Origin of the sequence: Micromonospora sp. DH13 (genome assembly GCF_020873825.1) — a bacterium.
GTDB classification, from domain to species: domain Bacteria; phylum Actinomycetota; class Actinomycetes; order Mycobacteriales; family Micromonosporaceae; genus Micromonospora; species Micromonospora haikouensis.
Map to the genome: position 1 here is coordinate 169,530 of NZ_JAHWGR010000009.1, position 51,742 is coordinate 221,271.

A 51,742-nucleotide genomic window follows, 5' to 3' on the forward strand; every position below is an offset into this window, starting at 1 on the left:
GGCCAGGCCGCCGACCAGCACCACCGCCGTCGCCAGCGAGCGGGGGAAACGCGCCCGCAGCAGCCAGCCAACGGCCGGCGCGAGCAGCGCCGAGAGCAGCATGGCGATGGCCAGCGGGATGATCACGATGCTGACGGTGGCGACGATCTTCAGCAGCGCCCAGAACACGACGCCGATGACGATCAGCCGCCACGACCAGGCGGCCGCGATGCGCAGCGCGTGCGGCACGTCGGCGTCGTCGCGGCTGGAGGTGGAGTTGTGCAGCGCGGCGGGCGGCTCGGCGCCGACCACGATCGCCGACGGCGGTGCCACCGGCCCCGGCGAGCGGGGCGAGGCCACCCCGGCCTCGGCCGACGCGTCGATGCTGCCGGGCAGCGCCCGAGGGCCCGTCACGTCGGCCCGCCCGGTCGGGTCGGCGCGGGCCTGCCGCACCGCGTCCCGTCCCGACTCGTACGCGCGGCGCAGCCGTCCCCGTACCCGCTCGAAGCGGCTCAAGCGCACCTCCCGCAGCAGAACCCGCCCGCCCAGACGACAGGGGGGACAGGATACGTCCGACCGCCCCAGCCTAGGGCGGTTGCGCCAACATTGCCCCGGCCCGCAACCCCGTAACCACCAGCGGACCGGTCCGCGGGGACGCGGTACCGTTCCGTCGTGACCGCCGATGAGAACCTCGACGCCGGCCTGCCGATCCGCCTGCTGCACGACCGGGTGCTGGTGCGGTTGGAGGGGAGCGAGGGTGAGCGCCGCTCCACCGCCGGCATCGTGATCCCGGCGACCGCCGCCGTCGGCAAGCGCCTCGCCTGGGCCACCGCCGTCGGCGTGGGCCCCCACGTCCGCTCGATCGTCTCCGGCGACCGGGTCCTCTTCGACCCCGACGACCGCTCCGAGGTCGAGCTGCACGGCCGGGGGTACGTGCTGCTGCGCGAGCGGGACGTGCACGCCGTGGCCGCCGAACGCGTCGAGGCGGAGACCACCGGCTCCACCGGCCTCTACCTGTAAGGAAGGGCCCCCTGTTAACGCTTTCGGTATAGCAGGGGCCCCCTCCTAACACTCCTCCCCCCCGGGCGCACCGTGCGCGGCCTGGCGGGGGCTGCTTCGTTTGCGGCCGTCCGCGAAGGGAACGCCAGGCACGTCCAGCACCCTGGGGAGGGGAGCCTGCCGGTGTTCGTGAAGAAGGTGTTCCTCTGGGGCGGCGTCGCGTTCCTGATCTACTTCGTGGCGTTCCGGCCGGACGGCGCGGCGCAGGTGTGCCGGTCGGTCGGCGGGGGCCTGATGGCGATGGCCCAGGGCATGGGTGACTTCCTCACCGGCCTCACGACCTGACCCGGCCCGGCCTGATCACGCCCGACCTGATCACGCCTGACGGCCCCGGCCCGGCCTGGCGCGAGCCGCCCCGAGCCGGCCCGGAGTTCCGGCCGGGCCGTCAGCCCGCGCGCGGCGGCCAGGGCGGGGGCTGGTGGGGGCCGTGCCAGCCGGGCGGGCCGTAGCCGGGCGGGCCGTAGCCGGCCGCGTGGGCCGGGACCGGGGGCGGGGGCGGCGGGACGAGCACCACGGGGATCGGCACGACCGGCTCGTCCGGCGCGTCAACGGCGCGCTGCGAGCCGTCGGGAAACCGCAGGTGGTAGCGGTGGCCGTCCCAGCTGCCGACGGGGGTTTGCGGGTCCCGGCCGACGAAGAACGCCCGGTACGCGGTGAGCGCGTCCAGCAGCTCCCGTTCCTCCCTGATCGTCCGTTCCTGGTCGGCGGGCCGACGGTCCAGCCCCCGGCGCATCCCGTCGCGCAGCAGCGCCAGTCGGGTGGCCGAGAACTGGTATCCCCGCATCGCCTTGAGGCCCGCGTCGCCGGCCACCCGGCGGGCCCAGGTGCGGGCCGCGTGCCGCCGGCCGAGGCTGCCCAGCGACGCCACCTCGGGCGGGGTGAGCCAGCCCGCCCGCACGTAGTCGGGCAGGGTGCGCTCGGTCAGCCGCCCCTCCCAGCCGCGCAGCCAGATGGCCAGCCCGACCATGGCGAAGAAGATCGGCACCATCACGCCGAGGTAGCCGTACAGGGCGATCATGGCCTGGCCGGTGGCCTGGGCCAGCGACGGCAGCAGGTTCCAGGTGCCGTGCAGCATCATCGCCAGCAGCAGGCCCGCGAGCGGGGCGAGGAACCGCACCCGCCGGTCGGCCGTGCGGGCGGCGATGCCGAGCCCCACCCCGGTCATCGAGGTGAACAGCGGATGCGCGAACCCGAACAGCAGGATCCGGACGATGAAGATCGCGATGACCTGCCGCGCGCCGGTGGCGGGGCCGTACTCGTCGACGCCGGAGGCGTAGCCGTAGCCGCCCAGGTAGAGGATGTTCTCCACCATGGCGAAGCCGACCGCCGACAGCCCGCAGTAGACCAGGCCGTCGGTGATCCCGGACCACTCGCGGCGGCGGAAGATCAGCAGCAGGATGGGCCCGAGCGCCTTCGTCAGCTCCTCGATGAACGGGGCGACGAGCACGCCGGTGAGGGCGTTCGGCAGCCCCCAGTCGGTGAACCGGGCGGCGAAGAACTCGTTCACGGTCAGCGAGGCGGCCGTCGAGACGAACGCGCCCCACGCGAAGCAGAAGATCAGGTATTTCAGCGGCTCCGGCTCGTACCGGTCGAGCCACAGGAAGCAGGAGACCAGCACCGGCACCGGCAGGATCGCGGCGACCACCCCGATCAGCAGCGCCTGCGGCCCGAGGTTGGAGCCGAGCACGAAGAGCATGTAGACCGCGCACGCCGCGATCAGCAGCACCACCAGGGCCAGCACCAGGAACCGCCGCCAGCCCAGCCGACGCAGCGGCATCCGGGGGGCGGACCCGCCGGGCGGCGCGGGGACGTCGGGCGCGGTCCACGGCGGCACCGGGGCGCCGCCGGGTGGGGTGTCGGCCATTCTGTCAGCGTAGTCACCCCCCGCCGCCCGTTCCGGGCGCATCCGCCGACCGTTATCCTGTCGGCAGGTCACGAGCGCCAGCGTCAAGCCCCGGCTTGCTGGCCGGCAACCCTCGTCGAGTTCGCGGTGGGGTGCCCCGGGTGATGACCGGGCCCAGCCCCGTCCGGCGCTGGGCAAGCGCGGACCCCGTCTCCGGTGGCGTCACCCGGGGTCCCCGGACCCGGAGGTCGACATGACCGTCACCCTCGTACCCCCGCCCGCCCCGCTGCCCGCGTGGACCGCGCCGGCGTCGTCGCGGCCGCTCGACGTGCTCGGCGTGCCGGGCCAGACCAACCTGGACCACGCGGCCAGCGCGCCGTGCGCGCGGGCGGCGGCCGACGCCGTGGCCGAGCTGCTCCCCTGGTACGCCAGCGTGCACCGCGGCGCGGGCGCGCTGTCGCGGCGCTGCACCCTCGCCTACGAGCGGGCCCGGCAGACCGTCGGCGACTTCTTCGGCGCCCGGCCCGGCGACCACGTGATCTTCACCCGCAACACGACGGACGCGCTGAACCTGCTGGCCCGCGCCCTGCCCGCGGGGACGACGGTGGTGACGTTCGCCGGGGAGCACCACGCCAACCTGCTGCCCTGGCCGCGCGGCTCGGTGCGGCTGCCCGTGCCGGCCAGCCCGGGCGAGGCGGTCCGGGCGCTGGACGCGGCGCTGACCGAGCTGCGCCGGGACGCGACGCCGGGGGCCGCGGGCATCAGCCGCTCCGCCGGCCCGCCGGTGCTGGTGGCGGTCACCGGGGCCAGCAACGTGACCGGGGAACGCTGGCCGGTGGCCGAGCTGGCCGCCGTCGCCCGCCGGCACGCCGCCCGGATCGCCGTGGACGCCGCCCAGCTCGCCCCACACGCGCCGGTCGACGTCGCCGCGCTCGGCGTGGACTACCTGGCCGTGTCCGGGCACAAGCTGTACGCGCCGTTCGGCGCGGGCGTGCTGCTCGGGCGGGGCGACTGGCTGGACGCGGCCCCGCCGTACCTGGCGGGTGGGGGCGCGACCAGCCACGTCGGGGACGCCACCCACCAGGTGCGCTGGGCCGCCGGCCCGGCCCGGCACGAGGCGGGCACCCCCAACCTGCTCGGCGCGGTCGCCCTCGCGGCGGTCTGCGCGGCCCTCGCCGACGCCGACCGGGACGCGCTGCACGCCCGGGAGCAGGCCCTGCTGGCCCGGCTCCGGAAGGGCCTGGCCGCCCTGCCGCACGTGGTGGAGCTGCGTACCTTCGGGCCGGACGCGCCCCGGGTCGGCATCGTCTCGTTCGTCGTCGCCGGCCGGGACTCGGGCGAGGTGGCGGCGGAGCTGGCGGCCCGGCACGACGTCGGGGTCCGCGACGGGCTGTTCTGCGCCCACCCGCTGGCCCGGCGGCTGCTCGCCGAGGCGGCGGCCCGCAGCGGCCGGACGGACCTGCCGCCGACCGCCCTGCGGGCGAGCCTCGGCCTGGGCAGCACGGCGCGGGACGTCGACCGCCTGCTGGCCGCCCTCGCCGAGCTGGGCTGAGCCGACCGACTCCGGGCGGGGCCGAGCGCGGCCCCGCCCCGCCGCTCAGCCGACGGACGGGGCGGCGGGCGACCTCCGGGGGCCGGGCTCGCCTTCGCCCGCCTCCGGGGCCGGCTTCTCCTGCTCGCCGAACGACTCGCGGACCAGCCGGTTCGCCTCCTGCTGCTCGATGCCGGAGGCCACCAGCAGGTCGCTGGCGGTGGTCCGCACCTGCGCGACCACCACGCTGCCGGAGAACCCGACCCCCTGCTCGTACGCCCGGCCGGCCTCGCTGACGGCGCGCAGGGACCGTTCCCGGGCCTTCTCCGGCTCCGCCCCGACGGCGAACTCGTGGCGGAGCAGGCGGACCGCCTCGGCGAGGTGGCCCACCGCGTCGGACATGGGGTCGGGCACCGGTTCGCCGTCCTCGATCATGGTGACCGAGCGCCGGATCAGGGTGCCGCTGTTGCGCATCGCCCGGTCGATGGGCTCGGCCGCGTCGGCGTAGTGGGTCAGCTCGCTGCGCCGGTGCCAGCGGGCCGGGGAGAGGGTGCTGGTCTCCTTCGCGCCCTCGATCGCCTCCGTGAAGGTGGCCAGCTCCGCCTTGTTCTCCCGGAGCCGTTCCAGGGCACGTTGGGCGCTGTCGCGGTCACGGTCGCGCAGCGCGGCGGCGGCCACGTCGAGCTGGTCGGCGAGCAGGTCGAGCGCCGGCCGGGCGGCCCGGTTGATCACCCGCAGCGGGTTCAGCGGCAGCAGGATCGCCGTCACCACCAGCGCGATCCCGCCGCCGACGAACGCGTCCACGAAGCGCGGTATCTCCAGGTTCTCGGTGGACGGGCTGAGCGTGACGATCAGCACGGCCGTGGCGGCGGCCTGGATGACGATCGCCACGCTCGCGCCGAAGAAGATGGTCAACAGGATCGCCGCCGTCACCACCATCCCGAGCTGCCAACCGCCGGTGCCCAGGAAATAGATCAGCACGTCGCCGAGGAACACCCCGACCGCCACCCCGACGATCAGCTCGACCGTCCGCCGCAGCCGCTGGCCGACCGACGCGGCGAGGGTGCCGACCGCCGAGATCGGCGCGAAGACCGGCTGCGGGTTGTGCAGCAGCTCGTGGGAGACGATCCAGGCCAGCGCCGCGGCCAGCCCCGCCTGGACGGCCAACCCGAGCGCCATCCGCACCCGGTGCAGCCGGTCGTGCAGCGTGGCCTTGCCCCGGTGGCGCAGCTGTTCCATGGCCGCCGCGATCCGTGGCGCGTCGACGTCGCCGTCGCCGTCGCGCATCCCGGCACGCCGCAGCAGCGAGGGTCGGCGGTCCCGGGCCACGGCCATGGCGGGGACTACCCGCGGCGGGGCCGGTGAATCCTCGCCCGCTGCGGCAGACTCGACCGGGTGACGGAGCTGGACGACGCCCGGGTGCCCGACCCGCACGACGACTGGGCGGACGAGGCGGACGACGACCGCGCGGCAGTCCCGCACGACGACCGGGCGGCCGAGGCGGACGACGGGCGGGGGGCCGGCCTGGTGGCCCGGTGGCGGGCGGCGGTCCGGGGCGCTGGCGCACCCGACGGCCCCGCGCTGACCCGCGCCGGGCAGGAGCTGCTGGCCCGCTGGCGGGAGCCGCACCGCCGCTACCACACCGTCCGGCACCTGACCGCCGTCCTCGACGTGGTCGACGCGTACGCCGGCTTCGCCGACCGTCCGGACCTGGTCCGCCTCGCCGCCTGGTGCCACGACGCGGTCTACGACCCGCGCACCGCCGGTGACGCCAACGAGCGGGCCAGCGCCGACCTCGCCGAGGGGCTGCTCACCGGGCTCGGGGTGCCGGCGGCGGCGGTGGCCGAGGTGCGCCGGCTGGTGCTGCTCACCGCCGGGCACGCGGTCGCCGCCGACGACCGCGACGGGGCGCTGCTCTGCGACGCCGACCTGGCCGTGCTGGCCGGGACGCCCGAGGAGTACGACCGCTACGCCGCGGCCGTCCGGCAGGAGTACGCGCACGTGCCGGACGGGGACTTCCGCCGGGGCCGCGCGAGGATCCTGGACCAGCTCCTGTCCCTGCCCACCCTCTACCGCCACCCCCACCTGCACACCCACTGGACCCCGCAGGCCCACGCCAACCTCACCCGCGAACTGACCGCCCTCGCCCCCTCGCCCGGGTGATCAGGGGACGTGCAGGTGTTTGGGGCGGCGCAGGTTCGCCGCGCGCAGGAGGCGGACCAGGTCGCGGCTCGGCACGACCCGCGCGCCGAGAAGCACCGCCATCCGGTACCGCTCGGCGGGGATGTCGTAGTGGTCCCGGTCGAACGCTCGCCGGGGCACGCCCAGCATCTCGGCGAAGACGTGCAGCTCGGCGGCGGAGACGTCGCTGATCAGGTGGGACCAGAGGCGCCCGCGCGCCGGCCAGGCGGGCCGGTCCACATACAGCATGGCCGCCAACCTAGCCGCCGGTTAGCCTCTCCTGCATGGCCGGATCCCCTCTCCTCGCTGACCTGCGTGCCCTCCTCGGCGACGCCGCCGTCCTGACCGACCCCGACCTGCTGCGGATGCACGAGCGGGACGAGGCCGACCTGTGCGCCTCGGGCACGCCGCTGGTGGTGGTCCGCCCCCGTGACACCGCGCAGGTGGCCGGCGTGGTCCGGGCGGCGGCCCGGCACGGCGTACCCGTGGTGCCGCAGGGGGCGCGGACCGGGCTGGCGGGCGCGGCGAACGCGGTGGACGGCGCGGTGGTGCTGAGCACGGTGGCGATGGACCGGATCCTGGAGATCGACCCGGTGGCGCGGATCGCCGTGGTCCAGCCCGGTGTGGTGAACGCGACACTGGCCGGGGCGGTGCGCCGGGAGGGGCTCTACTATCCGCCGGACCCGGGCTCCTGGGAGTCGTCCACGATCGGCGGCAACGTCGCCACCAACGCGGGCGGCATGTGCTGCGTCAAGTACGGCGTGACCACCGAGTACGTGCTGGGCCTGGAGGTGGTGCTCGCCTCCGGCGAGGTGCTGCGCACCGGGCGGCGCACCGCCAAGGGCGTCGCGGGCTACGACCTGACCCGGCTCTTCGTCGGCTCGGAGGGCACCCTCGGGGTGATCACGGAGGTGACCGTGGCGCTGCGGCCCGCGCCGGAGGAGTCGCTCACCCTGGTCGCCGTCTTCGACTCGACGGCGGACGCCGGCACGGCGGTGGCCCAGATCGCCGCGAAGGGCCTCACCCCGAGCCTGCTGGAGCTGCTCGACCGCACCCACCTGCGGGCCATCGAGGCGTACCAGCCGATGGGGCTGCGCACCGACGCGCAGGCGCTGCTGCTGGCCGCCGTCGACACCGGTTCGCGGGCCGCCGACGACCTGGCGGGGATCGCCGAGGTGTGCGAGGCCGCCGGTGCCGACGAGGTGTACGCGGCCACCGACGCCGTGGAGGCGGCGGCGCTGCTCCAGGCCCGCCGGCTGGCCCACCCGGCGATGGAGAAGTTCGCCGCCGACACGTACCCGGGTGGCAACGGAGGGCTGGTGATCGACGACGTGGCGGTGCCGCGCGGGGCGCTCGCCGAGCTGCTGGACGGGGTGGCCCGCATCGCCGAGGAGTGCGCCGTGCCGATCGGGGTGGTGGGGCACGCCGGCGACGGCAACCTGCACCCGAACATCGTGGTCGACCGCGCCGACCCGGCGAGCGTGGAGCGGGGCCGGCGGGCGTTCGACGAGATCATGCGGCTCGGGCTGGAGCTGGGCGGCACCTGCACCGGCGAGCACGGGGTGGGGCTGCTCAAGCGGGACTGGTTGGCCCGGGAGATCGGGCCGGTCGGGGTGCGGGTGCACCAGGCGATCAGGTCGGCGCTCGACCCGACGGGGCTGTTCAACCCCGGCAAGGTGCTCTGACGCGGTCCTGGGCCCGGCCTCAGGCGGTGGCCTCCGCCGGGGTGGCCTGGGTGAGCAGCAGCAGGATCTCGTAGCCCAGGGGTGGCCGCTCCTCCCCCGGGCAGTCCTCGATCGTGATCGGGCCCGGCGTGGTGACCAGCACGGACGTCAGGGCGTCGATGCAGCTCACCCGGTAGCCCCGGGCCTTGTCGGTCTCGGCGGCCAGCCGCTCGTCGGTGAGCAGCGCGCGCAGCCGCTGCGTCTGCTCGGGGGCGAGTTGCCCGGACGACCGGACGTCGTCGCCGGCGCAGTTGGCGCAGTCCCACCGCCCGTCGGGCTGGACGGACAGCGTCCGCACCGGGCCGTCCTGGCCGTGCTTCTGCACCAGTTCCACCCGCACCGGCCCGCCGGCCGCCGCGCCACCGGCCGGGGATGCCGGCGACCCGTCGGGCGGCGGGGCGGTCGCCGTGCCGGCCCGGCGGACCGGCCCGACCGTCGAGCAGGCGGCGAGCGCCGCGACGAGCAGGGCACCGGCGGCCAACGGGATGATCGAACGCGCGCGGAAAGGGCGGATCACGCGCCGGAACGTACCCGATCATGGTGCCGTCGGGTACCGGCCGAGCGGCCGGACAGGGGTGGACCGCCCTCCGGTACGGGTTCGGCTACCGGGGGGACGACGGGAGTTCGACCGGATCGCCGTCGGCGCCCCGGTCCGCCGCGAAGCCGCGCACGTCCGGCGCGCCGAGCCGGGCCGCGTCCGCCGTCGCGTCGTCCGGCATGAGCTGCGACTCCCGCTCCGCCTCCACCCGGGCCCGGTAGTGCGCGACCTCACGCGCCCGGGTCGCCGCGTCCCAGCCCAGCACCGCGCCCATCAGCTCGGCGGTGTGCTCGGCCGACTCCAGGCCGCGGTGGGCCGTCTCGAAGGAGATCCGGGTACGCCGGGTCAGCACGTCCTCCAGGTGCAGCGCCCCCTCGGCGCGGGCCGCGTACGTCACCTCGGCCGCCAGGTATTCCGGCGCGCCGGCCAGCGGGGAGGCGAGCAGCGGATCGGCGTCGACCAGCGCCAACAGGTCGAGGGTGAGGGTGCCGTAGCGCTCCAGCAGGTGCTCGACCACGCCGACCGGCACCCCGTGCCGGCGGGCCAGGTCGGCCCGGTCCCGCCACATCGCGGCGTACCCGTCGGCGCCGAGCAGCGGCAGGTCGGCCGTGCGGGACGGGCGGACCCCGCCGAGCCGGCGGGCCGCGCGGTCCACCACGTCGGAGGCCATCACCCGGTACGTCGTGTACTTGCCCCCGGCGACGAGCAGCAGCCCGAGCATGGGCTCGACCACCGCGTGTTCCCGGGACAGCTTGGAGGTGGAGTCCGCCTCGCCGGCCAGCAGCGGCCGCAGGCCGGCGTAGACGCCCTCGATGTCGTCGGTGGTCAGCGGCCGGTCCAGCACCGTGTTGACCTGCTCCAGCAGGTAGGCGATGTCGCGGGCCGACGCGGCCGGGTGGGACCGGTCGAGCCGCCAGTCGGTGTCGGTGGTGCCGATGATCCAGTGCCCGCCCCAGGGGATGACGAACAACACACTGGTGGCGGTGCGCAGGATCAGGCCCGTCTCGCCGGTGATCGCCGAGCGGGGCACCACGAGGTGCACCCCCTTCGACGCCCGGACCCGGACGCCCCGGCGCAGCCCGACGTCGTTGAGCATCCGCGACATGTCGTCGGTCCACACGCCGGTCGCGGCGACGACGGTGCGGGCGCGTACTTCGAACTCGGCGTCCGGTGAGCCGGGCGGCGCCTCCAGGTCGCGGACCCGGACCCCGGTCACCTCGCGCGCCTGCCGGACGAGGCCGACGGCGCGGGTGCTGGTGACCACCGTCGCACCCAGGCTGGCGGCGGTGCGGGCCAGGGTGACCACCAGCCGGGCGTCGTCGACCTGCCCGTCGTAGTAGCGGATCGCCCCGGCGAGGCCGTCGGCGCGCAGGCTCGGGAAGATCCGCCGCGCGCCCTCCCTGCTGAGGTGCCGGTGCAGCGGCATCCCCCGCCCGCCCCCGAACAGCCCGGCGAACGCGTCGTACGCGGCCACGCCGAGGCCGTAGTAGGAGCGGCGGAAGGTGCGGCCGGGCAGGTCGCGCACGCCCTTGCCGGCGGGCAGCGGGACCAGGATCGGCACCGGCCGGACCAGGTGCGGGGCGAGCCGGGTGGCGAGCAGCCCCCGCTCGGTGAGCGCCTCGTGGACCAGGTGGAACTCCAACTGTTCCAGGTAGCGCAGGCCGCCGTGGATCAGCTTGCTGGACCGGCTGGAGGTGCCGGCGGCGAAGTCGCGCGCCTCCACGAGGGCCACCTTCAGGCCCCGGGAGGCGGCGTCCAGCGCCGCGCCGGCGCCGGTGACGCCGCCGCCGATCACCAGGACGTCGAACCGCTCGGCGCGCAGTCGCCGCAGGTCGGCGGCGCGGCGCGCCGGGGAGAGCTGGCCGGCGACGCTTCGGGAGACGTTGGGGTCACGCACCCGTCCACCGTAACCGCCGTGGCCACCACGCGGCATGTCGTGATCCGGCCGTACTGTCGGGGCATGGAGGTCGGTCCGTACGCAGGTCGTCCCTTTCCGCCCGTGGCCGTCCCGCCGGCCCGCCCCGGCCCGTGGCCCGTGGTGGCGGCGGTGCTCCTCGGGTGCTGGACGGTCGCGGTCGCCGTGCCGGGTGAGCTGGTCGGCTGGCTGGCCGACCAGGTCCGGCTCGCCACCGGCCTGGACCGGGTGGTCTGGCTGTGGCCGGTGGTCGCCGCCGTGACGGTGCTGCTGGCCGGGGTGCCGGCGCTGCTGCTGGCCCTGCTGCCCCGCTCCGGGGCGGTCCGGGCCACCGGCCGCGCCTGGCTCGCCGGGCTGCTCGCCCTCGGCGCGCTCACCGGCCTGCGCGCCCTGCCGCCGGTGCACCACGAGGCGTACCTGGCCGCGCTGGCGGCGACGGCCGCCCTGCTCGCCGTGGTGCTGCCCCGGCTGGTCCGGGGCCCCGCGCCCGCTGCCGCCACGGGCCCGGCCGGGCCCGTTCCGGCGGCCCCACCGGCCGTGACCTGGCTGGCGGTGGCCGCCGGGCTGGCGACGCTGCTGCCCTGGGCGTGGTTCGGCGCGCTCGGCGGGCTGCTGGAGACCGTGCTCGCGGCGGCGGCCGCGGCGGCCGTCGGCGTCCTCGCCGGGGCGCTGCTCGGCGCCCGGTTCTGGGCGCACCTCGCGGGCGGGCCGCCGCACCGGCCGGCGCGGCTGGTGCTGGTCGGCGGCCTGGTGGCCGGGGTGGCGCTGCTGCTGCTCGCCGCCGGCACCGGGCAGTCCGGCGCGCAGCTGCCCGCCCTGCTGACCCTGCCGCCGCTCGGCTTCGCGCTGGCCGCCCTCCAGGCTCCCGCGCTGCGTGCCGGCGGGCCCGCCGGCACCGCGCCCGTGCGCTGGCTGGTCGGGCTCGCCGCGTTCGGGCCGCTGGCCTTCGCCGACCCGGAGGAGATCACCCTGCTCCTGGCGACCACCCGGGACGTGCCGTTCTGGGTGGCGGTCGCGGCCGCCGCCGGGCTCGCGGTGGCCGCGCTCCTGGCGGTCGCGTACGGCGTGCTGCTGGCCCGCCCGCGTGGCCGCGCGCCGAGCCGGCCGGTGGCGGCGGCGACCGCCGGGGTGCTGCTCGCCGGGGCGGCGCTGGTCCACCTCGGCCCCGGCCAGCCCGGCCTGCACGGCGAGCGGTTGCTGGTGGTGCTGCGCGAGCAGGCCGACCTGGGCGGCGTGCCGGCCGGCGGGGCGGGTCAGGCGGGCCGGGACGCCCGCGCCCGGGAGGTCTACCGGCGGCTGGTCGCCACGGCCGAGCGCACCCAGGCGGGGCTGCGCCGCGACCTGAGCCGGCTGGGGCTCGACCCGACGCCGTACTACCTGGTCAACGCGATCGAGGTGGACGGCGGGCCGGCGGTGCGGGCCTGGTTGTCGCGCCGCCCGGAGGTGGACCGGGTGCTGCTGAGCCAGCGGCTGCGCCCGCTGCCGGCCGGGGCACCGACCAGCCGGGGCGATCAGCCGGCACCCTCCGGGCCGGCCTGGAACGTCTCCCTGCTCCGCGCCGACCGGGTCTGGTCGCAGCTCGGCGTGACCGGGGCCGGCATCGTGGTGGGCAGCTCCGACTCCGGGGTGGACGGGCGGCACCCGGCGCTGGCCGACGGCTTCAGAGGCGGCGACGACTCCTGGTACGACCCGTGGGACCACACCCGCGCGCCGACCGACCAGGGCGGCCACGGCACCCACACGACGGGCAGCGCCGTCGGGCGGGACGGGATCGGGGTGGCCCCCGGGGCGAGCTGGGTCGGCTGCGTCAACCTGGACCGCAACCTCGGCAGCCCGGCACGCTACCTCGACTGCCTCCAGTTCATGCTGGCCCCGTTCCCGGCGGGCGGCGACCCGTTCACCGACGGGCGTCCGGAGCGGGCCCCGCAGGTGCTGACGAACTCGTGGGGCTGCCCGCCGATCGAGGGCTGCGACCCGGCGGCGCTGCGGCCGGCGGCCGACGCGCTGGACGCGGCCGGCATCTTCGTGGTCGCGGCGGCCGGCAACACGGGGCCGTACTGCCGGTCGATCGAGGACCCGCCGGCGACGTACCCGGACGTGTTCACCGTCGGGGCGACCGACCGGGACCGCCAGGTCGCCGACTTCTCCAGCCGGGGGCCGGTGCCCGGCGTGGCGAAGCCGGATGTGGTCGCCCCGGGCGTGGGGGTGCTCTCCGCGATGCCGGGCGGCGGGTACGCCACGCTGGACGGCACGTCGATGGCGGCCCCGCAGGTCGCGGGCGTGGTGGCGCTGATGTGGTCGGCGAACCCGGCGCTGATCGGGGACCTGGAGCGCACCCGCCGGATCCTGCGCGACACCGCCGTCCCGGCCGGGGCGACGTACGCCTCCCGCGACCCGGCGGACGCCTGCGGCGGCGACGTGAACATCACCGGGGCCGGCCTGGTCGACGCGTACGCCGCTGTCCGCGCGGCGCGCTGAGGGGTAAGGAGGGGCCCCTTGTTAACGCATACGGTAGAGAGGGGTCCCCTTCTCACCCCCGCCCGCGCCCGCCCCGACGGCAGCAGCGGCCGAAACGGGCACGGGGGCGGATAGCGCCGTTCGACCGTCCCGGCCATCGACGGCCACCTACCGTCGAGGTGAGGAGGCAGCGATGACCACGGACGACGCACAGGCCGACGACCTGCGCCCCGCCGCCTGGGTGCCGGTCGAGGAGATCGCGGGGCAACTGCCGTTCGACCGGCTGGACTACGGCGACGCCGAGCAGTTGGCGGAGATGGCCGGGGGCGACGCGCTCGCGGCCGAGGAGCCGGTGGTCCTGGTCGACGAGCCGATCCGCGTCGACGAGCCGATCCGCATTCGCCGGCCGTCCGGCCGGGCCGGGAGGCGACGCGACCAGCCGCCCCTGCCGACGTGAGAGCCGGCGGCGGGCGTGTCGCCGAGGTGGGGGCACCAGCGGTGCTGGGCCGGCGCGACGCGGAAGGGGCGGGCCGCTAACGCGACCCGCCCCTTCGACGTGCGGTGTAGCTGAACTCGGGTGGGGCTGGACTCAGAAGTCCATGTCCCCGCCGCCCGGGCCAGCCGCGGCGGCCGGGGTCTTCTCCGGCTTGTCCGCGACGACGGCCTCGGTGGTGAGGAAGAGCGCCGCGATCGACGAGGCGTTCTGCAGCGCCGACCGGGTCACCTTGGCCGGGTCGATGATGCCGGCGGCCAGCAGGTCCACGTACTCGCCGCTGGCGGCGTTGAGGCCGTGGCCGGCGTCCAGGTTGCGGACGCGCTCGACGACGACGCCACCCTCCAGGCCGGCGTTGACGGCGATCTGCCGCAGCGGGGCGTCCAGCGCGATCTTGACGATCTGCGCGCCGGTCGCCTCGTCGCCGGTCAGGTCCAGCTTGTCGAAGGCGGTCTTGCCGGCCTGCACCAGCGCGACGCCACCACCCGGGACGATGCCCTCCTCGACGGCGGCCTTCGCGTTGCGGACGGCGTCCTCGATGCGGTGCTTGCGCTCCTTCAGCTCGACCTCGGTGGCCGCGCCGACCTTGATCACCGCAACACCGCCGGCCAGCTTGGCCAGGCGCTCCTGCAGCTTCTCGCGGTCGTAGTCGGAGTCGCTCTTGTCGATCTCGGCCCGGATCTGGTTGACCCGGCCCTGGATCTGCTCGGCGTCGCCGGCACCGTCGACGATGGTGGTCTCGTCCTTGGTCACCACGACCTTGCGGGCGCGGCCCAGCATGTCGAGGCCGGCGGCCTCCAGCTTGAGGCCGAGCTCCTCGCTGATGACCTGGCCACCGGTGAGGATGGCGATGTCGGTCAGCATGGCCTTGCGGCGGTCGCCGAAGCCGGGGGCCTTGACGGCCGCGGACTTGAAGACGCCCTTGACCTTGTTGACCACCAGGGTCGGCAGGGCCTCGCCCTCCACGTCCTCGGCGATGATCAGCAGCGGCTTGCCCGACTGCATGACCTTCTCCAGGATCGGGAGCAGGTCCTTCACCGACGAGATCTTGCTGTTGGCGATCAGGATGTAAGGCTCGTCGAAGACGGCCTCCATGCGCTCCGGGTCGGTCATGAAGTACGCGGAGATGTAGCCCTTGTCGAAGCGCATGCCCTCGGTGAGCTCAAGCTCCAGGCCGAAGGTGTTGCTCTCCTCGACGGTGATGACGCCTTCCTTGCCGACCTTGTCCATCGCCTCGGCGATGATCTCGCCGACGGTGCTGTCACCGGCGGAGATGGAGGCGGTGGAGGCGATCTGCTCCTTGGTCTCGACGTCCTTGGCGAGCTTGGACAGCTCCTCCGAGACGCTGGCCACGGCGGCCTCGATGCCCCGCTTCAGGGCCATCGGGTTGGCGCCGGCGGCCACGTTGCGCAGGCCCTCGCGGACCAGGGCCTGGGCCAGGACGGTCGCCGTCGTCGTGCCGTCACCGGCAACGTCGTCGGTCTTCTTGGCGACCTCCTTGACCAGCTCGGCGCCGATCTTCTCGTACGGGTCCTCGAGCTCGATCTCCTTGGCGATGCTCACACCATCGTTGGTGATGGTGGGGGCACCCCACTTCTTCTCGAGCACCACGTTGCGGCCCTTCGGGCCGAGGGTCACCTTCACGGCGTCGGCGAGCTGGTTCATGCCCCGCTCGAGGCCGCGGCGAGCCTCTTCGTCGAACGCGATCATCTTGGCCATACGGCGTTGTCCTCCTGGACACTCACGGGCCACCCGAGTGTGTGTCCCGGATGGGCCGCCTGGTGTACGCACCTTGGGACGTCGCCACCTGGCGACGACGACGTCTCCTCGGCCGGGCCGGATAGCCCGCGACGACCGGCCATGTGCCACCCGACGGATTTCCGCCGTGCGGCCGTGGCCCCACCGTCCCGACCATTGGCACTCACCCAAGGCGAGTGCCAATGACTTGTTTAGCACTCTGCCCTGCCGAGTGCAAGCACGATGCGGCGGACGGGCCGGGTCGACCCCGCCTGACCAGCGCGACCCGGCCCACCGGTTCAGCCGATTTCACCCGCCAGCCGGGCGGCGGTAACCGGGCCCTCGTACGCCCGCTGCTCGGCGTACGTGACGACCAGGCCGATCAGGTACACCAGGGCGGCCGGGACCGCGACCAGGGCGGCGCCCAGGGCGTACGCGACGTTCCAGCCGTCCAGCGAGGCGGCGTCGGCAGGGTCGGCGAAGAAGAGGGCGGCGACCTGGATCGGGGCCACGACCATGGACGCGAGGGAGGCGGCGAGCCCGACCAGCGCGATCCGCCCGAGCACGGGCCCGAGGCGGGCGTGGAACAGCTGCCGGGCCCGGCCGAGCGGCGCGCCGCCCTCGAAGAGCAGCACCGGGCCGAACAGGCTCAGCGCGGCCATCACGTACAGGCCGGGCAGGTAGCACAGCACGAAGCCGACCAGCATGAGCAGGACGTAGACCACCGTCCAGCCCCACAGCGCCGGGGCCCGGCGCAGGCCGTACGCCAGGGCGTCGCCCGCCGACGTCGGCTCGCCCGCGGCCTGCCGCGCCACCACCCGGGTGCCGGCGGCCCAGCCGACCGCCTGGACGAACCCGAGCAGGCAGCCGAGGCCGATCATCGCGGCGAAGAAGACGCCAAGGTCGGCGAGGTAGCCGTCGGGCAGCGGGGGCGGCGGCTCGCCGGGCGCGGTGGGCTCCAGCGGCGGCAGCGGGTACAGCGGCACGGTCGCCAGCAGCAGCAGGAGCGTCGGCAGGGCATGGGTGAGGGCCAGCACCGGCACGAGCAGCCGCCAGCTGCGGCGCAGCGTGCCGGAGCACCGGGAGAACCACCCGCTCAGCCCTTCCCCGGGCAGGGTGACCAGCGGGTCCGCCGGGTCGTAGCCGGGTGGCGGCCACGGCACCGCGTAGCCCGGCGGAAAGGGGTGGCCCGGCGGGTACGGCACGGCGTGCGCCGGCGGTAGCGCCGGGCCGGGGTGGGGCTGCCGGCCGGGGTGAAGTTGCTGACCGGGATAGGGCTGCTGGCCCGGGTGGGCCGGGAACCCGGTGGGGTGCCGGACGGGCGGGGGACCGACCGCAGCCGGCCCCTCGGGCCCCGGGAGGGATCGATCGGGTGGGGGTGGCTGGGACATGGGCCCTCCTCAGCGGCGACGCCGGAACGGCTCACGATCTTCCCTGGCCCGACCCGCCTCCGCCGCCCCGGGGCGACGCGCTCTGCCCAGCACCGGCGGCCCGCCCGCCCGCGGGCCCCAGCGTCGGGCGGTCAGGCGACGACGCGTACGCGCTCGGCCTGCGGCCCCTTCTGCCCCTGGGCGATCTCGAACTCGACGCGCTGCCCGTCGTCCAGCGCCTTGTAGCCGTCCATCTCGATGGCGGAGAAGTGGACGAAGACGTCCTGCCCCCCGTCGACGGCGATGAAGCCGTAGCCCTTCTCGGCGTTGAACCACTTCACGGTGCCCTGTGCCACGGTGCACTTCCTAACGTCGCGCGGCCTTCCACGAGCGGGTACGCCGACGGAACCGGCGGCCCCGGGAACACCGGTTTCACCCGTCTGCGCCGACCGGGAAACCAGTGACCGAAATCGCACGCTACACGAGGAGTGACGATGGCGCACGGCCACAAATGGGGCTATAACGGACCGACCTCAACCCGGCACTCCATAGGCGACCATCACTGCGATAGGTATGCGGGATGACAGCAGTTTCCCGCCCGCCGACCGACCCGGGCAGCGCCCCGACGGGGACGGCCGACACCGTCGCACGGGCAGCCGACGTACGCCGGGTGACCCTGCCGGACGCGGCCCGGATGCGGGCGCTGCGGCTGGAGATGCTCGCCGACGCGCCGCTGGCCTTCCTGGAGACCCTGGCGGAGGCCGCCGCCCGCCCGCATGCCGAGTACGCGGCCCGCGTCGCGTCGGTCGCCAGCGGCCGGCACACCGCCCAGTTCGTCGCCGACCCCGGCGCGGACCGGCCCGGCGGCCCCGCCGGGCGGCTCCTCGGGCACGCCGGCGGGACGGTCTCGGCGGACGAGCCCGGCCTCACCGTCGTCTACGCCGTCTACGTCACGCCGGCCCGGCGCGGCACCGGGCTGCTCGCCGCGCTGATCGAGGGGGTCGCCGCCTGGTCCCGGGAGTGCGGTCGGCCGGAGCTGATGCTGGAGGTGGTCGTCGGCAACGACCGCGCCTACCGGGCGTACCGGAGGCTGGGCTTCGTCGACACGGGCGTGCGGGTGCCGCACCCGAGGATCCCCGCCCTGCGTGAGCTCCAGATGCGCCGCCCGGCGTGAGGCGGGGCGTTTGCAGGGGCCCCCTGTACAACAGAATGCGTTAACAAGGGGCCCCTCCTTGCACCTCAGGCGGGGCGGCGGCTCTGGACGATGCGGAACCGGTTCGCCACGTACGCGCCGTCGGTCAGCGCCGCGTTCGCCGCCGCGTTGGCGCCGCTGCCGTGGAAGTCGGAGAACGCCGCCGACTGGTTGACGAAGACGCCGCCGGTCAGGTTGCACGACAGGTGCACCCCGACGTCGATCGCCGCCGCCTCGGCCGCGTCCAGCACCGCCGGGTCGGTCGAGTAGACGGCGGCGGTCAGCGCCCCGGACTCGCCAACGGTGGCGCGCAGGAGCTCCAGGCTGTGCGCGGTGGAGTCGGTGGCGATCACGAACGAGATCGGCCCGAACCACTCCCGGCCGTACGTCGCGGTGTCGGCGGCGGCCAGCTTGACGATGGTCGGCGTCCGCACCACCGCGCCGGGGAAGGCCGGGTGCTCGACGGTACGTGACTCCAGCACCGCCGCCCCGACCTTGGTGACCTCGTCGAGGCGCTCCAGCACCCCGTCGTTGACGATCGCGCCGGTCAGCTCGACGCCCCGGGCCGGGTCGGCGGTGAGCTTGCCCACGGCGGCGGCGATCCCGGCGGCCACCTCGTCGAAGCTCTTGTGCCCCTGGTCGGTGTCGATGCCCCCGGCCGGGATGAGGATGTTCTGCGAGGTGGTGCACATCTGGCCGCTGTAGAGGGTCAGCGTGAAGCCGAGGTTGCGGCACAGCCCCGCGAAGTCGTCGGTGGAGTCGATCACCACCGTGTTCAGGCCGGCCTTCTCCGTGTAGACCGTCGCCTGCCGGGCGTTGGCCTCCAGCCAGTCGCCGTACTCGGTCGAGCCGGTGAAGTCGACGATCTTCACGGCCGGGTGCAGGGCGAGGGTGGTGGCGAGCTTCTCGCCGGGCGCCTCGGGGGCGAGCAGCACCAGGTTGGGGTCGAAGCCGGCCTCGGCGAGCACCTCGCGGGCGTACTTCACGGTGATCGCGAGCGGCAGCACCGCGCGGGGGTGCGGCTTGACGACCACCGGGTTGCCGGTGACCAGCGAGGCGAACAGCCCGGGGTAGGAGTTCCAGGTCGGGAAGGTGTTGCAGCCGATCACCAGGGCCACCCCGCGCGGCACCACGTGGAACGTCTTGGTCATCCGCAGCGGGTCGCCCTTGCCGGCGGCCTTCTCCCAGCCGGCCGTCCCCGGGTGGCGGGTCATCTCCGCGTACGCGTAGGCGACCGCTTCGAGGGCCCGGTCCAGCGCGTGTGCGCCGCCGGCCTGGAAGGCCATCACGAACGCCTGGCCGCTGGTGAACTGCACCGCGTTGGCCAGCTCGAAGACGTGCTTGTGCAGCCGGTCGAGGATCTCCAGGCAGACGCCCGCGCGGGCCTGCGGGCCGGCGTCACGCCAGGCGGGCAGGGCGGCGGAGGCGGCGGCCACCAGCTCGTCGGCGCCCGGGTGCGGGTAGCGCACGTTCAGCTCCAGCCCGAAGGGGCTGGCCTCGGTGGCGACCCGGTCGCCGGTGCCGGGCTGGTCGAGCGGGAAGTCGCCGTTCAGGTACGCCTCGAACGCGGCCTTGCCGTCGGCGGCGGCGGTCTCGCCGTAGACCCGGGGGCTGGGTGACTCGGGATAGGCGGACCAGTACCCGCGCTCCGTGATCGCGGTCAGCGCCCGGTGCAGGGTGTCGGCGTGCTTGTCGTACTCGGGATGCGGGGTCTCCGTCATGCCCGCCATCATGCCGCAGCCGGCGGGCGGGCAGTAGGGTCGGCGGACGCCGCCGGCCGCCCGCCGCCCCCGCCGCCAGCCGGCGGTCAGAGGGTGAGCTGCCAGTCGGTCCAGGCGTCGACCGGGCGGAACCCGAGCGCCTCGTTGATGGTGATCATGTACGTGTTGGCCTGCGCGTTGAAGGTGTCCACCGCGCGCAGCCCCGGCTCGTGGGCGAGCGCGTACCGCAGGTTCTCGACCTTGACGAGCAGCCCGAGCCGGTGGCCCCGGTGCGCCGGGTCGACGATGGTGATCTGCTGCCACGCGTGCCACGGCACGTTGGGGCCGACGTCGATCGTCGTCCAGGCGACCAGCCGGCCGGACGCGGCGTGCACCGCCCCGTGGTGGTAGCGGCGGCGGCCCCGCGCGTCCAACGCCCGCTCGACGCCCCGGATCCGCTCGACGTCGACCCGCTCCGGCTCCCACTCCATCTCGCCCAGGGGCGCGTCGGCCATCAGCCGGCCGTCGAGGTGGGCGACGTCGGCGACGAGCTCCTGCGGGGCCGCGCCCTGCCAGCGGACCGTGCGGTAGCCGGCGGCGCGGGACCGGGCGTCGGCCAGCGCCGCGTCGAGCGCGGCATGGTCGAGCCGGGTGGTGTCGAGGCGGCGGCGGACCTCGGCGAGCACCGCCCGCGCGCCCGTCGCCGCGGCGAACGCCCCGCCGGCCCCGCCGCGCGCCGGCCCGCCGGGCAGGGCCGCGACGGTCGCGCCGATCACCCGCTTGCGCCCCCGCTCGCGCAGCAGCTCCACGCCGTGCGCGTGCAGCGCCCGGCCGACCCCGCGCCGCAGGTGCGTCGGGTGCACGAGCAGGTCGACGGTGGCGTTGTCGGTGTTGTCGAGCTGCGGCAGGTCGAGGGCGAGGTAGCCGGCCGGCGCGCCGTCGAGCCGGGCGAGCGCCCAGACCGGCACGTTGCCCGGCATCGGGTGCCGGATCGCCGCCTCGAAGCGCCGCCGGCACAGCGGCGGGAAGTCGGGGACGTCCGCCTGGTCGGCGGCGGCCCGGATTCCGTACGCCGCGTCGACCGCGCCCTGGTCCGCCGGGTCGATCGGGGTGATGGTGATGCGCATGGGCCGAGGGTGGCCGGGGAAAGACGATCGGGCCAGCGAATTTCTCCGCTGGCCCGATCGGACGTTGGTCGGGAGGGACGATCGCACAACGCCTCCGGCGTTGGGTCGTAAGAACTTAAAGTCTACGGCGAAACGCCCTCCCGCACGGAGCATCTTGCGCCGTCCGGTTCCTGCCGTCAAGTCCTCGGCGGCGGGTTTTTGCGTACGGAGGGCAAAACGTCGGTTACCCGACGGATCGGTTCCCTTCGTGAAGGCGCGCGATGTCGGCGACATGGGGGTGTCCCGGCCGGCGGATGCCCCCATGTCGCCGACCCGGCGTCGATCAAGTCTCGACCGGTACGGCGGCCCGGGCCGGACGGGGACTCAGCCGAGCAGGCCGGCGTCGCGGGCCGCGCGCAGCGAGGGCTTGATCCGGTGGGTCGGGCCGACCTGCGGGGCGACGGCGTCGATGGTCTTGAGCCCCTCGCCGGTGTTGAACACGACGGTCTCCGCCGTCGGGTCGAGCCGGCCGGACTCGACCAGCTTGCGCAGCACCGCCACGGTCACCCCGCCGGCGGTCTCGGCGAAGATCCCGGTGGTGCGGGCCAGCAGCCGGATGCCCGCGCGGATCTCGTCGTCGTCGACGTACTCCATCCACCCGCCGGTGCGCCGCACGGCCTCCAGCGCGTAGAGGCCGGCGGCGGGGTCGCCGATGTTCAGCGACTTGGCGATGCCGGTCGGCTTGACCGGGGTGATGGTGTCGGTGTCGGCGTGCAGGGCCGCCGCGATCGGGTTGCAGCCGGCCGACTGCGCCCCGAACACCTTCCAGCCGCCGGCCGGGGCCTCGACGAGGCCGATCTCGACCAGCTCGCTGAACGCCTTGTCGATCTTGGTGAGCAGCTCGCCGCTCGCCATCGGGATGACCACCTGGGCCGGGATCCGCCAGCCGAGCTGCTCGGCCACCTCGTACCCGAGGGTCTTGGAGCCCTCCGCGTAGTAGGGCCGGACGTTGACGTTGACGAAGGCCGTGTCCTCGAACTCGTCGGTCTCCACCAGCTCGCCGCAGAGCCGGTTCACGTCGTCGTACGAGCCGTCGATGGCGACCAGTTCCCCGCCGTAGACGGCGGTGGTGACCACCTTGCCCGGCTCCAGGTCGCTGGGGATGAACACGATCGACGGGGCCCCGGCACGGGCCGCGTGGGCGGCGACCGAGTTGGCCAGGTTGCCGGTCGACGCGCAGGCGAAGCGGGTGAAGCCGAGCGCCCGGGCGGCGGTGAGCGCCACCGACACCACCCGGTCCTTGAACGAGTGGGTGGGGTTGGCGCTGTCGTCCTTGACCCAGAGGGGGGCGGTGATGCCCAGCTCGGCGGCGAGGTTGCCGGCGGCGACCAGCGGGGTCAGCCCCGGGTCCACGGTCACCCGGGTCGCCGGGTCCTGCCCGGCGGGCAGGAGGGCGGCGTACCGCCAGAGGTTCTGCGGGCCGGCCTCGATCTGCTCGCGGGTGACCCGGGCCAGGGCCGCCGCGTCGTAGTCGACTTCGAGGGGGCCGAAACACTCGTAGCAGGCGTGCTGCGCGGCGAGCGGGTAGCGCGCCGAACAGGCGCGGCAGACCAGGGCGCGGGCGGGGCTGGCGGCGGTGTCGATGCCGGGCGCGGCGAGGGTCGACGTCATGTCGAGGAGGTCCTCTCATCTTTCCCCGCATCGCACCCTGCGGCGGGGACGGAATTGGCACCTGTCCGCGCCGCTCGTCATCGAACGCACGGGTGGTTGCCGGGGCTTCGTCGGGCCGTATCCCTCTGCCCCTCTGGATGAGGTATTCAGTTGTGCCGCCGAGTCTACGGCGGATCGCGGCGACCGCCACCCGAGCTTCCCAGCGTATGGGCCGGATCGGGGGTGCCGACTTGGTCACATCATCGCTCTCCGCACCGCCACCGCCACCCACGGCGACCACCTCCGGGGCTTCCGGAAGGGCGGGTGGCCTGCGCTTTCTAGCCTGACAGCGTGACCTACCCCCCGACGCCCGGCACGCCCGGGCCACCCCCGAGTCCCGGCATGCCCGGGCCGCCCTCGAAGCCCCGTGGGACCGGCCGGACGACCCGTACCGTGATCATCGTGGCCGCCGTGGTGGCGCTGCTCTGTTGCGCCGGCGCGTTCACCGGCGGCGGCATCTGGTTCTTCCGCACCGTGCAGGGCACCACCGCGCCCGCCCGGAACGCCGCGACCGCATACCTCGACGACGTGCGGGACGGCAACCATCCGGCCGCGTACGGCCGGCTCTGCGAACAGCTGCGCAGCCAGCTGACCGAGGAGGAGTTCGCCCGGGCCCGGGCGGCCGAGCCGCCCCTGGGCAACTACCGGGTCACCGCCACCGAGGTGAGCAGCAGCACCGACAGTCAGTCCCGGGCCGAGGTGACCGTCACCGCCGCCGGCCGGCAGCAGGTCCTCACCCTGGTCGAGGAGGACGGCGACTGGCGGGTGTGCGGGGGGATCTGAGCGGCACCGGCCGGGATCAGCGGTGGTGCCGCCGCCACCGCGCCTCCCGGACCTCGCGCGCCTCGCGTTCCTCCCGCACGGCCTCGTGCAGCGCCCACCGCGAGCCCGCCAGCAGCACGATCTCGGCGACGACCAGGCCGACGGTGAGCACGGTGAGCAGGGCCACCGCGACGAGGGCGGGGAGGCGGCCGGCGACGGGCACCGCGGCGACCACGAGCACCACGACGGTGACCCGGGTCCACACGACGGTGCCGAGGACCCGGAGCTGGAAGGCGACCAGGCTCACCAGGTAGAGGGCGGCCCCCGTGAACAGCAGGGGGCCGCCGGGGCCGGGCAACGGGCCGAGCAGGTCGACGCCGGCCGCGCCGAGGTGGTGCACCATCTGCTCGCCGCCGAGCGCCACCAGGATGAGCCCGGCGATCATCGGCAGGTGCAGGTAGAGGTAGCCGTCGCGGGCCGCCGCGATCCGGTCGGGGCCCCGGCGGCCGTGCATCGCCAGCTCGGCGGCCGGGGCCAGGCTGTCGAAGTAGAGCCACCAGAGGCTGACGATGGCGGCCAGGCCCGCCAGCGTGGTGTAGAAGGTGGGCCAGGTGACCGGCTGGCCGAGGACCCCGCTGCCCAGGCCGATCGAGATGATCAGCTCGCCGAAGGCGATGATGACGATCAGCTCGAAGCGCTCGACGAAGTGGCCGGGGGCGGCGATCCGCCAGCCGGACAGCCCGACGGCGAAGCCGTTGCCGTACTCGACCAGCACGGCGAGGGCCCAGATGCCGGGCCGGACCCAGACGTGGTCGGTGCCGCCGGGGAGGTCGGGCACGAATGCCGCCGCCAGCAGCAGCCCGGTGGAGACGACGACCGCGAGGCCGATCCGGACGAGCTGGCGACGCTCCTCGGGCAGGTCCCGGACCGCGTACAGGTGCAGCCCGAGGTGCAGCCCCCGGATCAGGAAATAGCAGATGGGGAAGAGCACGGGGGCGGGGCCCCGCCCGACTGGTCGCCGAACGCCTGCGGGATGGACAGGGCGATGCCCAGCACCGCCCCCATGGCGGTCAGGGTCACCAGCGGGGCGATGCCCTCCCCCAGGCGCACCCGCTGGGCCACCAGCATGTGGGCGATCCAGCACAGCCACAGCAGGGCCAGGACGAGCATGCCCTTGACCAGCCCGTGGGTGCTCAGGTCCTCGGCCACGAACCGGGAGACGTTGAAGAGGCCGTAGACGAAGACCAGGTCGAAGAAGACCTCGACGCGGGCCACCCGGGCCCCGGCGGCGACCGTGCGGACCGGGCGCCAGCCCGGATACCTGCGGCTGCCCACCTGCGCGAGTCTGGCAGCCACCCCCGGGCGACGGTGCCGGAACGGCGAGATGGGGGCGGGTGCCGCGACTACCGCCGGGGCGGGTGCTCAGGGGTGCCGTCTTCGCTGGCAGCCCGCCCGCCCCGGCGGCGGTCGGGTCAGGCAGGCACCGAGCGCTTGCTCGGGGCGGGCGCCGCGACGGCCGGCTCCCGGCGGCGGCCCAGCAAGGTGTCGACGGCCCACGTCCCGGGGCCGAGCACCGCGATGAGCACGAACGACCAGCAGAACAGCGCGGACAGTTCACCGCCGTTGCGCAGCGGCAGCAGCCCCTCCGGCTGGTGCACCACGAAGTACGCGTACGCCATCGAGCCCGAGGCGAGCAGCGCGGCGGGTCGGGTGAACAGCCCGGCCAGCACCAGCGCGCCGCAGACGGCCTGGATCAGGGCGGCGTACCAGCCTGGCCAGGTGCCGAGCGGAACCGCCTGACCGGTTCCTCGCGCACCGCCGAAGACACCGAGCAGCGACGACAGGCCGTGGAACAGAAAGAGCAGGCCAATCACCATGCGGAACAGGGACAGGACGGGACCGCCAAGTCGGTCAATGTTCATACCACACCTCCAGTGACAGAAGTCAATGCAGCTAGAATGCGGTAAGAATTTGATAAGGTCGATACTTGTCCCTGTCCGTGGGAGCGTTCCCACGATATTTGAGACGCGGAACATCCCCACCAGCAGAAGCGCTCGCCGCGACCTCCACGCCAGGCCCGATCGGTCACGCCAGACCCGATCGCCCGCCGACGCCCGACCTGCCCGCCAGGCCCGATCGGTCACGCCGGCGGGTAGCTGCCCGGCTCCGCCGTCAGCTCGTGACGTCCTTGCGGGTGAAACGCCAGAAGGCCAACGACCAGAACAGGGTGGCGTAGGCGATCGCGGAAATGCAGCCGCGCACCAGGTCGTCGGTCTGCACCGGCGTCGACAGCAGCCCCAGCCAGGCGTTGGCGTAGTGGGTGGGCAGGAACGCCCGGATCCCGCCGAGCGCCGTGATCTGGTCGAGAATGCTGGACAGGATCCACAGCAGCACCGCGCCGCCGACCGCGCCGAGCGCCGCGTCCGTGACGACCGAGAGCAGGAACGCGAGCCCGGCCACCGCCAGCAGGACGACCGCCAGGTAGCCGAGCACGGCCGCCAACCGCAGCAGCCCCTCACCCGGGTCGAGCTGGGCGGAGACCTGGCTGCGCAGCGGCTCCCAGCCGTACCGGAGGGTGCCCGCGAGCAGGGCGGTACCGGCGAGCAGCAGCAGGGCCAACCCCGAGTACGCGAGCGCCACCAGCAGCTTCACCGCCAGCAGCCGGGCCCGGGGCACCGGCACGGCCAGCAGGTAGCGCAGGCTGCCCCAGCTCGCCTCGCTGGCCACCGTGTCGCCGCAGAACAGCGCCACCACCACGACCAGCAGGAACGACGCCGAGACCAGCAGCGAGAACAGGGTGAAGTTGAGCCCGCCCGAGGTGGCCAGGTCGGCGAGGCTGGAGAACTCGCCCCCGCCGCCGTCGTCGTCGTTGCCCGAGTCGAACTGGAACGCGACCAGCACGATCAGCGGCAGCAGCACCATGAACCCGAGCGCGAGCTGGGTGCGCCGCCGCGACGCCTGCCGGCGGAACTCCGCCGCGAACGGCAGGGTCGCCGACGGCCGGTAGCCGGCCGCCGCGCCCACCGTGGAAGACGACTGCGCCATCACCGGTCCCCGCTTCCCCGAGAGTTCTCGCCCACCAGGGCGAGGAACGCGTCCTCCAGGCGGCGGCGCGGCACCACCCGGTCCACCCCGATCCCGGCCCGGACCAGCTCGGCCACCACCTCGCTGCGGGCGGTGCCGTTGGTGTCCACCACCAGCTGCCCCTCGGCGTCGGGCAGCACGGTCACGCCGGCCAGCCGGCCCAGCACGTCGCGCGCCGCGTCGGGGTCGGTCACGTCGAACAGCACGCTCGGCGACTCGCCGACGATCTCCTCCACCGGGCCGGACGCGACGATCCGCCCCTTGTTGACCACCACCGCGTGGGTGCAGGTCTGCTCCACCTCGGCGAGCAGGTGGCTGGAGACCAGCACCGCCCGGCCGTCGGTGGCGTAGCGCTGGAGCACCCGGCGCATCTCCGCGATCTGCGGCGGGTCCAGGCCGTCCGTCGGCTCGTCGAGCACCAGCAGCTCGGGCAGGCCGAGCATGGCCTGGGCGATGGCGAGGCGCTGCCGCATGCCGTGGCTGTACTTGCGCGTCTTCCGGTGCACCGAGTCGCCCAGCCCGGCGATCTCCAGCGCCTCGTCGAAGTGCGCGTCCGCCCACGGCCGGCCGGTGGCCCGCCAGTAGGCCTTCAGGTTGTCCAGGCCGGACAGGTGCGGCAGGAAGCCGGGGCCCTCGACCAGTGCGCCGATGCGCGACAGCACCGGCGAGCCGGGCACCAGCCGCCGGCCGAAGACGTAGATCTCGCCCGCGGTGGGCTGGGTCAGCCCCATCAGCACCCGCAGGGTGGTGGTCTTGCCCGCGCCGTTGGGCCCGAGCAGGCCGACGACCTGGCCGGGGTGCACCTCGAAGTCGACGTTCGACACGGCGACGAAGCCGTCGGCGTACTCCTTGCGGAGCTGGCGCACGGCCAGCGGCGTGCCCGCGTACTCGGGATGCACGGAGCTGTCCTGACGGCGGTGCCGGCGGCGGGCGACCAGGATGACCGCGGCGAGCCCGACCGCGATGGCGGCCAGCAGCCCGGCCAGCACCCAGCGCCAGACGACGGCCGTGGTGGGGATCGGCTCGCCGGCCACGGTCGGCAGCACGAGCGGGCCGTCGCCGGCCGCCACGGTGTAGACCGCCGGCTCGACCGGCGTCGTGTACGCCTGGTCGGACGTCGCGACCACGACCCGCAGCCGGTGCCCGGCCTCGACCCGGCGGACGATCGCCGGCAGGGTGACCGTGACCGGCTTCGCGGCCCCGACGTCGGCCGGCAGGCCGGTGAGCCGGACCGGGGCCACCAGCCCGTTGGGCAGCGTCGCCGCGCCCTGCGGGTCGACGTCGTAGAGCTTCACGAACAGCACCGCCTCGCCGCTGGCCGACGCGGCCCGCAGCGTGACGGTCGGCGAACCGGCCACGTCCACGGCCTCGTCCAGCGGCGCGGACTCGAACCGGGCGTGCTGGCCGGGCACGTCGCCGGCCACGCCGCCGAGCAGCGAGCCGAGCGCACCGGCGAACGGGATCGAGGAGACCGCCGCCGGGTTGCCGTTGGGCGGGTTGGCGACCGGCTGGGCCGGGCCGGTCACCGCGACCTCGCGGCGCGCGTCGCCGGCCAGCCCCGGGTAGTCGGTGGTGCGGAAGCCGGTGGCGACCAGGCCGCGGTCGAGGGCGTCGAAACCGGCGATCCGCGAGTACGTGAAGTCGTCGCCGGGGGCCGCCCCCTCGCCCTTGACGTAGTGGTCGAGCCACTGCACGGTCAGGTACTTCACCCGGTCGGAGTCGTTGCGCGGCCCGTCGCCGCCGTCGTGGCCGCCGGTGAACCAGGCCACCCGGACCGGGGTGCCGGCGGCGGCGATGCCGCGCGCGTTGGCGTCGGCCTCGGCGAGCGGGAAGAGCGTGTCGGCCTCGCCCTGCACCAGCAGGGTGGGCGCCTTGATCCGGTCGAGCACGCCGGCCGGGCTGGACCGGCGGAGCAGGTCCACGGCCGCCTGGTCGCCCCGCCCGGTGGTGGCGATCCGCAGGTACGCGGCGCAGACGTCGGCGGCGAACCGGCCGCAGGACGGGTCGGCCGCCCCGGCCGGCGCGCGCCCCGAACCGGTGCCCGGCCCCGCGCCCGGTGCCGGGCTCGGCGGCCCCGCCGAGGCCGGGTTGCCCTCGGGCTGGGCGGCGGAGGTGCCGGAGAGCCCGGCCGGGCCGGAGCCGGCGTTGCCGCCGCCGCCGAAGAACAGCCCCGCCCAGCCCTTCTTGAACACGCCGGAGGTGGCGGGCCCGCCGGTGCTCTCCGGCAGGAACGCGCGGGACAGGTCGTTCCAGGTGATCATGGGGACGATCGCGTCGACCCGCTGGTCCTGGGCCGCCAGCAGCAGGGCCAGGCCGCCGCCGTACGAGCCGCCGACCACCCCCACCCGGGGGTCGCCGGCGGCGTCGGTGCGCACCTCGGGCCGGGCGGCCAGCCAGTCCAGCAGCCGCTGCGCGTCCCGCACCTCGTGGTCGGGGCTGTCCAGGTGGATCTGGCCGCCGCTGCGGCCGAAGCCGCGCGCGGTCCAGGCGAGCACCGCGTAGCCCTGGCCGGCGATCTCCTCGGCGTCGGAGCGGACCGACTCCTTGGTGCCGCCGAAGCCGTGCGCGAGCAGCACCGCCGGCACCCGGCGGTCCGCCGAGGCACCATCGGGCAGGTAGAAGGTGGTGTCCAGGTCGACCGGCTCGTCGCCGGCCGGCCCGGAGCGCACGGTGATCATCGCGGGCTCGGCGCGGAAGCCGGCCTCGCCGGGCCGGGCCGCCCAGAGCACGGCGGCGGCCAGCAGCACGACCGCCACCGAACCGGCGACGATCCGGCGGGGGCGGGTGGCCAGGGCCCGTCGGACCGGTGCGGCCGACAACGGCGATCTCATGCGGCAACGGTACGGTGCGGATCCTGAGCGTTCGCTGAGATCCTCCGTACGTCCGTCCGGCCCGGCCGATCGGCGACCCGTTTTGATCGTTTGCGCAGCGTCCGCCGCATCCCAGCGGGATGAATTCGGATCATGTGAATTCCGATGTTCGACCGAAATCGCACCCGATCAGGCCATCTCCTCCGGGCAGTCGCCACCGAGGGTGTCGCATCGGTCGACACCAGGTGACATCGCTCGTAGTGACGCAAAACTGACCGGCCGGCGGCTCTGCGTGCCGGTGCCAGTCAGCTAGTTTTCCGGTCCGGTGAACGGGACTGCTCGGCAGGCCCGGCACCTGCCCGTATCCGCCGTCGCCGGAGGAGAACCCATGACCGTCCCCGCGCAGCGGGGCCCCCGACGGCCCAACCGCACCGGCCGCATCCTGCCGCTGGTGCTCGTGGTGGCGCTCCTCGCCCCGGTGGCGTTCCTCTTCGTCCAGCAGCGCCGCCACAGCGGCGAGGAACGCGACCTCATCGTCCGCGAGCGGCTCGGCGTGGAGTACCTGCGCGTCCTCGGCCCCCTCACCCTCGCCCTGGTCGACGCGCAGTCCGCCGCCGTCGCCGGCCGGACCGTGTCCCGGGAGTCGCTCGGCCGGGCCGTCGAGGACGTCGCCGCCGCCGACGCCCGCCTCGGCGACGACCTGCGCACCCACGAGCGGTGGACCGGGCTGCGGGCCAAGCTGGAGGCCCTGCCCGAGAAGGGGCTGACCGACCCGCAGGCGACCTTCGCCGCGTACGGCGAGGCCACCGACCTGCTGCTGTCCCTGCACCGCAAGGTACGCGAGGCCTCGGGGCTGGTCCGGGACCGGCAGGCCGACTCGTTCTACCTCCAGGACGCGATCAGCGACGAGCTGCCCGAATCGCTCGTGGCGACCGGCCGGCTCGGCGACCTGGCCGCCGTCGCCGCCGAACTCCCCGACGCCCAGCGCATCGCCATGGTGTCCCAGCTCGGCGCCCTGTGGACGAGCGCCATCAGCCCCGCCAACGACCTGATCAACAACCTGCGCGCGGCCGTGGACAGCACGGACAGCACCAAGCTCGGCGCGAACGTGCTCGCCCCGCTGGACACCTACCAGCGCTCCATCGAGCGGCTCGGCGCGCTCGCCGCCCCGACCTCGTCGGCCCGGCTGCAGGACGAGGCGGCGACCGCCCGCGCGCTCACCAACCTCATCGCCGCCCGCACCGCCGCGCAGGAGGCCGCCAGGCAGCTCCAGCCCGTCATCCTCGACGAGTTGGACGCGCTGCTGACCGACCGGATCGACCAGCTCGACCGGGAGCGCCGGCTCGCCGCCGGGGCAACCGTCCTGGCCGTCCTGCTGCTCGGCGCGCTCGGCGCGCTGATCGTCGCCCGCCGCGACCGACGGACCGGGCGGGACCGCCGACCGGCCGGCGGCGACACCGGCCCGCCGGCCGACGACGCCGGCTGGGACGACGCCCCGGCCGACCCCCGGGGGGCCGCCCCGGCCGGCACGCTCGCCCCGGTCGAGCCCCGGATGCTCCAGCCGGCCGGGCAGGGCCGCCCCGCCAGCGCCGAGCGGTGGGGGCCCTTCGATGCTCGCTAGGCTCCGCATCCGGGGCAAGCTCGCCCTGCTGGTGATCGTCCCGCTGCTCAGCATGGTCGGGCTCGCCGTGCCGATCGTCCTCGACCGGGTCGCCACCGCCGGGCGGGCGGCGGACACCGCCGAGGCCGTCCGGGTGGCCAGCCGGGTCGGCAGCCTCGTCCAGGACCTCCAGCAGGAGCGGCTGCTCTCCGTCGGTCTGCTGCTCGGCCGGGCCTCCCGCACCGAGGTGATCCAGAAGTCGGCCACCGTGGACGACCGGGTCGCCGACATCCGCGCCGAGCTGGGTGGCCAGCTCACCGACCGGGTCCGGCTCGCCCTCGACCAGGTACGGGGGCTCGCCGACGTACGCGCCGCCGTGCTCGCCGGCCGGGCCACCCCGGCCCGGGTCATGGAGGCCTTCGGCCCGCTCGCCGTGGAGCTGATCGACTCGCTGCGGCTGACCTGGAAGGTGGACACCACCACCCCCGTCGGTCAGCAGGTGCTGGCCCTGGACGGGCTGCTGCGCGCCGACGAGAGCCTGGGCGCGTGCGCCACGCTGATCGTCCTGGTCAGGGCGACCAGCGACCCGAAGACCGTCGCCAGCTACATCGCCTGCATGGCCGCGCTGAGCGTGGACACCGACCGGTTCCGCAGCCTGGTCACCCCCGAGCAGTTGGAGCTGGCCCTGCTGGACGACGCGGCGGTGGCCGCCCGGACCAGCCCGACGTTCATCGTCGACAGCGAGAAGGACCCCGTCGCCGCCGTCGCCACGGTGCCCCTGGACACGCTCTTCCCCTCCGTCCAGTCGATGATCACCCTCGGCCAGTTCGTGGAAAAGAAGATCGCCGCGGACGTCACCACGCAGGTGCGCGCGGAGGAACGGCGGGCGCTCGTCGCCGCCTGGGTGGTCGGCGTCACGGCGGCCCTGGTCATGCTCCTCGTGGTGCTGCTCAGCATGGCGGTGGCCCGGTTGGTCGCCCGCCCGCTGACCCGCCTCACCCGCTCCGCCGAACGGGTCGCCCGGGCCGCCGAGGCGGAGCTGGTGCGGGTCGCCGACGACGAGAGCGAGAACGTCCCGCCGATCCGCCTCGACCCGGTCGACGTCCGGGGCCGCGACGAGATCGGTGACCTGGCCCGCGCGTTCGAGCGCGTGCAGCACACCGCCGCCCGGCTGGTGGAGCGGCAGGTCGCCGGCCGGCGCAACGTGGCGCAGATGTTCGGGCACGTCGGGCGTCGTACGCAGAACCTGGTGGGCCGGCAGATCGCGCTGATCGACCGGCTGGAGCAGCAGGAGACCGACCCCGGGCGGCTGGAGCACCTCTACCGGCTGGACCACGTCTCCAGCCGGCTGCGCCGCAACGCGGGCAGCCTCGTGGTGCTCTCCGGCTCGACCGGCGCCGACGGGCACGTGGCCCCGGTGCCGCTGACCGACGTGGTCCGGCTCGCGCTCGGCGAGATCGAGGACTACACCCGGGTCGACGTGCAGGTCCCGGCCGGGGTGTCGGCGGCGCCGTCCACCGTGGGTGACCTGGTGCTGGCGCTGGCCGAGCTGATGGAGAACGCCACCGTCTTCTCCCCGCCGCACACCCGGGTGGTGGTGACGGCCGAGCCGACCGGGCACGGCATGCGGTTGTCCGTGGTGGACCACGGCATCGGAATGACCGAGGAGCGACTGGCCGAGGAGAACGCCCGGCTCACCCGCCGGGAGCGGCTCGACCTCGCCCCGACCGAGGTGCTCGGCCTCTTCGTGGTGGGCCGGCTCGCCCGCCGGCACGGGTGGACGGTGGACCTCGCCCCGACCACCGGCGGCGGGGTCACCGCCCGGCTGGAGGTCCCGTCGGCGCTGCTGGTCGTGCCGCCCGCCGGCCAGGCCGGGGCCCCGGCGGCCGGGCCGGACCGGCCGACCGGTTCCGGCCGGCCGCTGGCCGTCGCCGCCACCCCCCACCCCGGGCCCGCCGGCAAGCCGGTGGACGGGGCCGTGGCGCTCGGCGTGGCGCTCGGCGTGGACCGCGAGCTGCTCACCCGCGCCACCCGGTCGATGGAGTCGGGCGACTCCTGGAACGCCTTCGGGGCGGTCGCGGAGCCGCCGGCCGCCCCGACCGGGCGCGCAGGCGCCCCCACCCTGGACGCCCCGCCGACCGTCGGCGGCACCCCGGTCGTGCCCGGCGCCGCCGCTCCCCCGGCGACCCCCGGCACCGTCCGGTCGTCCCGTGCCGCCGGTCCGGTCGGCGGGGCCGGCGGCACACCGGTCCTGCCGGCCCGCTCCCGGAGCACCTCCTTCCCGACCGGGCTGCGGCCCGGATCCGCGCCGCAGCCCGGCGAGGCGGCGCGGGGCGCGTCCGGCATCCGCCAGCGGGTGCCCGGCGCGAGCCTGCCCCACACCAGCCCGGTCGTCGGCCCGGTGGACGCCACCACCGCCGACCCGGCCGCCGCCCGCGCGCTGGTCGAGGAGTTCGAAGCCGGGGTACGCCGGGCCGAACTGCACCCCCCGGCGACGCCCCACCCGGCGACCGCTCCGCCGGTGTCGGCCCGCCCGGCTGCTGCTTCCCCGGTCTCCGCCCGCCCGATGGCCGCTCCCCCGGCGGCTGCGGCCCCGGCGGCGGCACCCCTGCTCGCCGACCCTCCCCGGCTGACCCGTCGGGTCCCCGGTGCCAACCTGGCCGTCCCGCCCCCCAGGCCCGCTCCCCCGTCCGACCCAGGCGATCCGGGAGAGGTGCGCGACCTGATCAACCAGTTCGAGGCGGGCGTCGCCCGCGCGCTGCGTGAAGCCCGTCCTGACCGCCGCTACGAAGAGGGATCAACACGGTGACCAGCCCGTACCTGCACGAGAACGTCGAGCACCAGCACCCCACCGACCTCAGCCCCGAGGCCCGCACGTTCAACTGGCTGCTGGACTCGTTCACGTCCAGCACCGCCGGCGTGATGGAGGCGATCGCGGTCTCCTCCGACGGGCTGCTGATGGCCATGTCGGCGATCAAGGACCGGGCCAACGCCGAGCGCCTCGCCGCCGTGGTCTCCGGCATGACGAGCCTCGCCGGCGGCGCGGCGAGCTGGTACGCCCTCGGCGGCCTGAACCGGGTCATCGTCGACATGGCCGACGGCTACCTGCTGATCAGCTCGATCAGCGCCGGCTCGGTGCTCGGGGTGGTGGCCGACCGGTCGGCGAACCTCGGCACCGTGGCGTACGAGATGACCCTCTTCGCCGGGCGGGCCGGCAGCGCCCTCACCCCACGACTGATCGCCGAGCTGAAGAACGCCGTCCAGCAGTGAGCCCGGAGGTCGCCGGCACCGGGCCGGATCCGGAACCCGTCGTCCGGATCCGGCCCTACCTGCGGGCGCAGCCCCCGGTCGACGGCGGGCCGGGCGAGTCGGCGGGCCTGCCGGGCGGCCCCGGGTATCCCGGCGGCCCGGGCGGCGCTTCCGGGTTCCCCGACGGCGCTCCCGGCTTCCCCGGTGCCGACGCCGGCTTCCCGGGCGGCGCTCCCGGCTTCCCCGGTGGCGACCCCGGCCCTCCCGGTGGCAACCCCGGCCCTCCCGGTGGCGGCCCCGGCTTCCCCGGTGGCAACCCCGGCTACCCGGGCGGCGGCCTCGGCTACCCGGGTGGCGGCCTCGGCTTCCCGGGCGGCCCTGGCGACGGCCCGCCCGGCGGTCCGGCGAGCGACCTGCCCGGCCGGCTGGACGCTCCCGATCCGCACCTGCCGGCCGGGCCACGCCCGTTCGTGCTCACCGCCGGCAGGGTGGCCGGGGTGGACCCGGCGATCAGCCTGGAGACCCAGGTGACCGCCCGGCCCGGTCCCGGCCACCGGGGGGCGGGGCCGGTCTCCCGGCTCTCCCCCGAACTCCAGGCGATCATCGCGCTCTGCGGAGAACCGATCTCCGTGGCGGAGATCTCGGCCCGGACCCGGCTGCACTTCGGCGTCACCCGGATCCTGGTCGGTGACCTCCGGGCCGCCGGCCACCTCGACGTGCACGTCAGCACCGCCAACGACGCCCTTGACCCCGACATCATCCTGCGAGTGATTGATGGACTCCGTGCGATCTCCTGAATGGCCGCCGGCCCCGCTGAGCGGGCTCTCCGCCAACAGCGCCGCCGCCCGCTACGGCACCCCGGCGGGTGCCACGCCGGCCACCGGGCGCGCCGCCCCGCCGACCACCCCGGCACCGCCCGCCGGGCTGCGGCACGGCACGCCGAACGCCGGCCCGGGCCGGTCCGCGCCCCCGATCCCGGTCAAGATCCTGGTCGCGGGCGGCTTCGGCGTGGGCAAGACCACCACGGTCGGGGCCATCTCGGAGATCGCGCCGCTGACCACCGAGGCGGAGATGACCAGCGCCGGGATCGGCATCGACGACCCCGGCGCGCGGTCGGGCAAGACCACCACCACGGTGGCGATGGACTTCGGCTCCGTGACGATCGACCGCAGCCTCAAGCTCTACCTCTTCGGTACGCCGGGCCAGAACCGCTTCGGCTTCATGTGGGACGACCTGGCCCGGGGGGCGCTCGGCGCGCTGGTGGTGGTGGACAGCTCGCGGCTGGACGACTGCTATCCGGCGATCGACTTCTTCGAGCGGGCCGGGCTGCCGTTCGTCGTCGGGGTGAACGCCTTCGACGGCCGGCTGGCCGTGGACCTCCCCTCGATCCGGTGGGCCCTGGCCATCTCCGACCAGGTCCCCCTGGTGCAGTTCGACGCCCGGGACCGGCTCTCGGTGCGGGACGCCCTGCTGGTCGTCCTGGACCGGGCGCTGGACCGGGCCACCCGGGACAGGAGGGACTGAACCGGCCTGGTTCGGTCCACACGCGGAAGGGGTGGCGACATGAGAGGTGATCTCGACGAGACACTGGCCCGGCTCGCCCGGCGTGAGGAGGCGCTCCGCCGCCGGGGCGCCGACCCGGGCGACGAGCCCGGCCGGGAGCCGGCGGCTCCGAGCGTCCCGGCGCAGGCCGCGGCCCACCCGGTCGGCTGGGGCGAGCCGGCCGAGGCGCGACAGGATCCCACCCCGGCCGTACGGGTCGACACCGGAGCGGGACCCGACGCGGGGACGGGAGACGCCGCCGCCCCGGCCACCCGTCCCCGGCTGGTGGGCGACGTCGGCCAGGACCCGGCGGACGCCCTGCCCCGCCGGACGGGCGGCGTACCGGCCCTGCCCGCCGCGCCGACCCTCACCCACCCGGCCCTCGCTCAACCGGCCCTCACCCACCCGGCCCTCGCTCAACCGGCCCTCACCCACCCGGCCCTCGCTGAACCGACCCTCGCCCAACCGGCCGGCGTCGCCGGGCGGGACCCGGTCGACGAGGTGGCCGAGGCGGTCGCCCGGGTGGTGGCGGCGCACCCCGGCATGACGGTCGCGCTGCGCGTGGAGCACGACGGGCAGGCGTACCCGCTGCGGGTCGGCTGGTCGAACGGGCGGGTGACCGTCGGCGCGGAGGCCGCGACCGTACCGCCCCCGGTGTGGCCGCTGACGGTGAAGGCCGTGCCGGCGTGGCCGTCCGACGCCGACCGGCTGAAGGTGGACCCGGCGGCCCGGCTGGCGGAGCTGATCCGGCGCGACCCGTCGCTGCTCGACAGCACCGACCCCACGCGCTGACCCGGTGTGAGAGGGGGACCCTTCTCTACCGTAGGCGTTAACAGGGGGCCCTTCCTTGCGGCTAACCTCGGGCGATGGCCTCGCCCGCACCCGAACTGACCCTCGTCGCCAGCCTGCGACCGGCCGCGCTGGACGGCCGGCGCGGCGTGGTGCGGCTGCACCCCGAGGTGTTGACGGCGCTCGCGCTGCGCCCCGGCGACCCGGTGCGGCTCACCGGCCGCCGGGTGACCGCCGGGATCGTCGCGCCGGCCGGGCCCGCCGCGAGCACGGCGCTGCTCTACGCCGACGACCTGCTCCTGGGCAACCTGGGCGAGCGCGACGGCGGGCAGGTCACGGTGAGCCCCGCACCGGTGGTCCCGGCCCGCCGGGTGACCCTCACCGGGCCGGTGCAGGTCACCGCCGCGGTCTCCCCCGAGATGCTCCGCCTCGCGTTGCTCGGCAAGGTCGTCACCGTCGGCGACGACGTGTCCCTGCTCCCGCAGGACGTGCTGCCGGACGCCTCGGTGCGCGCCCTCGTCGCGGCGGCCCGGCACCGCCTGTCCAGCACCGTCGGGTACGCCTGGACCAGCACCCTGCTCACCGTGGCCGCCGCCGAGCCGGGCGTCGCCGCGCTGGTCACCATGGACACCGTGGTCGGCTGGGAGCACGGGCCGACCACCCGGGCCGGCGGCTCGGCCGGTCCCGCCCACGCCGGCGCACCCGGCCACGCCACCGGGAACGGTCCGGCGGCCGGGCCCGACGCGACGACCGGGGCGACCGGGCCCGACGGGCGGGTCCCCGACGGCGACGACGCCGGGGCGGACGCCGCGCCCGCCGTGGACGAGCTGCCGGGGCTGCGGGCGCAGGCCCAGGAGCTGATCGAGCTGCTCGACCTCGGGTTCCACCACCGGGAGGTGCTGGGCCGGCTGGGCACCGGCGTGTCGCTCGGGGTGCTGGTCGCCGGGCCGGCCGGGTCGGGCAAGTCCGCGCTGGTCCGGGCGGTCGCCGCCCGGGTGGGCGCCCGGGTCCGCCCGCTCTGGGCACCCGAGCTGGCCGCGCTCGCCAACGACGCGGCGGCCCGGCGGCTGCGCGCCGCCGCCGACGAGGTACGCGGCGACGGCCCCGCCGTGCTGCTGGTCACCGACGTGGAGGCGCTCGCCCCGGCCGACGACGCCGGGCCGGTGGCCACGGTGTTCCGCCAGGTGCTCGCCGAGACCGTCCGGGCCGGGGTGGCCGTGGTCTGCACGACCAGCCGCCCCGAGGCCGTCGACCCGGGGCTGCGCGCCCCGGACCTGCTGTCGCTGCGGATCACCGTGCCACTGCCCGACCAGGCGCTGCGCCGGGAGCAGCTGACCGTGCTGACCCGCCAGGTGCCGCTGGCCGAGGACGTCCGGCTGGACGAGGTCGCCGGGCGTACCCCCGGGTTCGTCGCCGCCGACCTGGCGGCGCTGGTGCGGGAGGCCGGGGTGCGGGCCGCGCTGCGGCAGAAGACGGCCGACGCGCCGACGGTGGCGATGGCCGACTTCGCCGCCGCCCTGGAGGTGGTCCGGCCGACGACGATGGCCGGGTCCACGCTGGAGCTGGCGGACGTCACCCTCGACGACGTCGGGGACATGGTCGAGGTCAAGCAGACGCTGACGGAGTCGGTGCTGTGGCCGCTGACCTACCCGGACACCTTCGCCCGGCTGGGCGTGCAGCCGCCGCGCGGGGTGCTGCTCTACGGGCCGCCCGGCTGTGGGAAGACGTACCTGGTGACCGCGCTCGCCGGCTCGGGGCGGGCCAACGTGCTCTCGGTGAAGGGCGCGGAGCTGCTGTCGAAGTGGGTCGGCGAGAGCGAGCGGGCGGTCCGGGAGCTGTTCCGCCGGGCCCGGGAGGCCGCCCCGACGCTGGTCTTCCTCGACGAGGTGGACGCGCTCGCCCCGGTACGCGGCCAGGCCAGCGACGGGGGCACCACCGACCGGGTGGTCGCCGCCCTGCTCACCGAGCTGGACGGAGTGGAGTCGCTGCGCAACGTGGTGGTGGTCGGCGCGACCAACCGTCCCGACCTGGTGGACCCGGCGCTGCTGCGCCCGGGCCGGCTGGAACGGCTGGTGTACGTGCCGCCGCCCGACGGGGACGCCCGCGCCGAGATCCTGCGCGCCGCCGCCCGCAACGTCCCGTTCGCCGACGACGTCGACCTCGCGGCGCTCGGTGCCGGGCTGGACGGCTTCTCGGCGGCGGACTGCGCGGCGCTGGTGCGGGAGGCGGCGCTCGCCGCGATGCGGGAGTCGCTGACCGCGTCGACGGTCACGGCGGGGCACGTCGAGGCGGCGCGGCAGCGGGTCCGCCCGTCGCTCGACCCGGCCCAGGTCGCCTGGCTGGCCGCGTACGCGCAGGCCCGAGACGCGCGCTGAGGCTCGCGCCGCCGCCGGGGCGGTGCCGGGTGGCTCAGAAGGCGGGCGGGATGGCGTCGAGGGAGATCTCGGCGCGCACGGCGTCGCCGTCCTCGATCAGCTTCGCGCCGCACCTGCGGAGCACCGACACGGCACCGGAGTTGTCCGGGGTGGTCTCCGCCACCACCGTGTGCATCCCGGCCGCCGCCGCGAGGTCGAGCAGCTCGCGCAGGGCCACCGCGCCCACGCCCTGGCCCCGGGCCGAGCGGCCGAGCCAGATGCCCGTCTCCACCGTCCCCGGCTCGGCGCGGCGGGTCATCCGGATCATGCCCAGCACCTCGCCGCCGACGAGGACCGCGTACATGGCGGTGTGGGTGGGGCCGTCGAGGCCCGCCATGCCCGTGCGGTAGTAGTCCCGGAACGCCTCCCGCCGGGCGTGCGACCAGCCGGCCGGCGCGTCGACCGGGGGCATCACGTCGTCGGGCTCGGCCTCGGCGACGGCCACCGAGAGCAGCGGCTCCAGGTTCCGTTCGTCCACCGGCTCCAACCGGACCGTTCCCGTCACGTGCCGAAGTCTGCCGTCCCGCACCCGCCCGAGTCCACCCTTTGGCTTCCCTCGACCGGTCCGGCAGCAGCTACGAGCCGGTCGGCGGGCCGGCGGTGGCTCGACCGGGGCCGAACTCGCAGAGGACGACGGAGGCGTCGTCGGTGGCCTTGTGCCGGCGCAGCCGGTCCGGCCGGTCGCGCTCGGCGGCGCGGACCCGGTCGAGGAGCGCGCCGGGCCCCTCGGCGGCGACCAGGTCGAGCAGGCCGGCCCAGTCGAGGAGCCCGAACTGCTCGACGGCGCAGGAGGCACCGTCGGTGAGCAGGGCCGCCCGGCGCAGGCTCCCCGGGCCGCGCAGCGGCTCCGTGCCGGTGATCGCGTGGTACGCGGCGTCGGGGTCGGCGGCGGCGACCCAGTAGCCGTGCGTGCGGTTCATCCGCTCCCGCTGCAGCGTGACGGCCCGCCGGAACCGGGTGACCGGGTCGTCGCCAACGCCTGCGGGCAGGGTGGACGCCGTGCGGCGCAGGTCGGCCACCGCGTGCTCCAGCCGGTCGTCGGTGACGGCGCGCACCCGGCCGCCGACGTCGAGCACCAGCGGGCTGTCGCAGAGCACGAGCCAGTCCGCCTCCCCACCGCTCTCCCGCAGCAGGCAGACGGTCGACGAGGGGGTGCCGGGATGGTCGAGGTCGCAGTCGGTGCCGTGGTCGGCCCGTACCGCGAGGATCGCCGCGGCGAGGGTGCTCGCCAGGGTGGCGGCGGGCCGGGCGGCGGCGGCCAGCCCGATCCGGGCGGCGAGGTGCCGGACGTACCAGGCGGGGCCGTGCACGCAGCCGGTGTCGAAGCCCTCGGGCACGGTCGCGCCGTCCAGCACGCCGACCAGCGGGCCGAAGCGGAAGGCCAGGTCCTCGTTGACGGCCCGGCCGGGTGCCGGCGCGGACGCCGACCGTACCCGCATCGTCGGCCCGGCCGACCCGGCGCGGGTGCCCGGCGCGGCCGCCGCCTCCGCCGGGGTCGTCCGCCCGGCCGTCGCGGTCCGCCCGGGCCGGGCGTCCCCGGCCGGTACGCCCCGGTGCGCTGCCGCCATCCGCCGCTCCCTCCGCCGGCTCGATTGTGCCGGGGATCGGGCGGCCAAGTGGCCGGGTTCGCGTGGTCAGCGCCGCCGGTTGCGGGCCCGGGACGAGCGCAACCGGCGCAGCCGGCCGACGAGGACCGGCTCGGCGGCCAGCGCGGCCGGATTGTCCAGCAGCCCGTTGAGCAGTTGGTAGTAGCGCGTCGCGGAGAGGCCGAAGGTGTCCCGGATCGACTGCTCCTTGGCCCCCGCGTGCCGCCACCACTGCTGCTCGAAGGCGAGGATGCGCAGTTCCCGCTCGGTGAGGCCGGGGGCGGCGGCGACCGGCTCGGCCGGGTCCGCTCCGGGCTCGGGCGCTCCCGGCTCCGGCTCGGGGGTGCCGGGCTCCGGCTCGCCGGTCACGGGTTCGGCGCGGGTGGCCGGGGCGGGGGTCGCGGCGTCCGGCGCGGACCGGGGTGGGGGGACGGTGACGCCCTCCCGGGTGCCCGTCGCCTCCCGGCCGCCGGGTCGCGCCGGCTCGGGCCGGTCGGTGTCGGCCGGGGCGGCGTCGGCAGGCGGCATGGCGGTCCTCACGCGGGCGGGCGAAGGGCCGACGGAGCCGCGCCGGCCGGGGGGATCCCCAGCCTAACCAGGGCGGACCCGGACCGCATCGGACGTGCGGTGCGGTCCGGGCCACCCGGTGCCACTGCTCAGGCGACGTCCCGCCGGCGCATGGTGACCAGCGCCGACCCGAGGGCGAGCACCAGCACGACGGAGAACAGGATCGAGGCGTGCTGCCAGGTCAGGTCGAAGGTGGCCGGCTTGCACTCGCCGTAGTACGTGGCGTTGCAGGCGTTCCAGTCCTCCAGGGTGACCTTCTTCGTCATCCAGGCGAGCCCGTACGTCGGCAGCAGCCACGCCTCGACGAAGCGCGCCCCCGCCATCGACATCACGATGCCCAGGCCGAACTGGCCGACCACAACGGCCCCGATCGCCCCGCCGAGGGCCATCGCGGTGTGCCGGCCCAGCGAGGCCAGCGCGAACCCGATGGTCGCCGCGACCATGATCAGCACCAGCCCGCGCAGCCCGGTCAGCGCGAACGACTGCCACGTCCCGGAGGTCATCTTCTCGGTGGTGCCGCGCAGCGTGCCGACGATCCAGAACCCGGCGGTCCAGAGCGTCGCGGCAGCCAGGGTCACGGCGACGAGCCCGGTGAGCAGCGCCGCCAGCTTGGTCAGCAGCACGGTGAGCCGCTGCGGTCGCCACAGCAGCAGGTTCATCATCCCGCCGGAGCTCCACTCGGCGCCGACGAAGGAGGCGCCGATCACGAACCCGAGCAGCGCCAGGATCGCGGTAAAGGTGACGATCATCTCCTCGAAGCTCGCCCGGAAGTCGAACGTCGACGGCAGGAACCACCGCGCCTCGATGCTCTCCGGCGGCGGCGGGGTGATCATCTCGCAGTCCGGCGGGAACCGGCCCTCCTGCTGCTGGTCCTGACCGGACGCCTTGGCCTGCTCGCAGGCCTTGCGCTCCTGCTCGGCCCAGCGCACCTGCTCCTGGTACTGCTGCTCGGCCTGCCGCTGGGCGGCGGCCTGCTGCTCGGGGCCGATCTTCTGGTTGGTGAAGAAGACCCCGACGAGGACCGCCCCGAGCACCAGCAGGCCGAGCACCGTCGCCCAGCGGGCGAAGCGCCGCTTGCCCAGCCGGCGCAGCTCCGTGCGATAGAGGCTCATGCGCCCCAACCTCCCCCGACGGCGCCGGGCTGGCCCGCGTCACCGACCCTCGTGGACTGGTCGACCTGGCGGTGCTGCCCCGGCACGGGTGCGGTCGAGGTCAACTCCAGGAAGACGCTCTCCAGGTCGACCGTGACGGGGGCCAGCTCGCTGACGTACAGGCCCTGGCCGGCGAGGATCCGGCTCACCTGGGCCGGCTTCTCGACGCCGGCGAGCATCAGGTGGTCGGGGTGGGCGGTGACCGCCACGCCCGCCCGGCTGAGCGCGTCGGCCGCCGCCGGCAGGTCGGTGACCGCCTCCAGCCGGACCCGCACGGCCCCGCCGGAGTGCTCGGCGAGCACCTGGTCGACCGGGCCGAAAGCGACCCGCCGGCCGAGCGAGATGATGGTGACCGAGTCGCAGATGAGCTGGATCTCGCCGAGGATGTGGCTGGACAGCAGCACGGTCATCCCGGAGGCGGCCAGGTCCCGGGTCAGCGTGCGCATCTCCCGGATGCCACCGGGGTCGAGGCCGTTGGCGGGCTCGTCGAGGATGAGCAGCTTCGGGTTCTTGAGCAGTGCCGAGGCGACCGCGAGGCGCTGCTTCATGCCGAGCGAGTACGTCTTGACCCGCTCACCGGCCCGGTCGCGCAGGCCGACCAGCTCCAGCACCTCGTCGACCCGGGTCTGCGGCACCTCGCCCGCCCCGGCCAGCAGCGACAGGGTGTCGCGGGCGGTGAAGTGCGGGAAGAACTGGGGGCTCTCGACGATCGCGCCGACCTGGCCGACGACGGCGGGCAGGGCGGCGGGCACCTCCTGCCCGAGGATCGCCATCCGGCCGCCGTTGGGCCGGATGAGCCCGAGCAGCGTACGCAGCGTGGTGGTCTTGCCCGAGCCGTTGGGGCCGAGGAAGCCGTGCACCTGCCCCTGCTCGACCCGCATGTCGAAGCCGTCGAGGGCGTGTCGGACCCCCCGGCGGCGACTCTTGTATGTCTTGCGTAGACCTTCTATTTCCAGGACAGCTGACAAGCTGTGCCTCCCCCGATGAGTCGGTGACGACGCACACCATACGCGGTATGCAGAGGGAAGCAATACCCGGTATGCAGTACGGCGCGTCAGGCGATGACGACGTGGACGCCCGCCGCGCGGAACGCCTCCACCAGCTCCGGGTTCGCGCCCGAGTCGGTGACCAGCGTCTCCACCCGCTCGACGGGGCAGATCCGGGCGAACGCGTGACCGCCCAGCTTGGACGAGTCCGCGATGATCACCACCCGCTTGGCGCGGGCCACCATCAGGTTGTTCATCGCCGCCTCGCCCTCGTGGTGGGCGGCGGCGCCGAGCTGCGGGTCGATCGCGTCCACGCCGAGCAGGGCGACGTCCAGGGTGACCTCGCGCAGCAGCGCCCCGCCCAGCGGGCCGACCAGCTCGAACGACTTGGGCCGCACCACGCCGCCGGCGACCACCACCTTCATCCGGGAGCGCACCAGCAGCTCGTTGGCGATGTTGAGCGCGTTGGTGACGACGGTGAGCTGCGCGCCCTCGGCGCTGGTGTTCAGGTCGGGCCGGACGGCCAGCGCGCGGGCCACCTCCGTGCTGGTGGTGCCGCCGTTGAGGCCGACCACGGTGCCCGGGGTGACCAGCGCGGCGGCGGCGGCCCCGATCCGCTGCTTTTCAGCCGAGTGCTTGGCCGTCTTGTAGCGCAGCGGCAGGTCGTAGGAGACGCCGTTGGCGACCGCGCCGCCCCGCGTCCGGGTGATCATCTGCTGCTGGGCGAGCTGGTCGAAGTCGCGCCGGATGGTGGCCTGGGAGACGTCCAGCCGCCCGGCGGCCTCCTCCACGCTCACCCGCCCGTTGTCAGTGAGCATCTCCAGCAGCGCGTTCCATCGGGCGTACCGGTCCACTGCGGCGCCTCCACTGACTGCACGAAGGGTGATTGATTGCGTGCACAGTAGTGCGCGAAACTACCAAGGTGCAAAACTCCGCTCTGCGCGATCGGGTACCCGGTTGCCAGAGACGCGAGGTTTCGCGCAGAATAACGCGCGAAAGGCGGCCGTATTGCGCCGTATTGCGCACGACCTCCCAGCGAGGAGTTCTCATGGCGTTCGTGCACGCGGAGATCGCGAGTCAACCCGACTGTTGGCGGGAGGCAGCGCTGCTGGCCCCCACGGTCGCCGAGCACCTGCCGCGCCCCGGGGAGCGGGTCGCCGTCGTCGGTTGCGGCACGTCGTGGTTCATGGCGACGGCGTACGCCGGGCTGCGCGAGGCCGCCGGCCACGGCGAGACCGACGCGTTCCAGGCGTCCGAGTTCCCCACGGGCCGCCGCTACGACCGGCTGATCGCCGTCACCCGCTCCGGCACCACCACCGAGGTGCTGGAGCTGCTCGCCGCGCTGCGCGGCCAGCTCCCCACCACCGTCATCGTCGGCGACCCGGCCTCCCCCGCCGTGGACGTCGCCTCCGCCGTGGTCGCCATGCCGTTCGCCGACGAACGCTCCGTGGTGCAGACCCGCTTCGCCACCACCGCCCTGGCCCTGCTCCGCGCCCACCTCGGCGACAACCTGGCCGCGCTCTCCGCCGACGCCGAGGTCGCCGTCCGGGCCCCGCTGCCGATCGACCCGGCCCGCATCGAGCAGGTCACCTTCCTCGGCCGGGGCTGGACGATCGGGCTGGCCCAGGAGGCCGCGCTCAAGTGCCGCGAGGCGGCCACCTTCTGGGCCGAGGCGTACCCGGCCATGGACTACCGGCACGGCCCGATCTCGGTGGCCGCGCCGGGCCGGCTGGTCTGGGCGTTCGGCGACATCCCCGAGGGGCTCGCCGAGGACGTCGCCGCCACCGGGGCCGCCTTCGTGCACAGCCGCACCCACGGCTGCCGCGCCGTGCTCACGAGCTGGGCCGCCGGGCGTACGCCGGTCGACCCGATGGCCGACCTGATCCTCGCCCAGCGGTTCGCCGTCGCCCTGTCCACCAGCCGGGGCCTCGACCCCGACGCGCCCCGCCACCTGACCCGCTCCGTGGTCCTCGCGTGAGCCCAGCCGACGCCGCCGGTCCCGCCGACGTCGTCGTCGCGCTGGACGTGGGCGGCACCGGCATGAAGTGCGCGCTGGTCCGCCCGGACGGCAGCACCGTCCACACCGAGCGGCACCCCACCGACGCGGGCCGGGGCCCCGACGCGGTCGTCGAGACGATCCTCGACGTCGCCGAAGGGCTGGCCGGCAAGGCCCGCGCCGACGGGCTCGACCCCGTCGCGCTGGGCATCGCCGTGCCCGGCGTCGTCGACGAGACCGCCGGGGTGGCGGTCTGGTCGGCGAACGTGGGCTTCCGGGACGTACCCCTGCGGGACCTGGCGGCGGCACGGCTCGGGCTGCCCACGGCGCTCGGCCACGACGTGCGCGTCGGCGGCCTCGCCGAGGCCAGGCTCGGCGCGGGCCGGGGCACCGGGCACGTGCTCTTCGTCGCGATCGGCACCGGCATCGCCGCCGCCCACGTCGTCGACGGCGTGGCCGCCACCGGCGCGCACGGTGCCGCCGGGGAGATCGGCCACATCCTCGTCCGCCCCGGCGGCCCGCGCTGCAGCTGCGGGCGGGACGGCTGCCTGGAGGCCGTCGCCTCCGCCTCGGCGATCGCCCGCCGCTACGCGGAAGCCACCGGCGGTGGGTTGGCCGGCACGCCCGCGAGCGCCGCCGACGTGGCCGACCGGGCCGCCGCCGGGGAGCCCGCCGCCGCCGGAGTGTGGGCGGAGGCGGTCGAGGCGCTGGCCGACGGGCTCGCCACCGGCCAGTCCCTGTACGACGTGGAGAGCATCGTGGTCGGCGGCGGCCTCGCCCAGGCCGGTCCCCGCCTGTTCGACCCGCTGCGCGCCGCGCTGCACGAGCGGATGACGTTCCACCGCCGGCCGCGCCTGGTCGCGGCGGCCCTCGGCGACGAGGCCGGCTGCCTCGGCGCCGCCCTGCTGGCGCTCGACGCCCGCTGATCTGTACCGGCACGCCTCACACATCTGGAGAAGCGATGACCCTGCGGGTGAACGGCAAGGTGGTGACCCCGACCGGCGTGATCCGGCAGGGCTGCGTGGAACTCGACGGCGACCGGATCACCGCCGTCGCCGAGTACCCGTCGGTGCGCGACGGGCACTGGATCGTCCCCGGCTTCGTGGACATGCACACCCACGGCGGCGGCGGGCACACGTTCACCACCGGCGACGCCGAATCCGCCCGCCAGGCGGCGGCCTTCCACCTGGGGCACGGCACCACCACCCTGCTGGCCAGCCTGGTCAGCTCGCCGTTCGAGCTGATGCGGGCGGCGACCGCCGCATACCGGCCGCTCGTCGAGGAGGGCACGCTGGCCGGCGTCCACTTCGAGGGGCCGTACCTGTCGGCGGCCCGGTGCGGCGCGCAGAACCCGCAGTTCCTCCGCGACCCGTCCGTCGCCGAGCTGACCGAGCTGATCGAGCTGGGCGGGGGCGCGGTGCGGATGGTCACCCTGGCCCCCGAACGGGACGGGGCGCTGGAGGCGATCAAGCTGCTCACCGCCCACCGGGTGGTCGCCGCCGTAGGCCACACCGACGCGACGTACGACCAGACCAGGGCCGCCGTGGGTGCCGGCGCGAGCGTCGGCACCCACCTGTTCAACGGCATGCGCCCGGTGCACCACCGCGAGCCCGGCCCCGTCGTGGCCCTGCTGGACGCCCCGAACGTGGTCTGCGAGCTGGTCGCCGACGGGGTGCACCTGCACGACGGGATGCTCACCTTCGTCACCGCCACCGCCGGCCCCGAACGGGCCGCGCTGATCACCGACGCGATGTCCGCCGCCGGCATGCCGGACGGCGAGTACGAGCTGGGCGGCCAGGCCGTCACCGTCGCTGACGGGGTGGCCCGGCTGGCCGCCGACGGGGCGATCGCCGGCAGCACCCTCACCATGGACGCCGCCCTGCGGCACGCCGTGCACGCGGGCGTGCCGATGGCGGACGCCTGCCGGATGGTGGCCACCACCCCGGCCCGCGCCATCGGCCTCGGCGACCGGGTCGGCGCGCTCCAGGTCGGCCTCCGCGCCGACCTCGTCGTCCTCGACGACGACCTGAACGTGGTCCGGGTGATGCGCGGCGGCTCCTGGGTGGAGTGACGCCCGACGGCGCGGTGACCCCCGACGGCACGGTGACCCCCGTCGGCGCGGTGGTGCCCCTCGGTTTGGTGACGCGGCCGACCCGACAGGCGCACCACGCGCGCTAGGGAGCTGAGTCGTCTACGACATCACGCACCCGACGACGCGCGCTTCCGACCCGACCGCACTCGCAACCCCGGACAACGCGCGCCTGCGGCCCCGGACAACGCACGTTCGCACCCCCCGCACGACGCACGCCTGCGGCCCCGACGGCTTCCGATGACCACCGACGGCCACCGACGGCCACCGACGGCCACCCGATCCATCCACGACATCAGCTCGCTAGCGTCGGCAGGAGGCATTGCCGGGCAGGGCGGCCGGGTCAGGGCAGGGCGTCGACCTCGACGCCGAGGACGGCCTGCTCGTCGGGGCGGTGCACCAGCACGTCGGCCAGGTACGACTGCACCGCGTGCCGCATGCCGACGTCCCGGCCGGCGCGCTCGGAGAGCAGCCACTTGTGCTCGATGATCTGCGCGAACAGCTCCTGCGGCTCCAGCTTGCGCCGCAGGTGCGCCGGCACCGCCCGCACCACCGGCTCGAAGACCTCGGTGAGCCAGCGGTGCGACGCCTGCTGCTCGTCGGTCAGGTCGCTCTCCGCCCGGTACGCGTCGAGGTCGTTGAGCAGCTTGCGGGCCTGGTTCTCCTCGGCGTCCAGCCCGGTGAGGCGGAGCAGCCGGCGGTGATGGTAGCCCGCGTCGACCACCTTCGGCCGCACCAGGTACCGCCCGCCGGGGATGGTGGACAGGGCCACCTCGGCCACGTCGAAGCCCAGCTCGTTGAGGCGGCGGATCCGGCGCTCGATGTCGTGCCGGGCCTCCCGCTCGACCTGCTGCTCGTAGGTGATCTCGTGCCAGAGCCGCTCGTAGCGCTGCACGACCTCCTCGCACACCACCTCCGGGTCGATCGACTCGTGCAGCAGGCCCGCGGCCTGGAGGTCGAGCGCCTCGCCGAAGATGTTGACCCGGGCGATCTCCAGGTCCTCGCCGCGCTGGCCGTTGGACAGCGAGCTGTGCAGGGCCCCCGTCTCGGCGTCCACCAGGTACGCGGCGAACGCGCCCGCGTCCCGGCGGAACAGCGTGTTCGACAGCGAGCAGTCGCCCCAGAAGAAGCCGGTGAGGTGCATCCGGACGATCAGGGCGGCCAGCGCGTCGAGCAGCCGGCCCATCGTCTCGGGGCGCAGCGTGTGCGAGAACAACGCCCGGTAGGGCAGCGAGAACTGGAGGTGCCGGGTGATCAGCACCGGGTCCAGCGGCTCCCCGTCGTCGGTCTGCCGGTCGGCGACGATCGCCACCGCCTCCACCGACGGGAAGTCGATCCGCTCCAGCGCCCGCAGCAGGTCGTACTCCCGCTCGGCGACCCGCTCGCCGGTCTCCTTGACCGCGTAGACGTACCCGCCGAGGCGGACGAAGCGCACGATGTGCCGGGAGATGCCCTGTGGCAACGCCACCAGGTGCTCGGCAGGCCACTCCTCCAGCGGGGTCGACCACGGGAGGTCGAGCAGCGCCGGGTCCACGAGGGCAGAGGTGATCCGCACGCCGACCAGCATGACGCGTCACCCCGCCGAAGCGCACCCCATCGTGCCTCGCCCCACAGCGGGCGGGCGGCGGCCCGGTAGCGTGGTCGGGTGCGCGAAACCCAGACGGTACGGCGGAAAGTGCAGCTCAGGCCCGTACGCCCGGCCGGCTGGTGGTGCGACGCGCTCCTGCTCGCCGGACTGGTCACGATCACCCTCGCGCTGGCCCGGGGTGCGCTGCTCGGGCTCGATCTCGCGGTGAGCCGGTGGGCGTTCGCCAACGACCCGGTGCCGCTGTACCGGACCGCGCAGGTGTTCAACCTGCTCGGGCAGGGCGGCTGGCTGCTCATGCCGGTCTCCGGCGCGCTGGCGGTGGCCGTGGCGTGGCGGCGGCGCTCGGTGCGGCCGTTCCTGCTGGTGGGCGGGGCGTTCCTGCTGACGTCTGCGACCATCGGGCCGCTGAAGCTGTGGACCGACCGGGCCGCGCCGACCGCCAGCGTGAAACCGCCGTTCCTGCCGCCCGAGGAGGCGGTGCGCATCTTCAACGACCTGCCGGCCGGGGCGTACTCGATGTCGTACCCGTCGGGGCACGTGGCGAATGCGATCGTCTGGTACGGGGTCATCGCGGCGCTGCTCGTCGCGCTGACGGCCGGGCGGCTGCGCCCGGCGGCGCACCGGCTGATCCGGTTCGCGCCGCCGGCGATCCTGCTGGTCACCACGACGTACCTGAACTACCACTGGCTCACCGACGGGCTGGCCGCGCTGCTGCTGGGCCTCCTGCTGGACCGGCTGCTGCACCGGGTGCCGTGGGACGACGTGCCGCTGCCCCGGCGGTTGCTGGGCGGCTGGGATCGTCCCGCGCTGTTCACCTCGACCCCCTAGGGTCCGGGTCATGGAGCGGCTGGCGCGGCGTTTGGGCGTACCCGATGCGGTGGTCATCGGTCTGGGGTCGATGCTCGGCGCGGGCGTCTTCGTGGTCTTCGCCCCGGCGGCGGCGTCGGCCGGCGGCGCGGGCCTGCTGGTGGCGCTGGCCCTCGCCGGGTTCGTGGCGTTCTGCAACGCGACCAGCTCGGCCCGGCTGGCCGCTCGCTATCCCGAGTCCGGCGGCACGTACGTCTACGGGCGGGAGCGGCTGGGCCCGTTCGCCGGTTTCGTGGCGGGCTGGGGCTTCGTGGTCGGCAAGACGGCGAGCTGCGCGGCGATGGCGTTGACCATCGGGGCGTACCTCTGGCCGGGGCGCGCCCGGTTCGTCGCCGTCGCCGCCGTCGCGGCGGTGACCGCCGTCAACCTGCGCGGCATCGGCAAGACCGCGACGGCCACGAAGGCCCTGGTGGGCGTGGTGCTGGCGGTGCTGGCCCTGGTCGCGGGGGCCGGCCTGCTCGGCGGCGGCTTCGACGCGGGCCGGATCGCCGGGCCCGGCACCTCCAGCAGCCCCGGCACGCACGGCGTGCTGGCCGCCGCCGGGCTGCTCTTCTTCGCCTTCGCCGGGTACGCCCGGATCGCCACCCTCGGCGAGGAGGTGCGCGACCCGGAGCGGACGATCCCCCGGGCGGTGCCGCTGGCGCTCGGCGTGGTGCTGGCGATCTACCTGGTGCTGGCGGTGGTGGCGCTCGGGGTGCTCGGCCCCGGGCGGCTCGCCGCGTCCGCCGCGCCCCTGGCCGACGTGGTGACGGCCGCCGGGCTGCCCGGCCTGGCCTGGGTGGTGCGGGCCGGGGCGACCGTGGCGGTGACCGGGGTGCTGCTGTCGCTGGTCGCCGGGGTGGGCCGGACCCTGCTGGCGATGGCCCGCCGCCGGGACGTGCCGCACGGCCTGGCCGCCGTGCACCCCGTGCGCCGGGTGCCGCACCGGGCTGAGCTGGCGGTGGCCGCCGTGGTGACGGTCGTGGTGCTCGTCGGCGACGTACGCGGGGCGATCGGCTTCTCCAGCTGCACGGTGCTGGTCTATTACGCCATCACCAACGCCTCGGCGCTCACCCTGGGCCGCGACCCGGGCCGCCGGCTGCCGGTGCGGCTGCTCGCCGTGCTGGGGCTGGTCGGCTGCGTGGCGCTCGCGGTCAGCCTGCCGCTGGCCAGCGTGCTCGCCGGGTTCGGCGTGCTCGCCCTCGGCGCCGCCTGGTACGCCCTCCGCCCTCGGCAAGCCTGAAGAAGTGCGCCGATCAGTCCGTCTCGCGGGGATGTCCGGCACCTGCATAGGTGAGCCAGACCGTACGCCGTTCGTCGTCGATCAGATACCAGATCCGCCCGCCACCGGTCACCTCGTACTGCCAGCGCTCGAACTGCTCCCCCTTCCAGGCCGCCGAGGCGAGCGCGCCCTTGAGGCGGTGCTGCCTCTCGGGTGCCGTCCTCGACCTGGGGTCGGCTCGTAGGACCTCGTAGGCGCGCCGGAGGTTGGCCGGCACCTGCCGGGCAAGCTGCTCCCAGCCGTCGGCCGCCGCAGAGTCGGCGAACCGCAGCTCGAACTCGGTGCCGACGGCGGGCGGGGCCGCCCGATCTCCCCGCTTCGGACTCACTGGCGAACCTCGGGGGCGGGCACCGGGCCGAGATCACCGGTCGGCTCTCGGGTCAGGATCTCCAGCAGCGTCGGGTCGGCATGGATCTCGGCGGTGTGCCGCCACTGGGCCAGCAGCACCGCCACCGGCGACAGGTTCTCCAGTGACGCCGCGCCCTGCGCCACCTCGATCAACTCGCCCAGCAACTGGTCGACGTCGTCCTCAGGCAGGAAGGACACCCAGGGCAGTGCCTCGCCCAGCACTCGACGCACGGCCTCCGGGGACTGGGTACGAACGAGGCCGGCCAGCAGACGCGCGGTGAAATCGATGACGACAGCGTCCTGTTCCAACTGGTCGGCGCGGGTCAACGCCAGGTCCCCGGCGCCGCGCCGCCGCAGCCGCAGAGCACGTACGGAGTCCAACCGATCGGCCACAGCCGCCGGCCTGTGCAGGAACTCGCTGAACGGGAGTTCTTCGTATACAGCCGTCACGACTTCCACAGTACCGTGGAAGTCGTGGGGAGTAGGTGGCCGGACGCGCCACTACTCTTCACTCGTCC

General features: G+C 75.2%; 46 protein-coding genes, 1 pseudogene and 2 riboswitches (1 of these 49 running past the window's edge). Of the genes and pseudogenes, 21 read left to right on the top strand and 26 right to left on the bottom strand.

Features of this window, described 5'->3' with window-relative positions:
• Window positions 1–528: the beginning of an AI-2E family transporter gene (locus LPA42_RS11965; RefSeq protein ID WP_141722196.1), read on the bottom strand. 849 nt of this gene lie to the left of the window's left edge; 528 of the gene's 1,377 nt are visible here — the first part of the coding sequence; the start codon lies at window positions 526–528; its stop codon lies beyond the left edge, outside the window.
• A gap of 123 nt (window positions 529–651) precedes the next feature.
• Here LPA42_RS11965 and LPA42_RS11970 point away from each other — a divergent pair, with 123 nt between their 5' ends.
• Together LPA42_RS11970 and LPA42_RS11975 are read left to right on the top strand one after the other, a co-directional pair.
• Window positions 652–999 carry a co-chaperone GroES gene (locus LPA42_RS11970; RefSeq protein WP_043965186.1) on the top strand — a complete coding sequence of 116 codons (348 nt, stop codon included), beginning with the start codon at window positions 652–654 and terminating at the stop codon, window positions 997–999.
• A gap of 162 nt (window positions 1,000–1,161) precedes the next feature.
• Complete coding sequence (locus LPA42_RS11975; protein WP_176734157.1) at window positions 1,162–1,323, top strand: hypothetical protein; 162 nt, start codon at window positions 1,162–1,164, stop codon at window positions 1,321–1,323.
• Window positions 1,324–1,423: 100 nt separating this feature from the next.
• Here LPA42_RS11975 and LPA42_RS11980 read toward each other — a convergent pair whose 3' ends face one another.
• Window positions 1,424–2,902: a PrsW family intramembrane metalloprotease gene (locus LPA42_RS11980; protein WP_228986548.1), complete on the bottom strand. Its 1,479-nt coding sequence runs from the start codon at window positions 2,900–2,902 to the stop codon at window positions 1,424–1,426.
• A 66-nt stretch (window positions 2,903–2,968) separates the two neighbouring features.
• Window positions 2,969–3,088, top strand: a riboswitch (SAM riboswitch).
• A 46-nt stretch (window positions 3,089–3,134) separates the two neighbouring features.
• On the opposite strand from LPA42_RS11980, the gene LPA42_RS11985 reads away from it, so the two are divergent.
• Window positions 3,135–4,433: an aminotransferase class V-fold PLP-dependent enzyme gene (locus tag LPA42_RS11985; RefSeq protein ID WP_077938132.1), complete on the top strand. Its 1,299-nt coding sequence runs from the start codon at window positions 3,135–3,137 to the stop codon at window positions 4,431–4,433.
• Between the two features lie 45 nt (window positions 4,434–4,478).
• On the opposite strand, the gene LPA42_RS11990 is transcribed toward LPA42_RS11985, so the two are convergent.
• Window positions 4,479–5,699 (bottom strand): aromatic acid exporter family protein, encoded by a 1,221-nt coding sequence (locus tag LPA42_RS11990; protein WP_091278125.1) that lies wholly within the window; start codon window positions 5,697–5,699, stop codon window positions 4,479–4,481.
• Between the two features lie 237 nt (window positions 5,700–5,936).
• On the opposite strand from LPA42_RS11990, the gene LPA42_RS11995 reads away from it, so the two are divergent.
• A complete protein-coding gene (locus LPA42_RS11995) occupies window positions 5,937–6,575 on the top strand; it encodes a metal-dependent phosphohydrolase (RefSeq protein ID WP_228986555.1) in 639 nt (212 codons plus the stop codon).
• On the opposite strand, the gene LPA42_RS12000 is transcribed toward LPA42_RS11995, so the two are convergent.
• Complete coding sequence (locus tag LPA42_RS12000) at window positions 6,576–6,842, bottom strand: DUF4031 domain-containing protein (RefSeq protein ID WP_077938129.1); 267 nt, start codon at window positions 6,840–6,842, stop codon at window positions 6,576–6,578. It lies immediately after the preceding gene.
• Between the two features lie 35 nt (window positions 6,843–6,877).
• Here LPA42_RS12000 and LPA42_RS12005 point away from each other — a divergent pair, with 35 nt between their 5' ends.
• Complete coding sequence (locus LPA42_RS12005) at window positions 6,878–8,278, top strand: FAD-binding oxidoreductase (protein WP_077938128.1); 1,401 nt, start codon at window positions 6,878–6,880, stop codon at window positions 8,276–8,278.
• A gap of 19 nt (window positions 8,279–8,297) precedes the next feature.
• On the opposite strand, the gene LPA42_RS12010 is transcribed toward LPA42_RS12005, so the two are convergent.
• Entirely contained in the window at window positions 8,298–8,834 is a 537-nt protein-coding gene (locus tag LPA42_RS12010) for a hypothetical protein (protein WP_077938127.1), read from the bottom strand.
• A gap of 85 nt (window positions 8,835–8,919) precedes the next feature.
• Window positions 8,920–10,788, bottom strand: a complete 1,869-nt coding sequence (locus LPA42_RS12015) for a glycerol-3-phosphate dehydrogenase/oxidase (protein WP_077938126.1) — start codon at window positions 10,786–10,788, stop codon at window positions 8,920–8,922.
• A gap of 27 nt (window positions 10,789–10,815) precedes the next feature.
• On the opposite strand from LPA42_RS12015, the gene LPA42_RS12020 reads away from it, so the two are divergent.
• Complete coding sequence (locus LPA42_RS12020; protein ID WP_077938130.1) at window positions 10,816–13,248, top strand: S8 family serine peptidase; 2,433 nt, start codon at window positions 10,816–10,818, stop codon at window positions 13,246–13,248.
• 172 nt (window positions 13,249–13,420) lie between these two features.
• On the top strand, window positions 13,421–13,684 hold the full coding sequence (locus LPA42_RS12025; protein ID WP_077938125.1) for a hypothetical protein: 264 nt from the start codon (window positions 13,421–13,423) through the stop codon (window positions 13,682–13,684).
• Window positions 13,685–13,816: 132 nt separating this feature from the next.
• On the opposite strand, the gene groL is transcribed toward LPA42_RS12025, so the two are convergent.
• From groL to LPA42_RS12040, 3 genes are all read right to left on the bottom strand, one after another.
• Window positions 13,817–15,439: a chaperonin GroEL gene (groL, locus tag LPA42_RS12030; protein WP_043965179.1), complete on the bottom strand. Its 1,623-nt coding sequence runs from the start codon at window positions 15,437–15,439 to the stop codon at window positions 13,817–13,819.
• Window positions 15,440–15,756: 317 nt separating this feature from the next.
• The gene (locus LPA42_RS12035; RefSeq protein WP_228986549.1) at window positions 15,757–16,848 is read right to left on the bottom strand and encodes a hypothetical protein; all 1,092 of its coding nucleotides are present in this window, start codon (window positions 16,846–16,848) and stop codon (window positions 15,757–15,759) included.
• A 131-nt stretch (window positions 16,849–16,979) separates the two neighbouring features.
• Window positions 16,980–17,183: a cold-shock protein gene (locus tag LPA42_RS12040; protein WP_007073263.1), complete on the bottom strand. Its 204-nt coding sequence runs from the start codon at window positions 17,181–17,183 to the stop codon at window positions 16,980–16,982.
• A gap of 338 nt (window positions 17,184–17,521) precedes the next feature.
• Here LPA42_RS12040 and LPA42_RS12045 point away from each other — a divergent pair, with 338 nt between their 5' ends.
• A complete protein-coding gene (locus LPA42_RS12045; protein WP_096761663.1) occupies window positions 17,522–18,001 on the top strand; it encodes an N-acetyltransferase in 480 nt (159 codons plus the stop codon).
• A gap of 65 nt (window positions 18,002–18,066) precedes the next feature.
• Here LPA42_RS12045 and paaN read toward each other — a convergent pair whose 3' ends face one another.
• The 3 genes from paaN to thrC all read right to left on the bottom strand — a co-directional run bounded on the left by paaN (window position 18,067) and on the right by thrC (window position 22,496).
• On the bottom strand, window positions 18,067–19,740 hold the full coding sequence (gene paaN / locus LPA42_RS12050; protein WP_198956610.1) for a phenylacetic acid degradation protein PaaN: 1,674 nt from the start codon (window positions 19,738–19,740) through the stop codon (window positions 18,067–18,069).
• An 86-nt stretch (window positions 19,741–19,826) separates the two neighbouring features.
• Window positions 19,827–20,846, bottom strand: a complete 1,020-nt coding sequence (locus LPA42_RS12055) for a GNAT family N-acetyltransferase (protein WP_077938121.1) — start codon at window positions 20,844–20,846, stop codon at window positions 19,827–19,829.
• A 363-nt stretch (window positions 20,847–21,209) separates the two neighbouring features.
• Window positions 21,210–22,496, bottom strand: coding sequence for a threonine synthase (gene thrC / locus LPA42_RS12060; RefSeq protein ID WP_077938120.1), 1,287 nt, complete (start codon window positions 22,494–22,496; stop codon window positions 21,210–21,212).
• Window positions 22,497–22,508: 12 nt separating this feature from the next.
• Window positions 22,509–22,640: riboswitch (SAM riboswitch) on the bottom strand.
• Window positions 22,641–22,937: 297 nt separating this feature from the next.
• Here thrC and LPA42_RS12065 point away from each other — a divergent pair.
• A complete protein-coding gene (locus LPA42_RS12065; protein ID WP_144082678.1) occupies window positions 22,938–23,318 on the top strand; it encodes a DUF4878 domain-containing protein in 381 nt (126 codons plus the stop codon).
• A 16-nt stretch (window positions 23,319–23,334) separates the two neighbouring features.
• On the opposite strand, the gene LPA42_RS12070 is transcribed toward LPA42_RS12065, so the two are convergent.
• The 5 genes from LPA42_RS12070 to LPA42_RS12085 all read right to left on the bottom strand — a co-directional run bounded on the left by LPA42_RS12070 (window position 23,335) and on the right by LPA42_RS12085 (window position 29,212).
• The gene (locus tag LPA42_RS12070; RefSeq protein WP_077938118.1) at window positions 23,335–24,288 is read right to left on the bottom strand and encodes a low temperature requirement protein A; all 954 of its coding nucleotides are present in this window, start codon (window positions 24,286–24,288) and stop codon (window positions 23,335–23,337) included.
• A complete protein-coding gene (locus LPA42_RS33855) occupies window positions 24,261–24,653 on the bottom strand; it encodes a low temperature requirement protein A (RefSeq protein WP_158229430.1) in 393 nt (130 codons plus the stop codon). The genes LPA42_RS12070 and LPA42_RS33855 overlap by 28 nt, the downstream gene beginning before the upstream one ends.
• 116 nt (window positions 24,654–24,769) lie before the next feature.
• Entirely contained in the window at window positions 24,770–25,219 is a 450-nt protein-coding gene (locus LPA42_RS12075) for a DoxX family protein (protein WP_077938116.1), read from the bottom strand.
• Between the two features lie 250 nt (window positions 25,220–25,469).
• A complete protein-coding gene (locus LPA42_RS12080; protein WP_077938115.1) occupies window positions 25,470–26,342 on the bottom strand; it encodes an ABC transporter permease subunit in 873 nt (290 codons plus the stop codon).
• Window positions 26,342–29,212 (bottom strand): alpha/beta fold hydrolase, encoded by a 2,871-nt coding sequence (locus LPA42_RS12085; RefSeq protein WP_077938114.1) that lies wholly within the window; start codon window positions 29,210–29,212, stop codon window positions 26,342–26,344. The genes LPA42_RS12080 and LPA42_RS12085 overlap by 1 nt, the downstream gene beginning before the upstream one ends.
• A gap of 367 nt (window positions 29,213–29,579) precedes the next feature.
• Here LPA42_RS12085 and LPA42_RS12090 point away from each other — a divergent pair, with 367 nt between their 5' ends.
• From LPA42_RS12090 to LPA42_RS12125, 7 genes and pseudogenes are all read left to right on the top strand, one after another.
• Window positions 29,580–30,812: a hypothetical protein gene (locus tag LPA42_RS12090; RefSeq protein ID WP_096761662.1), complete on the top strand. Its 1,233-nt coding sequence runs from the start codon at window positions 29,580–29,582 to the stop codon at window positions 30,810–30,812.
• On the top strand, window positions 30,802–33,600 hold the full coding sequence (locus LPA42_RS12095; RefSeq protein WP_228986550.1) for a sensor histidine kinase: 2,799 nt from the start codon (window positions 30,802–30,804) through the stop codon (window positions 33,598–33,600). The genes LPA42_RS12090 and LPA42_RS12095 overlap by 11 nt, the downstream gene beginning before the upstream one ends.
• On the top strand, window positions 33,597–34,061 hold the full coding sequence (locus tag LPA42_RS12100; protein ID WP_077938110.1) for a roadblock/LC7 domain-containing protein: 465 nt from the start codon (window positions 33,597–33,599) through the stop codon (window positions 34,059–34,061). Before LPA42_RS12095 ends, LPA42_RS12100 begins: the two co-directional genes overlap by 4 nt.
• A gap of 428 nt (window positions 34,062–34,489) precedes the next feature.
• Window positions 34,490–34,837: pseudogene (locus tag LPA42_RS12110) on the top strand (DUF742 domain-containing protein); the annotation flags it as partial.
• Complete coding sequence (locus tag LPA42_RS12115; protein ID WP_077938109.1) at window positions 34,815–35,564, top strand: ATP/GTP-binding protein; 750 nt, start codon at window positions 34,815–34,817, stop codon at window positions 35,562–35,564. The pseudogene LPA42_RS12110 and the gene LPA42_RS12115, both read left to right, overlap by 23 nt.
• Window positions 35,565–35,603: 39 nt before the next feature.
• Window positions 35,604–36,374, top strand: coding sequence for a hypothetical protein (locus tag LPA42_RS12120; protein WP_228986551.1), 771 nt, complete (start codon window positions 35,604–35,606; stop codon window positions 36,372–36,374).
• A gap of 74 nt (window positions 36,375–36,448) precedes the next feature.
• Complete coding sequence (locus LPA42_RS12125; protein WP_077938107.1) at window positions 36,449–38,746, top strand: AAA family ATPase; 2,298 nt, start codon at window positions 36,449–36,451, stop codon at window positions 38,744–38,746.
• 34 nt (window positions 38,747–38,780) lie between these two features.
• Here the strand turns inward: LPA42_RS12125 and LPA42_RS12130 are convergent, their stop codons facing one another.
• The 6 genes from LPA42_RS12130 to LPA42_RS12155 all read right to left on the bottom strand — a co-directional run bounded on the left by LPA42_RS12130 (window position 38,781) and on the right by LPA42_RS12155 (window position 43,929).
• Window positions 38,781–39,290: a GNAT family N-acetyltransferase gene (locus LPA42_RS12130; protein ID WP_077938106.1), complete on the bottom strand. Its 510-nt coding sequence runs from the start codon at window positions 39,288–39,290 to the stop codon at window positions 38,781–38,783.
• Between the two features lie 70 nt (window positions 39,291–39,360).
• Window positions 39,361–40,224: a hypothetical protein gene (locus LPA42_RS12135; protein WP_308291149.1), complete on the bottom strand. Its 864-nt coding sequence runs from the start codon at window positions 40,222–40,224 to the stop codon at window positions 39,361–39,363.
• A gap of 195 nt (window positions 40,225–40,419) precedes the next feature.
• On the bottom strand, window positions 40,420–40,899 hold the full coding sequence (locus LPA42_RS12140) for a DUF3263 domain-containing protein (protein ID WP_077938104.1): 480 nt from the start codon (window positions 40,897–40,899) through the stop codon (window positions 40,420–40,422).
• 128 nt (window positions 40,900–41,027) lie between these two features.
• Window positions 41,028–42,050: an ABC transporter permease subunit gene (locus LPA42_RS12145; RefSeq protein ID WP_077938103.1), complete on the bottom strand. Its 1,023-nt coding sequence runs from the start codon at window positions 42,048–42,050 to the stop codon at window positions 41,028–41,030.
• Window positions 42,047–43,057 (bottom strand): ATP-binding cassette domain-containing protein, encoded by a 1,011-nt coding sequence (locus tag LPA42_RS12150; RefSeq protein WP_077938102.1) that lies wholly within the window; start codon window positions 43,055–43,057, stop codon window positions 42,047–42,049. The genes LPA42_RS12145 and LPA42_RS12150 overlap by 4 nt, the downstream gene beginning before the upstream one ends.
• A gap of 86 nt (window positions 43,058–43,143) precedes the next feature.
• Window positions 43,144–43,929 carry a DeoR/GlpR family DNA-binding transcription regulator gene (locus tag LPA42_RS12155; RefSeq protein ID WP_043965142.1) on the bottom strand — a complete coding sequence of 262 codons (786 nt, stop codon included), beginning with the start codon at window positions 43,927–43,929 and terminating at the stop codon, window positions 43,144–43,146.
• Window positions 43,930–44,123: 194 nt separating this feature from the next.
• On the opposite strand from LPA42_RS12155, the gene LPA42_RS12160 reads away from it, so the two are divergent.
• The 3 genes from LPA42_RS12160 to nagA are packed head-to-tail and all read left to right on the top strand — an operon-like array spanning window position 44,124 to window position 47,142.
• Window positions 44,124–45,053 (top strand): SIS domain-containing protein, encoded by a 930-nt coding sequence (locus LPA42_RS12160; RefSeq protein WP_077938101.1) that lies wholly within the window; start codon window positions 44,124–44,126, stop codon window positions 45,051–45,053.
• Window positions 45,050–45,997: an ROK family protein gene (locus LPA42_RS12165; RefSeq protein ID WP_077938100.1), complete on the top strand. Its 948-nt coding sequence runs from the start codon at window positions 45,050–45,052 to the stop codon at window positions 45,995–45,997. The genes LPA42_RS12160 and LPA42_RS12165 overlap by 4 nt, the downstream gene beginning before the upstream one ends.
• 35 nt (window positions 45,998–46,032) lie before the next feature.
• Window positions 46,033–47,142 carry an N-acetylglucosamine-6-phosphate deacetylase gene (nagA, locus tag LPA42_RS12170; protein ID WP_077938099.1) on the top strand — a complete coding sequence of 370 codons (1,110 nt, stop codon included), beginning with the start codon at window positions 46,033–46,035 and terminating at the stop codon, window positions 47,140–47,142.
• Between the two features lie 361 nt (window positions 47,143–47,503).
• Here the strand turns inward: nagA and LPA42_RS12175 are convergent, their stop codons facing one another.
• Window positions 47,504–48,727: a DUF4032 domain-containing protein gene (locus LPA42_RS12175; protein ID WP_176734161.1), complete on the bottom strand. Its 1,224-nt coding sequence runs from the start codon at window positions 48,725–48,727 to the stop codon at window positions 47,504–47,506.
• A gap of 78 nt (window positions 48,728–48,805) precedes the next feature.
• On the opposite strand from LPA42_RS12175, the gene LPA42_RS12180 reads away from it, so the two are divergent.
• Both LPA42_RS12180 and LPA42_RS12185 read left to right on the top strand, forming a co-directional pair.
• Window positions 48,806–49,576, top strand: coding sequence for a phosphatase PAP2 family protein (locus tag LPA42_RS12180; protein WP_077938098.1), 771 nt, complete (start codon window positions 48,806–48,808; stop codon window positions 49,574–49,576).
• Window positions 49,577–49,586: 10 nt separating this feature from the next.
• Window positions 49,587–50,837 carry an APC family permease gene (locus tag LPA42_RS12185; RefSeq protein WP_077938097.1) on the top strand — a complete coding sequence of 417 codons (1,251 nt, stop codon included), beginning with the start codon at window positions 49,587–49,589 and terminating at the stop codon, window positions 50,835–50,837.
• A gap of 13 nt (window positions 50,838–50,850) precedes the next feature.
• On the opposite strand, the gene LPA42_RS12190 is transcribed toward LPA42_RS12185, so the two are convergent.
• Together LPA42_RS12190 and LPA42_RS12195 are read right to left on the bottom strand one after the other, a co-directional pair.
• On the bottom strand, window positions 50,851–51,204 hold the full coding sequence (locus LPA42_RS12190) for a hypothetical protein (RefSeq protein ID WP_077938096.1): 354 nt from the start codon (window positions 51,202–51,204) through the stop codon (window positions 50,851–50,853).
• Complete coding sequence (locus LPA42_RS12195) at window positions 51,201–51,683, bottom strand: hypothetical protein (RefSeq protein ID WP_077938111.1); 483 nt, start codon at window positions 51,681–51,683, stop codon at window positions 51,201–51,203. Before LPA42_RS12195 ends, LPA42_RS12190 begins: the two co-directional genes overlap by 4 nt.
• Window positions 51,684–51,742 lie beyond the last annotated feature (59 nt).

What these genes read in the sequence shown, in the direction of transcription:
- LPA42_RS12125 (WP_077938107.1), top strand. Translation starts at nt 36,449, where the DNA reads ATGGCCTCGCCCGCACCCGAACTGACCCTCGTCGCCAGCCTGCGACCG.
- LPA42_RS12045 (WP_096761663.1), top strand. Translation starts at nt 17,522, where the DNA reads ATGCGGGCGCTGCGGCTGGAGATGCTCGCCGACGCGCCGCTGGCCTTC.
- thrC (WP_077938120.1), bottom strand. Translation starts at nt 22,496, where the DNA reads ATGACGTCGACCCTCGCCGCGCCCGGCATCGACACCGCCGCCAGCCCC.
- LPA42_RS12115 (WP_077938109.1), top strand. Translation starts at nt 34,815, where the DNA reads ATGGACTCCGTGCGATCTCCTGAATGGCCGCCGGCCCCGCTGAGCGGG.
- LPA42_RS12035 (WP_228986549.1), bottom strand. Translation starts at nt 16,848, where the DNA reads ATGTCCCAGCCACCCCCACCCGATCGATCCCTCCCGGGGCCCGAGGGG.
- paaN (WP_198956610.1), bottom strand. Translation starts at nt 19,740, where the DNA reads ATGACGGAGACCCCGCATCCCGAGTACGACAAGCACGCCGACACCCTG.
- LPA42_RS12095 (WP_228986550.1), top strand. Translation starts at nt 30,802, where the DNA reads ATGCTCGCTAGGCTCCGCATCCGGGGCAAGCTCGCCCTGCTGGTGATC.
- LPA42_RS12140 (WP_077938104.1), bottom strand. Translation starts at nt 40,899, where the DNA reads ATGCCGCCTGCCGACGCCGCCCCGGCCGACACCGACCGGCCCGAGCCG.
- LPA42_RS12000 (WP_077938129.1), bottom strand. Translation starts at nt 6,842, where the DNA reads ATGCTGTATGTGGACCGGCCCGCCTGGCCGGCGCGCGGGCGCCTCTGG.
- LPA42_RS12090 (WP_096761662.1), top strand. Translation starts at nt 29,580, where the DNA reads ATGACCGTCCCCGCGCAGCGGGGCCCCCGACGGCCCAACCGCACCGGC.
- LPA42_RS12020 (WP_077938130.1), top strand. Translation starts at nt 10,816, where the DNA reads ATGGAGGTCGGTCCGTACGCAGGTCGTCCCTTTCCGCCCGTGGCCGTC.
- LPA42_RS12075 (WP_077938116.1), bottom strand. Translation starts at nt 25,219, where the DNA reads ATGAACATTGACCGACTTGGCGGTCCCGTCCTGTCCCTGTTCCGCATG.
- LPA42_RS12005 (WP_077938128.1), top strand. Translation starts at nt 6,878, where the DNA reads ATGGCCGGATCCCCTCTCCTCGCTGACCTGCGTGCCCTCCTCGGCGAC.
- LPA42_RS11980 (WP_228986548.1), bottom strand. Translation starts at nt 2,902, where the DNA reads ATGGCCGACACCCCACCCGGCGGCGCCCCGGTGCCGCCGTGGACCGCG.
- nagA (WP_077938099.1), top strand. Translation starts at nt 46,033, where the DNA reads ATGACCCTGCGGGTGAACGGCAAGGTGGTGACCCCGACCGGCGTGATC.
- LPA42_RS12085 (WP_077938114.1), bottom strand. Translation starts at nt 29,212, where the DNA reads ATGAGATCGCCGTTGTCGGCCGCACCGGTCCGACGGGCCCTGGCCACC.
- LPA42_RS12055 (WP_077938121.1), bottom strand. Translation starts at nt 20,846, where the DNA reads ATGCGCATCACCATCACCCCGATCGACCCGGCGGACCAGGGCGCGGTC.
- LPA42_RS12145 (WP_077938103.1), bottom strand. Translation starts at nt 42,050, where the DNA reads ATGAGCCTCTATCGCACGGAGCTGCGCCGGCTGGGCAAGCGGCGCTTC.
- groL (WP_043965179.1), bottom strand. Translation starts at nt 15,439, where the DNA reads ATGGCCAAGATGATCGCGTTCGACGAAGAGGCTCGCCGCGGCCTCGAG.
- LPA42_RS12160 (WP_077938101.1), top strand. Translation starts at nt 44,124, where the DNA reads ATGGCGTTCGTGCACGCGGAGATCGCGAGTCAACCCGACTGTTGGCGG.
- LPA42_RS12015 (WP_077938126.1), bottom strand. Translation starts at nt 10,788, where the DNA reads ATGCCGCGTGGTGGCCACGGCGGTTACGGTGGACGGGTGCGTGACCCC.
- LPA42_RS12135 (WP_308291149.1), bottom strand. Translation starts at nt 40,224, where the DNA reads ATGCGGGTACGGTCGGCGTCCGCGCCGGCACCCGGCCGGGCCGTCAAC.
- LPA42_RS12185 (WP_077938097.1), top strand. Translation starts at nt 49,587, where the DNA reads ATGGAGCGGCTGGCGCGGCGTTTGGGCGTACCCGATGCGGTGGTCATC.
- LPA42_RS12175 (WP_176734161.1), bottom strand. Translation starts at nt 48,727, where the DNA reads ATGCTGGTCGGCGTGCGGATCACCTCTGCCCTCGTGGACCCGGCGCTG.
- LPA42_RS12025 (WP_077938125.1), top strand. Translation starts at nt 13,421, where the DNA reads ATGACCACGGACGACGCACAGGCCGACGACCTGCGCCCCGCCGCCTGG.
- LPA42_RS11985 (WP_077938132.1), top strand. Translation starts at nt 3,135, where the DNA reads ATGACCGTCACCCTCGTACCCCCGCCCGCCCCGCTGCCCGCGTGGACC.
- LPA42_RS11990 (WP_091278125.1), bottom strand. Translation starts at nt 5,699, where the DNA reads ATGCGCGACGGCGACGGCGACGTCGACGCGCCACGGATCGCGGCGGCC.
- LPA42_RS12080 (WP_077938115.1), bottom strand. Translation starts at nt 26,342, where the DNA reads ATGGCGCAGTCGTCTTCCACGGTGGGCGCGGCGGCCGGCTACCGGCCG.
- LPA42_RS12120 (WP_228986551.1), top strand. Translation starts at nt 35,604, where the DNA reads ATGAGAGGTGATCTCGACGAGACACTGGCCCGGCTCGCCCGGCGTGAG.